This window comes from Bacteroides xylanisolvens, assembly GCF_018289135.1.
In the GTDB taxonomy this organism is placed as follows: domain Bacteria; phylum Bacteroidota; class Bacteroidia; order Bacteroidales; family Bacteroidaceae; genus Bacteroides; species Bacteroides xylanisolvens.
This window is the reverse complement of the sequence record NZ_CP072216.1, coordinates 2,652,883-2,710,553: the sequence shown is the minus strand read 5'-3', so window position 1 is coordinate 2,710,553 and position 57,671 is coordinate 2,652,883. Positions and strand designations below refer to the sequence as shown.

Genomic DNA, 57,671 nt, shown 5'->3' with positions numbered 1-57,671 from the left:
GTCATATTTCTTTTATTTATTTTTCGGCTTATAACCCTAAAAGAATCTGAATTTATGGAATTATTTAGGGTTATAACCCTAAAAACTTTCCGAAAATAGTATATCTTTGTGCTTATAACCCTAAAAACTTTTGAATATGATTAATCGTGAACAGTATATGGAACAAATCGTTCCTTTTATAGATAAGCCGTTTGTAAAAGTGATAACGGGTATTCGTCGCAGTGGAAAATCGGTAGTGCTGCGTCTGATTCGTGACGAACTGTTGAGGAGAGGAGTTCGTGAAGAACGTATCATCTATCTGAATTTTGAAAGTTTTCAGTGGATAGATCTGAAAGAGGCGAAGGCTTTGTATGCTTATATTCGGGGGCAGGCAGGCGATGCGGGTAAATATTATATTCTCTTGGATGAAATTCAGGAAGTGGACGGTTGGGAAAAAGTGGTCAACTCACTTCTGGTAGATTTGGATACGGATATTTATGTGACCGGCTCCAACTCACGTATGTTATCGTCCGAACTGGCAACTTATTTAACGGGACGGTATGTCGCTTTTCATGTCATGACCTTGTCTTTTAGAGAATATCTGACTTTCCATGACTTGCAGGCCAATGATCTGACGCTCAACCGGAAGGAGGAATTTCAGAAATATCTCCGTATGGGAGGATTCCCAGCCATACATACTGCCGATTATGGATATGAGGCTATCTATAAAATTGTCTACGACATCTATTCTTCTGTCATTCTTCGTGACACGGTGCAGCGTCACAATATCCGGAATGTGGAACTGCTCGAACGGGTAGTGAAGTTTGTTTTCGATAATATAGGCAATAAGCTGAACGCTAAAAATATAGCTGATTACTTCAAAAGTCAGCAACGGAAGGTGGATATGAATACCATCTATAATTATCTGAATGCATTGGAAAGTGCTTTTATCATTCAACGTATTCCCCGGTATGATATTAAAGGAAAGGAAATTCTGCAGACGAATGAAAAGTATTTTGTAAGTGACCTTTCTTTGATTTATTCCGTGATGGGCTATCGTGACCGGTTGATTGCAGGTATGTTGGAGAATCTGGTCTGTCTGGAGTTGAAAAGAAGGGGTTATGAAGTGTATGTAGGCAAACAGGATGATAAAGAAGTGGATTTTGTAGCCATCCGTCGGGAAGAAAAGATTTATGTGCAAGTAACGTATCAGTTAGCTTCACAGGCCACTGTTGAGAGGGAGTTTGCTCCTTTGCTCGCCATTAACGACCATTATCCTAAATATGTAGTTAGCATGGACAGCTTGTGGCAGGATAATGTGGAGGGTGTCAGGCATCGTCATATAGCCGATTTCTTGTTGGATGATGCTTGACGTTAAGGAATATAGAAAACGAAAAAGAGGAAATTCTCTGCGAGAATCTCCTCTTTTTTCATCTTTCACGAAAGATCGAATTATTTCTTCTTACGGTCACCGTAACGGCTCATGAACTTATCAACACGACCTGCAGTATCTACCAATGTAGATTTACCTGTATAGAACGGGTGAGAAGTGTTTGAGATTTCAATCTTCAGCAACGGATAAGTTTCACCTTCGAATTCGATGGTTTCTTTAGTTGCTACAGTTGATCTAGACAAAAACATGTCACCATTTGACATATCTTTAAATACTACCGGACGGTATGATTCTGGATGAAGGCCTTTTTTCATTTCAGTATCTGTTTTTTTAATTTATATTCTGTTACTATTTTGGTAAGAAATAGTGTAATGGTCATTTTCAGAGCGCAAAGATAATGCTTTTCTGTGAAATAGAAAAAGGTTTTCTAAAATTTCTGATTTCTAATTTATGATTTCTGATTTGCTATGCAGATTTTGGTGATTAAATGAATTGAAAAATGAGGTATAAATAAGGTATAAATAAGGAGATATAAATCCGAAGGCATAAATCAGAATTCAGAAATCATAAATCCCAAAGTTTGCAAGGTGGACATTACAATCTAATGTCACACTCGTATTCCTGCTAAATTTTGCAGTCTGATTTAAACCTTTTTCTACTATATTTTTCTTTCCGATGTTCGTTATTCGATGGATAATGCTTACTTTTGCGTAGAATTTTTATTCACTAACAATAAACTTTAAACAAAATGGTAAATTACAAAGATTTAGGATTGGTAAACACAAGAGAAATGTTTGCTAAGGCTATCAAAGGTGGATATGCTATCCCAGCATTCAACTTCAACAATATGGAACAAATGCAGGCTATCATCAAGGCTGCTGTTGAAACTAAATCTCCTGTGATTCTTCAGGTTTCTAAAGGTGCTCGTCAGTATGCTAACGCTACTTTGTTGCGTTACATGGCACAGGGTGCTGTAGAATATGCTAAAGAATTAGGCTGCGCACATCCGGAAATCGTTCTTCACCTTGACCACGGAGATACATTCGAAACTTGCAAATCTTGTATCGATTCAGGTTTCTCTTCAGTAATGATCGATGGTTCTCACCTTCCTTACGAAGAAAACGTAGCATTGACTAAGAAAGTTGTTGAATACGCTCACCAGTTCGACGTAACTGTAGAAGGTGAACTTGGCGTATTGGCTGGTGTAGAAGATGAAGTTTCTGCTGACCACCACACATATACTGACCCAGAAGAAGTAATCGACTTCGCTACTCGCACTGGTTGCGACTCTTTGGCTATCTCAATCGGTACTTCTCACGGTGCTTACAAGTTTACTCCGGAACAATGCCACATCGACCCGGTTACAGGCGTAATGGTTCCTCCTCCATTGGCATTCGAAGTATTGGACGCTGTAATGGAAAAACTTCCGGGATTCCCTATCGTTCTTCACGGTTCATCTTCAGTTCCACAGGAAGAAGTGGCAACTATCAACCAATACGGTGGTGCATTGAAAGCTGCTATCGGTATTCCCGAAGAATGGTTGCGTAAGGCTGCTAAGTCTGCTGTTTGCAAAATCAACATCGACTCTGACTCACGTCTGGCTATGACTGCTGCTATCCGTAAGACTTTCGCTGAAAAACCAGCTGAATTCGACCCACGTAAGTATCTTGGCCCGGCTCGTGACAACATGGAAAAACTGTACAAGCACAAAATCATCAACGTGCTCGGTTCTGACAACAAATTGGCACAGTAATAATCTCCGGATTATTCCATAAATAAAAGAAAGAGGCTGCTCCGGTTTGAACACCGGTGGCAGCCTTTTTTATGACGTTTAATTGTTTCAGAACGGAGAGAAGATAACACTATGGCTGTAATAAAGAACACCCGTGTCACAACTGAATGTAACACGGGTGTTCTTATCTATTATATAATGTTTCTTACATCAAGAATCCAAGCAGGATACCGGCAGCAACAGCTGAACCGATCACTCCGGCAACGTTCGGACCCATAGCGTGCATCAGCAAATAGTTGGTCGAATCATATTCCAAACCAATCACTTGCGAGATACGTGCAGAGTCGGGAACAGCAGAAACACCTGCATTACCGATCAACGGATTGATCTTATTACCCTTCTTCAGGAAGATATTGAAGATCTTAACGAAGATGACACCGGAGGCAGTTGCAATAACAAATGACAATGCACCGAGGGCAAAGATCTTGATAGAGTCAAGCGTCAGGAATTCGGATGCTTGTGTAGAAGCACCTACTGTCAGACCCAACAGGATAGTGATTGTATCAATCAACGGACCACTGGCTGTATTAGCCAAACGGCGGGTTACACCACTTTCTTTCAACAGGTTACCGAAGAACAGCATACCCAGCAAAGGCAGACCGGAAGGAACCAGGAAACAAGTCAGCAACAAACCGATGATCGGGAAAATCACCTTCTCCGTGTGAGAAACGGCACGTGGCGGTTTCATGCGGATGACACGTTCGTTCTTGGTGGTGAGCAGACGCATGATAGGCGGCTGTATCACCGGAACCAACGCCATATAGGAGTAGGCGGACACCGCAATGGCTCCCATCAGGTTAGGTGCTAGCTTGGAAGAAAGGAAGATGGCCGTCGGGCCGTCTGCTCCACCAATGATACCGATAGCACCGGCTTGCATCGGGTCGAAGCCCATTTCTAACGCGATCATATAAGCACCGAAGATACCGAATTGTGCAGCTGCACCGATCAGCATCAATTTTGGATTAGAGATAAGTGCCGAGAAGTCCGTCATGGCGCCGATGCCCAAAAAGATGAGCGGCGGATACCAGCCGGAGGTCACTCCCTGATACAATATATTCAATACAGAACCTTCTTCATAAATACCGACTTTCAGCCCGGCATCCATATTAAAAGGTATGTTACCGATCAATATACCGAAACCGATAGGAATCAGCAGCATCGGTTCGAACTCTTTGGCTATTGCCAAATAGATGAATACCAAGCCAACGAGAATCATGACTACATGCCCTACCGTAGCATTGGCAAAGCCTGTGTATGTCCAGAAGTCGGCCAGGTTATTTCCTAAAAAGTTTATAAAGTCTCCCATATTATTCAATAATTACGAGGTCATTACCTTCAAGAACAGAGTCTCCCTTGTTGACGTTGATGGCAGTAATCTTACCGTCCTTATCCGCATTGATATTGTTTTCCATCTTCATGGCTTCCAATATGATAATGGTCTGTCCTTTCTTTACAGTATCGCCTACATTCACTTTGATGTCGAGGATCACACCCGGCAGCGGAGATTTTACTCCTGATTTTCCGGTAGACGGAGCGGTCGGTTTCACTACTTGAGTAGGAGCAGCAGGAGCATTAGGCATCGGGCGTACTGTCACGGGTTTCGCAACAGGCTTCGGCTGTTTCTCCATTTCTACTTTATAGTGTGTACCGTTCACTTCTACATGAGCGATGTTGTCTTCAATATCTCCGATGGTTACTTTATATGAGTTACCGTTGATTTTATATTTATATTCTTTCATCGTTTTTACTTTTTAAAAGGTGACTTACTTTCTGGGAGGAGTTTCACGCAAAGTGTAAATCTTCGAACTCCATGGTGAGTAGCTGCGTTTTACGCGGGTGATGGTCAGCACCGTTTCTTCTACGTCGTGCACCTCATCCTGCATTTCGTGTAATGCCATAGAAATAGCAGCGTATACTTCGCCCGGAGCCTGTGACAGTTCCTTAGCTTCATGCTTGTCAATGCCTTTAGATTTCATAGCGTTGCGCTTGCTCAAATTAACAGCTACTTTTCCTACAATCTTAAAAGCAATAAAGAGAAGAATCAATCCGCAGAATACTACGCTCATGGCAGAAATGGACATTCCAACGCCATTAGCATCGTGTTCTTCAAATTTTTCCATCTTGGAATTGCTGTCAAGAGTCTTGTTGTTGGTGCTCGGAGTCACGTATTTGTCACCGCTTCCACTTTTTACTTCCCATTCAGCTGCCCCGTCGCTTACACGAGCGTATGATTGGTTGGGACCGAGAGTGCCTGCGGGCACTACAATCTGGTCGAGCAACTTTTTGCCGGAGTCGAACAGACCAACCCAATTAGCTGTTTCCGGATTCAGCTTGAAGCTGGTATGGAAAGTACCACGGTTAGGTTCGCCATCTGCCCAGAATAGTGCATGTTGGCGTGGTTTCACTAAGGTAAGTATATCACCTTTCGGGATAAAATAAGTAACTGTATCGCCCGGTTGGCTGCTTACTTTCAGCAAGCAAGCTGCCAGGTCGGCGCTACCGAATGATTTATTGAATATTTCAATCCATGCGCTGTGCAATCCGTAATCGTCCTGAAAATTACTCTGATTGTCTATCAGGATTTCGTTTAGCACCAGCTTATTGTTCGACTTTTGCTCTCCACAAGAAGTCAGACCAATCAGCAACAGCAAAGAAAGGAATATTCCGATTTTGGTTTTGTTCATAATCGTTCTTGTTTTAATGTGAAAAGTAGGATTACAACGGAATATTACCATGCTTCTTAGCCGGATTGCTCAATTTCTTAGTCTGCAACTGCTGCAAAGCACGGATAACACGGAAACGTGTGTTGCGCGGTTCAATCACATCGTCGATGTAGCCATATTTAGCTGCATTGTAAGGATTGGCGAACAGTTTCGTGTATTCTGCTTCTTTCTCTGCAAGGAATTGAGCAGGGTTTTCCTGATCTTTGGCTTCGCGTGCGTACAATACTTCTACTGCTCCTGCACCACCCATTACTGCGATTTCGGCAGTAGGCCATGCGTAGTTCATGTCACCGCGAAGTTGCTTACAGCTCATCACGATGTGAGAACCACCGTAAGATTTACGTAATGTAATAGTAACCTTAGGCACAGTAGCTTCACCGTAAGCATACAACAGTTTAGCACCATGAAGGATAACGCCATTGTATTCCTGACCTGTTCCCGGAAGGAATCCCGGTACGTCTACCAACGATACGATAGGAATATTGAATGCATCGCAGAAACGAACGAAACGTGCACCCTTACGAGATGCGTTACTATCGAGCACACCAGCCAGATACTTAGGCTGATTAGCAACGATACCTACCGATTGTCCGTTGAAGCGGGCGAAACCGATGATGATATTCTTTGCATAATCTTTCTGGATTTCAAGGTATTCACCGTTGTCCACAATAGCGCCGATCACTTCGTACATGTCATACGGTTTAGTAGGGCTGTCGGGGATAATATCGTTCAAAGAATCTTCCAGACGGTCGATTGGGTCTGTGCAATCTACATAAGGAGCTTCTTCAAGGTTGTTTTGAGGAATATAGCTCAACAGTTTGCGAATCAGTTCGAAACCTTCTTCTTCTGTTTGGGCGGTGAAATGAGTTACACCCGATTTAGTGGAGTGAACGCTTGCGCCACCGAGGTTTTCCTGGCTAACGTCTTCACCTGTAACGGTCTTCACCACTTTCGGTCCGGTGAGGAACATATAAGAAGTGCCTTCCATCATCAGTGTAAAGTCGGTCAGAGCCGGAGAATAAACAGCACCACCGGCACAAGGACCGAAGATACCGGAAATCTGCGGAATAACACCTGAAGCAAGGATGTTGCGTTGGAAGATTTCTGCATAACCTGCCAAAGCGTTGATACCTTCTTGGATACGTGCACCACCCGAGTCGTTGATACCGATACAAGGAGCACCCATCTTCATGGCCTGATCCATAATTTTACAAATCTTCAATGACATTGTTTCTGACAGTGAACCGGCAGAAACAGTGAAGTCCTGTGCGAACACATATACCAGACGTCCTTCGATTGTACCGCAGCCGGTTACTACACCGTCTCCCGGATAATGTTTTTTCTCCATTCCGAAGTTCGTGCATCTGTGCTCAACGAACATGTCCATTTCTTCGAAGCTACCCTCGTCAAGCAGCATAGCCAGACGCTCGCGTGCTGTGTATTTCCCTTTTTCATGTTGCTTCGCAATTGCTTTTTCACCGCCTCCGATACGTGCTACGGCACGGCGTTCAATAAGCTCTTTAATTTTTTCAAGTTGATTACTCATGAGTTCTTGTTGGTTTTAGAGTTTATGATTAATGTTCGCAGAGTTCTGTCAACACGCCCAAAGTTGATTTCGGGTGAAGGAAAGCAATATTCAAACCTTCGGCACCCTTGCGGGGAGCTTTGTCGATAAGGCGGATTTCTTTGCTTTCTGCTTCTGCCAAAGCATTGGCTACGCCATCTTCTACAGCAAAGGCTACATGGTGAACACCTGCACCTTTGTTTTCAATGAATTTGGCAATAGTACTCTCCGGGCAAGTCGGCTCCAACAGTTCAATTTTGGTTTCGCCTACTTTTAAAAAAGCAGTTCTTACTTTCTGATCTTCCACTGTTTCAATGTTGTAACACTTCAGACCTAATACATTTTCGTAGTAAGGAAGGGCTTCTTCGATGCTTTTTACAGCAATGCCCAGATGTTCAATGTGTGAAATCTTCATAACTATACTTTTTTTATTTGGTTTTAATCATGTGCTTATATGGCATAAAACAGCACAAAGAAAGACATTTCTTACCTAATAAAGAAATATTTCTGCATTTAATTATTGGATTATTAAACAGAAAAAATGGTAGGGAAGGAGCATGAAGAGTCGTTTTGCAATCTTGAGATTACATTTAGACATAAAATTTGACTAAGAGTTTGTTCAGCCAATTCCAATTGACACGGAACCAGCGGCGGGTACTGCTTTGCTTTCCTCCGAATCGGAGAACGAAATCACGATAACCGTGTTTGCGGAACGGAAGTCCTACATCCATAAATTCCATGTGACGGAATCCCCGTTGGCGGGCGTCTTCCAATGCCTTCCAGACGGCCAACACTCCCGGATACTGAAGTGCGTATGTCTTTCTCATTCCTCCGGAAAACCAAAGGTACGCGTCATCTCCCGAGTAGATACAGACGGAACCGCCAATGATTTTCTCTTTGTATTTTACTACGAATATTTTTGCCTGTTGTCCTTTGATTAACATATCGTTCATGTGACGGAAAAAGTCGTTGGCAGGGAAATATCTGCGTATGCGGGAGGAATAAACCTTGTGCAGCATCCGTGAGAAATCGTGTATTTCTTCCACGGTATGTGCCTCCTCTACTTTGGCTCCATTCTTGAGTCCTTTTTTTATCTGACGGATGCGTGACGGGCTGAACCGGTCTTCCGTCTTTTTCATACTGTGCAGCGAATTGCGTACCCGCAGCCAATTGACAGGGAAATAATCATTGGCACGGAAAACCCGATAGCCGAACATTGAATTGTTTAGGTTCCGGAATTCGATCAGGACACAGCTGCGCGATGCTTCTTGTGTGAGATGTTCGAGCATATCGCCAAAGATTTCTTCTGCCTTTTCTTTGTTGGTCGAAAGCGACTCATCCAGAAATTCACCTTCGCTATATACTACGCAATGTTTCACTAAAGAGGAGGGAAGCCACTTTTTCGCTTTGCGGATGGCAGCAAGCAGGCGTGCCACAGGTCTGCCGTCTTCTGTTGCTACTATTAATAAAGGAGTATACCCCGGAGTCGCTTCATAAATCTGAAATAACTCTTTGGAATGGAAGGCGTTTTTTCCCGGCAATTCAGGAATGTCCTTCCCATGATAATATGTGGTTAGTTTAAGTGGCATCTAGGTACAAATTTACACTTTTTATTCTTTATTCAACAACAAAACAAAGATTTTGTTGGAACTGCCTGAAGTAAAGTACAATATATCTTTGCATATTTAATGGAAAAAATGTATTTTATAGGAGAAATATGGTATGAAAAGTGAGTACGTATTAAAATTAGGTTCGTCTTAAATTAAGATTATAATCGAATAGTTTTTGCAAAACAACGAGAATTAATATTAACTTTAAATTAGAACGAATGAGATGTAATGCATTTGTTGAAGCATGGAAGAATTATCATAGACGCGCTTCCATGATTTTAGGGTTGTCTTTATTAGCTGCCCCTCTGTCATACGCTGTTTATGCAGAAGATGGAGTTTCTAATACTATGGTGCAAGTTGTCACACAAACGAAAACTGTGAAAGGAACTATCATCGATGAAAGCGGGGAGCCGCTGATTGGAGTTTCTATCGTTGTGAAAGGAACAAGTACAGGTACGATTACCGATTTTAACGGTAACTTCTTTATCGATCTTCCGGCGGGAAGAAAAGAACTGGTCATTTCTTATATCGGTTACAAAGAACAAACGGTGACTGTGACAGGCAACGGACCGGTCAATGTGAAAATGGTTTCGGATACGCAGGCATTGGATGAAGTGGTTGTTGTGGGTTACGGTACGATGAAAAAACGCGATTTGACAGGGGCTATCACTTCTGTAAAAAGTGAAGATGTAGTGATGAATCCAAGTTCAAATCCGATGCAGGCTTTACAAGGTAAGGTGGCAGGATTGGATATTACGCGTGAATCGGGACAGGCCGGTTCGGGAGTAAAGATGCAGTTGCGTGGTAACCGGTCATTCCAGAAGGATTCCGGAAATCCTTTATTTATAATTGATGGTATGCCGGGGGATTATTCTACATTGAATCCGAATGATATTGAAAGCATTGAAGTTTTAAAAGATGCTTCTTCGACAGCTATTTATGGTTCAAGTGGTGCGAACGGTGTTATTTTAATTACTACTAAAGGTGGTAAGGAAGGCAAAGCAATTGTTAATTTTAATGCATACGTAGGTGTAAACGGCTGGTCAAGGACTCCGGAGATGCGTAGTGGAGAAAGTTATATACAAACCTTGAGAGATGCATCTGTTGGTGCTGGCGATGGACGTTGGAGCTCGGTTGCTGATGATAAAAATCTGTTTACTACTGATGCTGAATGGAATGCACATCAAAATGGCCAATATATAGATTGGGTGGATGCTTTGTTGAAAACCAGTGTAACACAGAATTATTCTGTTTCTGTGGCTGGTGGAACGGAAAAGACAAAGGCATATTTTTCTCTGAACTTCTCTAATGAGGATGGACAGTTTGCACAAGATAGCTATAAACTTTATTCATCTAAAATCCGGGTAGATCATAAGATTAAAAAGTGGATGAAGGTGGGCATTGATGCTCAACTGTCTTATGTACATCAAAATAAAGCTGATTCTGATTTGCAGACTTTGATGGCGTCAAATCCTCTTGGATCGTTGTATAATGAAGATGGAAGCATCAATCCGCAACCTGTTGCCGATCCTTCATCTACAGTATATAATTATCTTTTAAATGAGGATAAAAGTTTGTACCGCAATCAGGCTCAAAACCTTAAGGTCTATTTTAATCCTTACTTGGAAATCACTCCTCTTAAAGGGCTGACTTTTATTACTCGTGCTGGTGCTAATTTGGGATATTCACGTAGTAACACTTTCACAGGAGAGGGGTCTGTTCAATGGTATAAGGCAAATCAAACGGCAGACGGCATTAAGGCACAAGTTAAGGACAACCGTTCGTATAATTATAAGTGGGAAAATATACTTACTTACAATTTCCAGATTAAGAAAGTGCATGATATAACTCTTACTGCAGTTACATCTTGGAACCACAATCGTAGTGATGTCACTACTTTGTATCAAAAAGGTGTTTCTGATAATAAATTCTTATGGCATAATATTCTTGATGGTAATTCTGCAACTTCGGGAAGTACTTCTTATAGTATGTCTAAGGGGATGGGATATGTCGGCCGTTTGAACTATTCATATATGGGTAGGTATTTATTTGCTGCATCTGTCCGCCATGACGGCTCTTCCAGACTGGCAGAAGGTAATAAATGGGATACTTTCCCGGCTTTTTCTTTGGGATGGAGAATTTCTGATGAAAAATTTATGGAGAGTACGACTAACTGGTTGAGTAATCTGAAAATTCGCTTCGGATATGGTGTTACGGGTAGTACAGCGGGGATTGATCCGTATTCGTCTGCTGCATCATTGGATGCTACTGCTGTAAATATGATATTAGGAGGTGTTCTGACACCGATTTATAAATTCTCACAGAATATTCCGAACTATTTGCTTACATGGGAAAAGTCGTATAACACGAATATTGGTATTGACGCTGCATTCTTAAATAATCGCATTGATGTCAGTATGGAATATTATAATACAAAAACAAAAGATGTTATATGGAACAAGGCACTTCCTGTTATTAATGGAGCATTCTCCCCGGATGGCGGACCTAAAGCGAATTATACTACTAATTTAAATATGTGTGAGACTAGCAATAAAGGTTTTGAGTTGGCTCTTAATACACGTAATATTATAACAAAGAACTTTACCTGGAGTTCAAGTGTAACTTTCAATCATAATAAAGAGAAAATAACCAAATTGTCCGGTGGAGATTCAGATGTGCTTAATAATGGTGACACCGGTTATGCATTGGCATTGGGAGAAGCTATTAACTCTTATTATCATTATAAGTTGGATGGTGTATGGCAAAAAGGTGAGGAAACTGATGCGGCGGTATTTGGTGCTGCACCTGGTGATTTGAAAATCAATATACCTAATTTAGTAAAAGAATCTGATGGTAGATTCTATAAAATAGATGAAGAAACGGGTAGTGCTGCTGTGGATGAAAATGGTAATGTTATTTATTACACTTCTGATAATAAATATACTCCAAGTGATGCAGATTATCAAATTCTGGGTCACAACTCTCCGGATTGGTCTTTAGGATTCCAGAATAATTTTACCTGGAAGGATTTTGATTTAAGTGTGTTTGTTTATGCACGTTACGGACAGATGTTTGCTTATGATATGTTGACGTCTTATGACCCGAAGGGTATACGTAACTTCCCGACCTATTTTAATTATTGGACTGAAAACAACCCTTCAAATGATTTTCCTGCCGCCAATGCTAATAAAGGTCTCGAACAATATACGGGATATTACGCATTACGCTATGTAGACGGTTCGTTTATAAAGATTAAGAACATTACATTGGGATATAGTCTGCCGAAATCTATCTTAAAATCAGCCGGTATAGAGAAGTGTCGTTTCTATGCTACCATTACAAATCCGTTTGTATTTGCGAAAAGCCATTTGCTGAAAGACTATGATCCGGAAATGAATGGTTCTCTGAAGTACCCATTGACCAAACAATTTGTATTTGGTGTAAATGTTACATTCTAGTTTTTCACTAAAAAAAGTATTGAAATGAAAAGTACAATCTATAAAATAGCAGCGCTTACATTCGCTGTGGCTTCAATGTCTGCCTGCTCGCTTGATGAGTATAATCCAAGCCAAAAAACAGGAGATGAAATTCTTGCAACGTTCGATGGGCTTAAAGGGTTACAGTCTTATTGTTATTCATCACTTTACGGGCAGTTATTCAGTGTCTATGATTTCTTGTCTGTGGCTGAAGGTGGTACGGACTGCTGGGTAACTCCTGCCGGTAATCCGGATTATGCCAAGCAGGTGATTTATTATGATGGTTTAGCTACGAATACGAATGCTACAAATAAATTATTCGGTCAGGCTTATTCTATGATCGGTAATTGTAATGCAGTAGTAAACAGGGCTGAATTACTAACGGATGGCAATGAAAAAGATATAACGACTTTAGTGGCTGAAGCCCGCTGTCTCCGTGCGTTTTATTATTCCATATTGGTGAATACGTATGGGAATGTAACGTTAACCTTGGAAGAATCATCTCAAGATCCTATTTTGACTCCGCAGCGGAACTCTATTGAAGAACTATATACGCAGATAATTGATGATTTGAAATTTGCGGCCAATAATCTTGAAGATACTCCTTATGATAATAATCGTGCGCGTGTGACTAAGAAAACCGCGTTAGGACTTTTGGCTCGCGTTTATGCTCAAGGTGGTGGCGAATATGGGCTGACAGAAGATGGAGTATCTTATTGGCAACGTGCTAAAGAAGTGGCAGAGGACATGATTTTAGCGTATGGTGACTGTCTGTATGATGATGTGGAAGATGTTTGGGCTCCGGCAAATAATCGAAATAATAAAGAAGCTTTATTTATTGCTGCCGGTCCGGATGCTACGAATTTGGAGAACTGGAATGCTGGAACACAATGTAATAATAACTTTACTTATATGTATCCAAAGCCAAATACTCTCACTATTTATCCTACTCCGGATAATCAAAATTATTGGTATGGACGTACTAATAATAATACGTTGGCACCTTCCAAATATTTGCTGGATTGTTTTGATGCTGATTATGATAAGCGGTGGGAAGTAACCTTTACTACGGCTTTTGTACAGTTTTCTGCCGTACAGTCAGGAGGTAGTTATTTGTTTACTAAGAAGCAGACATTAGATGATGGTACAACGCCGAAAATTGGAACAAAACATGGTGTAAATGATAATATTAGTTCATTTACAATTCTTACTCAAAATATAATCGATACTTATGGATTGGATGCAAAATTCCATAATGAGTATATTTATCCTTATGGTGATTTGAATTATACATATTATGATGGAACTTGGGCGCCCAAAATGATAGCCAAGGTTTGGCCGAAAGGTGAAAATAGCGGTGATCCTTCCAAATTGCAGGAAGTGAAGAACCCCTATGTGATACCTTACCCTGTAGCTGAAGATGATGATAGAATCTGTTTCTACTTGTCAAAGGAAAGACTTTCGGATGCGGAGAAAGCGAAACGTAGATATTATGTAATCAATATTGATGATTTGTTTGATAACGGACAATATCGTAAAACAGATATAAAAGTCACTAATGACAAAAATATGTACCCTGGTTTCAACAAATACAATTGGTTGTCGGAAGATTCATATAGTAGCAATTTGCAACGTAAGACAGGTGATGTGTTCATTATGCGTATGGCTGAAGTATATCTGATTGCAGCTGAAGCTAACCAACAATTAGGAAATGGCGGAAAAGCTGCTGAATATTTAAATGTACTGAAAAAGCGTGCCGCTCGCAATGATGCATCTTACAATGCTATGAAATTGAGTAATGCTACACAGGATGATGTTATGGACGAATATGCTCGTGAATTATGTGGAGAATATCAACGTTGGGTATTGATGAAGCGTCACAAAGATTCTTTCAAACAACGTCTTGCGGTTGGTAATCCTCGTGCAGCTGAAAATTTTGATGAAAACAAGCATTATTTGCGTCCGATTTCTTTTAACTTCTTGAGTCAGATTGATAATGCAGAAGAATATGGAAACAATGGGTATTAGTACTCTTACAGATTAAATTTAGATTAAAGAGGGGATATGTCGTGGTGATATGTCCCTTTTTTATATATCTTTGCGTAATCGAACAGAACTTTTAAAAAGCGGAACTATGTTAGAAGAAATTTTAGCTTACAACAAGCAATTTGTTGAGAACAAGGGATACGAATCGTATATTACTAATAAATATCCCGATAAGAAAATAGCTATTCTTTCCTGTATGGACACCCGACTGACTGCTTTGCTTCCAGCCGCATTAGGAATTAAGAATGGCGATGTAAAAATGATAAAAAATGCAGGTGGCGTTATTTCCCATCCTTTCGGTAGCGTGATACGTAGTTTGCTCGTTGCTATTTTTGAGTTGGGGGTAGAGGAAATAATGGTGATTGCTCATTCTGACTGTGGAGCTTGCCACATGCACAGTGAAGTAATGCTCGAAAAAATGAAAGCACGCGGGATCAATCCGGATTATATTGACATGATGCGTTTCTGCGGAGTTGACTTTCATTCGTGGCTGGATGGCTTCGAAGATACGGAAAAGTCGGTGAGAGGAACAGTTGATTTTATTGTACGCCATCCTTTGATCCCTTCAGATGTGACAGTCTACGGGTTTATTATTGATTCTACGACCGGGGAATTAACTCGGATTGTATAGATAATTAGATAGATTAGGTAAATAGATAAACTTCTTTTTTAATCCCCTAAATATAGTGACGCTATCCTATCATGATAGTGACGCCATTCCTATTGTATAGTGTCGCTATGTCTGGAGGATAGTGACGCTATTTTGAAGACAAAAAAATAAGGCAGCTTTTTATCGGCTGCCTTTATCTTTCTGCGGTTATATACTTTCTTTGACTGGTGCACTCGTTTGTGACAAATAGGGTGTCCGTACATCTCAATTTCTGCCTCACGGCTAGCTTTACGATTCGCTTTAATGTAATCGTCTTGTGTAATTCGCTTTTTCATAATGAAATTATTTATCTGTGCAAAGATACAATATATTCTTCATTTAGTGGAGTATTTGGCACTCTTTTCATGTCATAGATTCCCTTCTGACAAAAGAAATGAAAAAGATACTTTTATTTCCTATTACGCTCGGTTTGCATTATCTTTGCATACATTAATCAAATGAAACCGGAAATAATATGGAAAATTTCAGTGAATTAATAAAGAACCGTCGTAGTATGCGGAAGTTCACCGATGAAGAGTTGACACAAGATCAGGTAGTTACGTTGATGAAAGCAGCTTTGATGTCTCCTTCTTCCAAACGTAGTAATAGTTGGCAGTTTGTAGTGATTGATGATAAAGAGGTATTGAAAGAATTGTCTCATTGCAAGGAACAGGCTTCTTCATTCATTGCCGACGCTGCTTTGGCAATTGTGGTAATGGCCGATCCGTTGGCCAGTGATGTTTGGATTGAAGATGCTTCTATTGCTTCTATCATGATACAGTTGCAGGCCGAAGATCTCGGCTTGGGAAGCTGCTGGGTGCAGGTCCGCGAACGTTTCACTGCTACCGGAATGCCTTCCGATGAATTTGTTCATGGAATCCTGGGTATTCCTCTGCAACTTCAAATTCTTTCCGTTATTGCTATCGGACATAAAGGGATGGAACGTAAACCTTTCAACGAAGAACATCTTCAATGGGAGAAAATTCACATAAATAAATTCGGAGGAAAATAAATATGGGAGCTGCTAAAGCGAGTAACAGCAAAGATACTTATTTGGCTACTGCTGTTACCTTTATCGTTATCGGAGCACTTTATCTGATTGATAAACTGATTCATTTCTCTACTATTGGACTACCTTGGGTGATGAATAAAGACAATATGTTATTGTATGCTTCGATCTGTTTTCTTATTTTCAAACGCGATAAATCAATTGGTTTTGTGTTACTTGGTCTTTGGCTGGTGATGAATATCAGTCTGGTAATATCATTGCTGGGTTCGTTATCCGGGTATCTGCTGCCATTGACTTTGCTCATTGTCGGCATCATTTTATTCTGGTTTGCAAAACGGTAAGGAAATAATGAAGAGAAGTATAGAAGATACACCGATTGTGTTTATTGGCGCAGGTAACCTGGCTACTAATCTGGCGAAGGCTCTCTATCATAAAGGCTTCCGTATTGTGCAGGTATATAGCCGGACCATGGAATCTGCCCGTACTTTAGCCGAGAAAGTTGAAGCTGAATATACTACAGATTTACAGGAAGTCTCCAAAGATGCCAAATTGTATATTGTATCTTTGAAAGATGCCGCTTTAGTAGATTTGTTGCCGCAGATAACAGAAGGGAAACAGAATTCTTTGTTGGTGCATACAGCAGGAAGTATTCCGATGAGTATTTGGGAAGGGCATGCAGAACGCTATGGGGTATTTTATCCGATGCAGACATTCAGCAAACAACGTGAGGTCAATTTTCAGGAAGTGCCTTTCTTTGTTGAAGCGAAACGACCGGAAGATGTAGAGCTCTTGAAAGCTGTTGCCGCCACTCTTTCGGAGAAAGTTTACGAAGCTTCTTCCGAGCAGCGTAAAAGCCTTCATTTGGCAGCTGTTTTTATCTGCAACTTCACAAATCACATGTATGCATTAGCTGCTGATTTGCTTGAAAAATACAACTTACCTTTCGATGTCATGCTTCCGCTGATAGACGAAACGGCACGTAAAGTACACGAGCTGGCACCGCGTGATGCACAGACCGGACCCGCTGTCCGTTACGATGAGAATGTGATGAACAATCATCTTGCCATGTTGGTAGATTCTCCGGCATTGCAGGAAATATATAAACTAATGAGCAAAAGTATCCATGAGCACCATCAACTATGATTTATCCCGTATCAAGGCTTTAGCTTTTGATGTAGACGGAGTATTGAGTTCGACAACCGTACCTTTGCATCCTTCCGGAGAGCCGATGCGTACTGTGAATATCAAAGACGGGTACGCCATCCAGTTGGCTGTGAAAAAAGGACTTCACATAGCCATCATCACCGGTGGCCGTACAGAAGCAGTGCGTATCCGTTTTGAAGGACTGGGAGTGAAGGATCTGTATATGGGATCCGCCGTCAAGATACACGACTATCGTGATTTTCGTGATAAATACGGACTGACCGATGATGAAATTCTCTATATGGGCGATGATGTTCCGGATATTGAAGTGATGCGTGAATGTGGACTTCCATGTTGTCCGAAAGATGCCGTGCCGGAAGTGAAATCCGTAGCAAAGTATATCTCTTATGCAGACGGCGGACGTGGTTGCGGACGTGATGTAGTGGAGCAAGTACTGAAAGCTCATGGCTTGTGGATGGCAGAAGATGCTTTCGGCTGGTGAAATCAACTGGTGACATCAATAAAAAGTATTTTCAACCATAAACCATAAATTATAAATCATAAATCGAATCATGCTTGATAATTTAAAGAAATATCAGATTATACTAGCCTCCAATTCTCCCCGTCGGAAAGAATTGATGTCAGGCTTGGGAGTGGACTATGTAGTCAGAACATTGCCGGATGTAGACGAGTCATATCCGGATATATTGGTTGGTGCTGAAATACCCGAATATATTGCTCGTGAAAAGGCGGGTGCCTACCGTACCATGATGCAGCCGGGAGAATTATTGATTACAGCAGATACCATTGTCTGGATGGATGGAAAAGTACTTGGAAAACCGGAAGGTAGGGAAGGGGCCATTGAAATGCTTCGTGCTCTTTCGGGGAAGTCTCATCAGGTTTTCACAGGTGTTTGCTTGACTACTACCGAATGGCAAAAAAGCTTTACCGCTTCTTCCGAAGTATTGTTTGATGTCTTGTCAGAAGATGAAATCCAGTATTATGTCGACCTCTATCAGCCGATGGATAAGGCAGGAGCCTATGGTGTCCAGGAATGGATCGGGTATATCGGTGTGAAATCAATTTCAGGTAGCTTCTATAATATTATGGGACTTCCCATACAGAAGTTGTATGGAGAGTTGAAAAAGTTATAGTAAGGATCCTGAATCTATCTGAATATTTCTACTTACCCCAATAATATGAGAAGGCTGCCTCAAAATAGAAAATGAGGCAGCCTTTTTCTGTATTCTTAAGCAGGGACATTTACTGAATATCCCGAATTGAAAGATGCAGGAGACTATAATAAATCCAACATCAGAGGAATGTCCTCTTCTCGAATCCCTTGTGTGAGAAGAGATTCTTCATCTTTGTGGAACATCTCCAAGAATCTTTCCCGGTTCCCACTAGCTGTAATGGCTTTTCCGTAGAAAACGGCAGCTTTCTGAATATCTCCCATTACCCAAGCCACATGTCCTGCGTTCATATAATCAATAGCCAGCGGCTTTTGCTCAATAATCTTTTCATAATATTTCATCGCCTGTTCATGCTTCTGGTTGATGAACGAGCACCAACCGATGCCGCGCCATGCCTTTATACAATTGTTCTCGATGAAATCCAACTTGAAGAAATAATTCAGAGCTTCCTCATATTGTCCCAATTCAGCCAGGCAACTACCGATATAGAAAGTCACATTGGTATCTTCCGGAGCAGCTTCTTCCACCTTTTTATAATAAGTGAGTGCAGCCTGATAGTTTCTATTTAGCCGGTAACAAATAGCCAGGTGGCGATTGTTCCAAATATTATCCGGCTTCAGCGTGTCTGCTTTCAGATAAGCCTGAATAGCTTCTGCATATTTCTTTCTTTTCTGTAATGCATAGCCAAACTTCTGATAATATTCTGCACTTTCTCCTTCGAATCCTCCAATAGACTCCAGTTCTTCATAAATTTCAATAGCCTCGTCCCAACGTTCCTTTGCCAGATAAAAATCGGCAATGGGGAATAATACATCTTCCCAATACAAGATATTGTCGAGTGCAGGAACGTGATGAAGGTCGAGTTTCTCTTTAAAAATATCTCTGAACTCACTCTTGCGTACACTAAGTTTGAAGAAACGGTACAAGTCGTGCAGGTATTGGTTACTGACCGTTCCCGGACGTTCATTGAACCTCTTCATTGTTTCAACATTCGATTTCTCTGCCAATTCTGCCACCTGCTGTTCGTTCAACTGACTCAACATCATATCTTGTTGCGACTGTGGCAATTGATGAATCGTGAAAAAGAGCGAGTACTTATCGCTGTTGCTGAAAAAGCCCGATTGAAGAATTAAATCCAGCAGACTGCCTCCCTGATTTCCCGCTTGTTTCATTGCTTTGAGTACATTGGACTGTTGTTTGCTGAATGGATAAAACCAGTTATGCACCTCGCGGAAGAACGGATAATTTTTCAATGCGGCAAAAGTGCTCATATACACATCTGCGCCCTCTAATTGCAATTCGTTCATTTCACGCAATTTATCTCCCAGGCCGGACTTCTCGAACGCATCTTCCCAATCCGGGTTCATATCATTGTTTTCTTCATCGTTTTCTTCAAAACCGAACCGCATATTTTTCATGGAGGAAACATTCTTCAGCATTTCAGGAATAATCTCTTCCCTCATCTTTTTATCAATCTTTTCCGTTTCCTGACACAATAGCATTTGGCGGTAAATACGTGCGACGTCTTCTCTGAATGAAGGTATTTCCTCCATGAGATCTACCCTTTTGATAAGTTCCGGATAAAAAGAAAGACGGCTTCTGTAGATGTGGAAGATAATCATTGTACCTACCAATGCCCGTTGGCTGACGTTGACGTTAGGGTGTTCGTAAGCATTGAGCAGCCACATTATTTTTCGTAAGTCGAAACATTCCATCAAGCTCAATGTGAGGGCGCTGACAAATAAGCATAAGTCATCTCCCGGAAGTAATTCCGAGGCAAGCATAGCTTTTGCGTCTTCCTCGTCCTCGGGAGTCCATGCACTGTTTGTCCATGTTCTTATAAACATAAACTTGAGCGTATCTTCATGTCGTCTTAATACTTCATCCATCTTTTCGTCAGACAGTAATCCGCTGACTGCCAAGTCGTCATTAAATGACTCCAATATGTGTAATATTGTTTTAATACCATAGTTTGACAAGTCCGCCGATCTGGGAGTGCGGCGGACCTCATGATAATATCTTGATGAAGCGTTGTCCAACATGAGCAAACGTGATTGGTCGGCAATTCCCCAGGTGTCTGCTACCATTTTTTGATACAGATTCCACCGGTCAGGGTCGTTTGCTCCCTGTTTCATGTATTCCAGCATATATTTGTAAGAGGTCTGCAATTGTTCCAGGCGAGTGCGCAAATCCCAGTCAGGACATTGCCACAGCAAAGATTCCAACTGCATTAAGGCTTCTTTGAGTCTTTTCTCTTCAAGTAAAGTACGTATATATGCGTATTGTTCATTAATCGTTTTTTCGTTCATCATTCTTTAATTATTTATTTTTTCCAATCCAGGTCAAACGTTTCCAGAGACCTTCAAAAGGACCGTGTTTATGGTGTCGGAGCCACCACGAACAAAATACCATTTGTAATAGAACAAAAAGGATGCCAAAAAGGAAACTGCAAGTGATTCCTAAATATCGTCCAAGTTCAAATCCCCAATGATAGAACAAAAGAGAACCGAAAATAGATTGCCCGAGGTAGTTCGTTAAACTCATTTTACCATAAGATGTGAAACGCATAAAGAAACTGCGGTCTTTCACACGGTAGAAAGTCAGCAGTAATCCTGTTACCAGCAATACCATGAAGCTAAGGCTGCTGAATGAACTTAATATCAATTGCAAGGGAACAAGGATGGCACTTCGTTCGATGAATTCCGGCAGCATATTGTTCAATCCGTAGATGGGGAAGAAGCAGAGAAGCGAAACGGCCAATGCCTTTAACCACAGGCGTTCGTTCTGTTCGCTGTACAGGAAATATTTGCGACGACCGACAAGCATTCCGAATAAGAATAACCCCGGTGTCTGTAAGATACGTCCATGTTCCAGTGCCCAGGTCATATTGGCCAGTTGTCCTTCCCACATATTCATGCGGACTGTTTCGAGGAAAGTTCCGTTCTTTTGTACGTCGAAAGCAATGCTGAAATAATAACCTGCCAAACTTTTTCCTGCCACATAGTCAGGATTATACAAAGCATAAATCAATTTCACCCAGTCGATAGGTTGTAGAATTAATAAAGTAGCGAAGATGACAACCGTGCGGTCACTCATCCGGCAGAATATCGGAAGGATAATTCCTAAAATCGCATACATGGTCAATATTTCACCGGTAAAGAAGGCGGCATTGAACTGTCCTATCATGAAGAGAATGAATAATCTCCATAAAAAACGCAAGCGGAAATCTTTCCCTCTCCGTTGTTGGTTGTTGTCTTGAATGTAGAAACTAAAACCGAAGAGCAGGGCAAACACAGCGTATGCTTTGTTACTGAATGTGAAGAATAACCCTCTCCAAATAGCCTGATCGGTAAATTTCATCCATTCAAAAGGTACTTCTTCCGGGAAAGAGTAGAAATTAAAATGTTCAATACTGTGTAAGAGAATAATTCCCATTACTGCTAATCCTCTTAATACGTCGGCCACGTCTATTCGGGCGTTGGTTTCCGCGATTTTGTGTTCCATGATTTCTTCGTTTCTGTTATTTATAAGGTTGATATTCTATAATTATTTGATTCCGCTGTTTCAATACTGCTACTTCAGCCCTAATACCGGATGCTAATACTTAATACTTGATACTTAATACTTAATTGATACTTAATTTAAAACCTTACCTGCACCTGTGCCTGTATCAGATTGGAGTCTTTTTGTCCGTCTCCTTTCTTGTCGCAAAAGGTATATTGTGCTTGTAACCGGCATCTGGGGTAGAACCAGTATTGTACGCCTGCAATATAGTTATTCTGTTTGAAATCAGCAGCTTTGTTCGGGTTGAAATAATCGAACGAAGCGATGAAATCGAAATTCCGGGCGAAGCGTACACTGCCTGTTGCATAGAAACCTTCGCTTTTCACACTCCGGTCTTTTCCGGCAAGATATTCCGTGCGCAGATTAAAGGTGGAAGTGGTGACAACCCCTCCTGCACTCCAGCGTTTCTTGGCGTAATTTTCTCCGGCTTTAATTCCGGTATATTCCGAATCTGCTATGGCATGTCCTGTTCCGCGGATAAACGAACCACCTACGGATAACCATTTCAGCGGATTAACCATCAGGTTACCGACCACATCTTTTTGACTGTTTTTGTCTTTGGTGTTCAATCCCTGTCCGTTCATTACAGCCACTTTGTATTGCAGGAAGTCGCGAAATAATTTTCCGTGAAGCATCATACCGATATCCCGTCCGGACGTCATTCCGTAACACTTATCGCTGCCACTTACTCCCGCCAGATAACAAACAGACTGTGAATAACAATTGATGAGTTCTACTGTGGTAGGAGATAATTCATTTTCTATGGTATAGGGAACCTTGAATTCACCGATACGTGCCGTAAGTCCGGGGAGAAACTGATAATCGGTATACACTTCGAGTAACATGCCCCCATTGTAGAAGTCATACATAAAATCACAAGTCCACCGTTTGGTGATCTTTCCGTGTGCCATGAAAATGATTCGTTTGATGTCGAATGTATTGTCCGGGTTCGCTGCATCGTCATAAGTATATCCCAATTGGGCATATCCGGAGAGACTAATCCGTTCTTTCAGTGTGTTGACAACTTGATTTAGTGGTGTCTGCTCCTGTGCCAGGAGAGGATTTTGCATACCTGTAATGCATAATACAAAGGTTAAGAATTGGAGTAGTGTTTTTCGCATGAGTTAGTTGTTATTTGATTTTGATTATGGTTGATACTGTATTATGGTTGATACTGTGGGGATATACGTTGTGTCAATCAGATTCTTTTCAGAGTAGGTTTCGGGGATTCGGTGGTTTTCTTTCAACCACTGTATAGCTTTATCTATCCCTTCAGCCGAAGGGCGTTTTGCTTTTTGATAATTGGGGAGGGCGACGAGTCCTGTCAGATTTTCCGGTACACCTATTTCTATCAGCACTTGCTCCCATTCCTTCTGTGGATGCATTTTTATATAATCTACTCCCAGATTATAACCTGTGATGAGTAGTTCGATTTCTTTTCTTTTTTCGTTGAGCGCTTTTCGTGAAAAAGCGGTAGCCGTAAAATCAATGCCCAATTCCTGTGTACTCACCAATGAACGATGCTGGCTGTTCATGGCGATGGATGCGGCAGGGTCGGGCAGGAAAGAAGCGTCAATCTGATTGTACTGCAACATTTGCAGCCGGAGAGGAAGCTGGCCGATTTCCGGCATATTCATTTCTGAAAGACTGATTCCGGCTTTGCTTAATAACTGGTCGGTAGCATATTCGATAACTGTGTTGCGTGACACAGCAATATTCTTTTCCTTGAGCTGTTCCAGTTGATTGATATTACTTTCTTTAGAGACAATGAAACAGAAATAACCATCATTTTTCAGGACGAGCCCTAAATCAGCATGATGGATAGCTTGCAGCATTACTGCGCTGGGATAGTCGGTAATCATGCCGTCCATTTTCCTGGCCTGGAAAGCAGCGTCCCGGTCGTTGGCAGAGTTGAATGAAAGAATAGTCAGGTTCAGCCCTAATGAATCGTAGATACCTTGTGTTTTAGCTATATGGAAAGGGAGTCCATCCAGTGTAGGCATCATGCCCAGGGTGAGTGGTTGCAGTTCGGTTAGAGGTAAAAAAGAGCCGTCTCCTTTTTTACTCTGGCAGGAGTAAAGGAAGAGAAGGATGAACCAAAAGAGTAGTATCAGTCTTTTCATACCTCGTTTTTGTAAATAAGAGGAACTCCGTTTTTTATAAATAAGGGCAACTCTTTTCACAAAGAACTGCCCTCTTATCATTAACTATTTAAAAAATTAACTAATTATCTAGTTCTATTATTCTTGGATAGCAGCGATACCCGGAAGAACTTTTCCTTCGATTGCTTCGAGCAATGCGCCACCACCGGTTGAAACGTAAGATACACCGCTAGCCAAACCGAACTTGTTAACACAAGCTACAGAGTCGCCACCACCCACAAGTGAGAATGCGCCGTTCTTAGTGGCTTCAACGATTGCTTCACCTACTGCACGTGAGCCGTGAGTGAAGTTGTCAAATTCGAATACGCCTGTAGGACCGTTCCAAAGAATAGTCTTAGATTCTTTGATAACGTTAGCGAAGATTTCTTCAGTCTTAGGACCGATGTCAAGACCTTCCCATCCGTCAGGAATTTCGTCAACAGCACAGAATTTAGTATTTGCGTCGTTAGAGAATGCGTCAGCAATCTTAGCGTCAACAGCCAATACCAGGTTTACACCTTTTTCTTTTGCTTTCTTCATCAAATCCAAAGCCAGGTCAAGTTTGTCGTCCTCACAGATAGAGATACCGATTTTACCACCCATAGCCTTAGTAAATGTATAAGTCATACCACCGGCGATGATTAAGTTGTCTACCTTGCTCAACAGGTTTTCGATGATTTCGATTTTAGAAGAAACTTTAGAACCACCCATGATAGCAGTGAACGGACGTTTGATGTCGTTCAATACTTTATCAACGGCTTTCACTTCTTTTTCCATCAGGTAACCGAACATCTTGTTGTTTACATCGAAATATTTAGCGATCAATGCTGTAGAAGCGTGTGCACGGTGAGCAGTACCAAATGCGTCGTTTACGTAGCAGTCAGCGTAAGAAGCCAATTTCTTGGTAAATTCTTTCTGGCTTTCTTTTACTGCTTTCTTGGCAGCAGCTTTTTCTTCGTCAGTTGCATCTTCTGCCAAACCTCTTGGTTTGCCTTCTTCTTCAGCATAGAAGCGAAGATTTTCGAGCAACAGCACTTCTCCCGGTTGCAGAGCAGCAGCTTTTACAGCAGCTTCTTCGCCCATGCAGTCGTTAGCGAACTGAACTTCAACGCCCAGCAATTCAGACAGATGCTTGATGATATGTTTCAAAGAGAATTTATCGGCAACGCCTTTCGGACGGCCCAGGTGAGAGCCAATGATGATGCTTCCGCCGTCTGCCAGGATCTTCTTCAAAGTAGGAAGAGCTGCACGCATACGAGTGTCATCTGTAATGTTGAAGTTTTCGTCCAGGGGTACATTGAAGTCCACGCGAACAAATGCCTTTTTACCGGCAAAATTGAATTTGTCAATTGTCTGCATAATACTCTATTTTTATTTAAAAGTGTTTTTAAAATTCTTCTTTTAGAACGACCGCAAAGTTACTATTTATTTCGGTTCCTTGCTATTAAATCGTTATTTATTCTTGGCTTTTGGTTCCTCTTTTGTAACTTTATAGGTGTTACAGAAATATTTGCACATCATTTGCAAACCACAGGTGTCACATTTGGGAGTGCGTGCCTGACAAACATAACGACCGTGCAGAATGAGCCAATGGTGGGCAATCGGTATGAGTTTTTCCGGAATATTCTTCACCAATTCTTTTTCCACACTGAACGGAGTGGTGCAACTGTCCGGCACCAGTCCGATGCGGTGGCTGACACGGAATACGTGTGTATCTACCGCCATTGCAGCTTTATTGAACACAACCGACTGGATGACATTGGCTGTTTTTCTTCCTACACCGGGTAGCTTTACTAAGTCTTCCAGATTGTCGGGCACCTGACTATTGAAGTCATTCACCAGCATCTTTGCCATACCAACCAGATGTTTGGCTTTGTTGTTCGGATAGGACACGCTTCGTATATATTCGAAAATAACTTCCGGCGTAGTGGCTGCCAGTGCTTCCGGAGTCGGAAAATCTTTATACAAAGGGGGAGTGATCATATTCACCCGTTTGTCCGTACATTGTGCAGAAAGAATAACAGCGATCAGCAACTCATACGGATTGTTGTAATGCAGTTCGGTCTCGGCTACAGGTACATTGTCCTGAAACCAGGCGATTACTTTCTCATAACGTTCTTTCTTTCTCATCGTAGCTTATTTTTATGGTAATGAGGCGTCACTTTTAGTTTGAAATAGAGGGCGGAAACTACTGTCAGGCAGGCTCCGAAAAGATAAGCCTTATCAAATGTACTAATTTCTGCGATATATCCACCGGTCAGCATACCGATACCGATTCCTACGTCCCAAGAGGTAAGATAGGTGGAAGTGGCTGTTCCCCGCTGGCTATTGGGGGCAAGGTTGACAAACAACGTATTAAATGCCGGAAACATGATTCCAAATCCGACCCCCATCAACAATGCGATACCAAAAAACAGGATGTTGCAAACGGTATCATTCCATTGAATCAGATATACACAGGCTGAAAGCAGGAAGAAACTGCAAACAACCAGGTATAATCCGGCTATTATTACTTGTGTTATCTTTCCGCGATCCACCAGTTTTCCCGAAAAGATGCGGGAGATTGCCATGCCGACAGCCATAAAGGTAAAGAAGAATCCGGTTTGCGTGTTCAATCCTATTTGGCGGGCATACATGGCGACATAGTTGGTTGTCATTCCGTAAGGGATGGAAAGTAACAATAGGCTAAATCCGGCTGGCAATCCTTTCATCAAAATAAAACGGTCGAGTGAAATCGGTTCACGTTTCACAGGAGGTTTATAGGGCGTTTTTACCAGACTGGCACATAGAAAACCCAAAATGCAGGAACCGAATGCGTAACAGAAGATCGTAGCAAAAGAGACTCCTGCATCGTGCAGAAACAGTCCGAACATCGGCCCGATGGACATAGCTGTATTGTTGGTAAGCCCGTAATAGCCTAAACCTTCTCCACGGCGGGAAGATGGCATAATGTCTATCACTACCGTGTTTCCTCCTACTGTAACCATTCCGAAAGAGATGCCATGAATGATTCGGAATATAATAAATAAGGTAAGGGAGCCGGCTATTAAATATCCACCGAACATCATCATAAAGATGAAGTAAGCAAACAGATAAAGAGGTTTGCGGGCAAACGTGTCGAGCAGATAACCGGAAAATGGACGGATGCAGAGAGCGGCTACCGTATAGCAGGAAAGTACAATACCAATAGTGGAATTTCCAGTTTGGAAGAATTCTGATAAATAGAACGGCAAAACAGGAATCAACAACCAAAAGCCGAAGTAGAGCAGGAAGTTGGCTGCCAAGATGAAACAATAACTGGGAGTAATGAGTCTATCCTTTGCCATAATGAATGTATTTGTTTCACCACAGAGGACGCAGAGGACGCAGAGTCTCACGGAGTTTTTTCTTTCTAATGACTTTCTATGAAAAACGAGTCGTAGTTGATACGGCTGAAATAAAAACTCTGTGTCCTCTGCGTCCTCTGTGGTGAAATCTAAATTTAGTAAGCGCTCTCGAATTCTTTCAGGAAGCGAGTATCATTTTCAGAGAACATACGGAGGTCTTTCACCTGATATTTCAGGTTTGTGATACGCTCGATACCCATACCGAGAGCATAACCGCTGTATATTTTGCTGTCTATACCGTTAGATTCAAGTACGTTCGGGTCTACCATACCGCAACCGAGGATTTCTACCCAGCCGGTGTGTTTACAGAACGGACAACCTTTACCGCCGCAGATATTACAGCTGATGTCCATTTCCGCACTAGGTTCAGTGAACGGGAAGTAAGACGGACGCAGACGAATCTTTGTATCAGCACCGAACATTTCTTTAGCGAAAAGCAACAATACTTGTTTCAAGTCGGTGAACGATACGTTTTTGTCTACATACAACGCTTCTACCTGATGGAAGAAACAGTGTGCGCGATAGCTGATTGCTTCGTTACGATACACACGTCCCGGACAGATGATGCGGATAGGAGGTTGTGAAGTTTCCATTACACGGGTCTGTACGGAAGAAGTATGCGTGCGCAATACTACGTCCGGGTGAGCTTCGATAAAGAAAGTGTCCTGCATATCGCGTGCCGGATGATCTTCGGCAAAGTTCAGTGCCGAGAATACATGCCAGTCATCTTCAATTTCCGGACCTTCGGCGATGCTGAATCCCAGGCGGGCAAAGATATCGATGATTTCGTTCTTTACAATGGTGAGCGGGTGGCGTGTACCAAGTTCCACGGGATAAGCCGAACGCGTCAAATCCAATCCGTCACAATCATTGTCCTGACTTTCAAACAATTCTTTCAGCGCGTTGATTTTGTCCTGCGCTTTTGTTTTCAGTTCATTCAGTCTCATGCCGACTTCTTTTTTCTGATCGGCAGCTACATTACGGAAATCTGCCATTAAGTCGTTAATGGCTCCCTTCTTACTTAGGTATTTGATGCGGAGAGCTTCGAGTTCTTCGGCATTGGAGGCGTGTAAGGCTTCCACCTCTTTCAGAAGTTGTTCAATCTTAGCTATCATATTTTCGATGTATTGTTATTCAGTTTCTTAGTAAAAACCGTGCAAAGATATAATTTTATCACGAACCATCGAAATAATTTGTATCTTTGTTGCCGATATGTACCGAAAATCCGGCAACTTATGAAAAAGATTGTTTTCTGTCTTCTGCTTTTAACCTTTTCTTTTCGCCTGGCGGCCCAGATTGACTATTTGGAGCCGGTGAAACCTTTTTCTTCTTATACAGGCGAGTTAGGCGAATATTACCGTAGTGTGTTTTCTTTACTTAATACTGGCTTTCAGAAACAGCCATACGCGCGTTTCGCAGCTATCCCTTCCTTTTCGCCGGAGTATGCAATGTCGGTAGAAAAGAAAAACGGGCGTTATACGCTGATTTCGAATACACTATCCCGTACCTATTGGCAGGCGGAGAAGGGGACAGTAACCGTGGATACTAAATCGGTTGTCATCAGCGCTTCCCTGTATCAGTCTTTAGGGGCTATCTTTCGTTTGGTGACAGAGCAGGTGCAGGATCTGGATGGTTCTACGGCCGGTCTGGATGGAATTGTCTATTACTTTTCTTCTACGGACGCAAAAGGCAAAGAGCGGATGGGACGAAAATGGTCGCCGGAAAAAGGAACGTTGATGGAACGTCTTGTATTGGTTTGTCAGTCGGTATATATGTTATCCCGGGGAGAGAATATTTCGGAACAGACATTGGCGGAAGAGGCTGCTTCTTTATTGAAAGCATTGCAACAGCGTAGTAGGGAAGAACCGGATGCTTATAAACAACCGATGTATGTTGGAATTTATCCGGTAGGTCCCCGCGCAAAGACGCTTTCCGGAAAGCAGGTGGAAGAACCTGCTCATTTCTCTGCGAAGAGTCCGGAAGAATATATTGCCAATGAAATGGTTTATCCGGCAGGACTTTTAGAGAAGAATGTTTCGGGTTATGCTTTGTGTGAGTTTACTATTGATAAGGAAGGGGTTATCCTTCGTCCTCATATTCTACGTTCCACTCATCCGGAATTTGCAGAGGAGGCTCTCCGCATTGTTAAAGGGATGCCGAAATGGTCCCCTGCATTGGCGGGAGGAAAGCCGGCGGATAGTAATTATACTCTTTATATTCCTTTCCGTCCGCAACTTTATCGGAAAAATAAGTAACTTTGTATTCAAAGTCCGATTAATAAAAAAGAAATATTGCATTTATAACTTGAATTCAGCAGCCTCTCTCTAATAAATAAAAAAAATAAATTTGCTGTCATCTGTCACAGATTGCAACTTAACTGTTTGATTATGAAAAGTAAATGGCGTGACAGCAACGTGGTGACAGCACTGTGACGGCAATAGTGCTGTCACTGCAAAGCCAAGGAGAAATAAACGCACTACAAAGGTGTGATAGAGGTGCATACCCGAATCAAGTAAAAATCACAGATGAAGTTTCATTGCCTAAATAGTATTAACTACAGGCAGATAGGCTATTCTATTTATTACCCTTCTACTTACGGGGCGGGATCTGCCTTGTGACTGATAGTTTCAAGCCTTGAAACTATTTGTTCTGCGGCTTGAAACTATAGTTTTGTAGTGTACTAAATAAGTTGACACTTCTTAAATGCGAAATTCCCATGAAAGAATTAAAAAAGAAGTACACTCCTTACACAGAATCCGAACGAATGTCTTATATTCGTGAGTATTTATCTACTTCGGAAACGAAGTATCAGTTTGCCAAACGTACCGGTATTTGCCGTCGTCTGCTGATTCTTTGGCTTGATAAGTATCATATAAATGATAAAGTTATGAGTACAGACCACCCCTCTTTCAACAAATACTCTGCTGAGTCTCTCAATGAACTGGAGAAAGAACTCGCTGCATTGCGTGCCGAAAATCGCAAACTTCAGCGTGCTCTTCAGGAGGAAAGTCTTCGTCATGAAGCTTGTGAGGAATTAATAAATCTTGCTGAGTCAACCTATCACATCAAGGTTCGAAAAAACTCCGATGCCAAGTAATCGATACCTTGTCACAGGGGAACTCTGCCCGTCATATGCGCGGTAGGCTACAGTTCCTCTGTGATTACTTCGGCATAACCAGACAAGGTTATTATAAGCATGTCAACAGAAAAAAGGAAATAGACATCCTCACATCAAGCATTGTGTTGTATTGTAATGAGTTACGTAAACTTATGCCTAAGGCTGGTATACGTGAACTCTATGCATGCTGTCTCCGCAAGTTTGGTGTCAGGATGGTCATTGGGCGTGATCAATGCTATAATATTTTTCGTGCTAATGGCCTGTGTCAACGTGTCAGACATGTGAGACCAAAGACAACAAATTCTAATCATAATTATTACATTTATCCGGACTTGCTAAATGTTACTCCTAAATTTGTAGCTGACACATTCGGTTCAATGGTTGTAGCGGACATAACCTATGTTGCCACGTACCAGGGATGGGCTTACCTGTCTCTTCTTACCGATGCGGGCAGTCGGGCGATAGTTGGATATGCCCTGTGCAAAACACTTGAAGCGGAAGGTCCCTTAAAGGCACTGAGGATGGCTATAGACTTTTACAACAGATACAATGTTGATTTGAGTAGTCTCATACACCATTCTGACCGGGGAGTGCAATACTGCTCAAACCTGTATGTGGATATGCTCAAGAAACATCATATCAATATTAGTATGACGCAGTGTGGAGATCCGCTACATAATGCCCTGGCTGAACGGATGAATAACACGATCAAGAATGGGTGGTTGTTTGACTGCGAAGATGACAGCTTTGAACAGTTGGATAAACGTATAAGCGACGCCATATATGCATACAATTATGTTCGACCCCATCAAGGTATACAAATGAAAACACCGATGGAACATATTCGTAAGTACGCGGAAAAAGGTAGTTGAAGTCCCGCTCGTCGGGACGGGTGCTCCCGCCCCTTGCCGCGAGGGCGATCCCCGAGCGAAGAGTTTTTGTTGTTTAATGAAGTTTACAGCCCGAAGTCTTGCATTTATAAGAAAAGATACATATGTTTGCAACATCTTTAATATGACAACTTATTAAGGAATTACAAAGGGACAAGTAAACTTATTTAGGTTTTAAAATATATTGAGTTAACTAACTTAGGTATAACAAACGAAGTTGTCAACTAAATCCAGTACAGTACATTTCGTAGGCTTGAAACTTTTGTTTCTCTTGCTTGGAACTATTAGTTTCTTACTGATGAAACTATAGTTTCTCACCGATGGAACTGTAGTTTCTCGCCGATGAAACAACCTTTACTCTATAATAGCCTGATTATGTTGGAGTACATTTGTAAGCACTCATTGTATGGCTGTCCCTTTTTCTATACTCTGTAGTGGAGTATATAGCATCTCTTTATCCAATAATTAGTATTCTTTATTATTGTTGATAGGTAATAGTGACATGTAATTTGTTTCTCCTGCCGTTAATTTAGTTAAAATTTCCGCTATATATTTCACCGGCCTTAATCCATTCATCTTACATGTTTCAATAATTGAGTATAACATAGAAGCATTCTTTGCCCCTAGTTCCGATCCGCAAAACAGATAATTCTTTCTTCCCATACAAATGGGCTTCATCATCCTCTCGGCCGTATTATTATCAATTTCCGCCTTTCCATTTTGCACATAGCGTGATACTGCTTCCCATTCATTGACAGCATATCTGACCGCTTTTAGAAAAAGGTTGGCTGTATCCCCGCGTGTTTGATCAAAAACGGGTTTTATCATCTGCCATATTTCTGCCAATATAGGAATTGCCCTCTTTTGACGTTCCATCCTGCGTTCATCTTCGGAGAGAAGATTAATTCTGCAATCCGCCTCCACCCAGTATAGGTTTGATATCAGGTTGATTATGTCTGCAGACCGATGGTCGGTCTGTAATGCATCGACAAACTTTCGCCTGACGTGTGCCATACATCCGTACCGTGTTATTGAGGAATCTTCCCGTTCAAACATTTTATAGACATTGTAGCCGTCGGTGGTGACACTTCCCCGGAAGCCTGCGAAGAACTTTTGGGCGACCTTCATGCTACGGCTGCCGTTGTCATACAGATAATAAGCTATTTTCCGGTCGGGATTCTTTATTCCCCAAATGTATTGTTTACGGTATTCATACTTACCCTTCTGCTGATTGTACACTCTGACTTGTTCGGTAGTCTCATCACTGAACAGCATGCTTCCGGGTGTGAGAAGCAACTGCCGGAAAGGTTCCTCAAGCTTGCACAACTCCTTCATGTGCCTCTTTATCCAGGCCAAAACGGTAGAGGTGTTGAAACGTGCACCGGCATCCTTGAGACGGTCTACGACCCGTTCAAGAGACAAACCGTACTGGTATTTGTCAACCAAAATGCGGGCCATCAGTTCAAAATCCACAGGATATCCTTCAAGGACGTTCTCAAACGGTCTGCGGGTATCATTTTTGTCTGTAGGCTGATAATAGTTTGAGATGTTTCCCTGTGTATCCACCAGCCGTACAAGTTTGAATACATGTTTGACCACTTGATGTTGAATCGAGTATTGAATCCATTCACGTATGCCTATCTTGCGTGCACCCGAAGGGATATCCGATTCATCACAGTAATGTACCACCACATTCTCCGCACCGGTGGACTGCTTGCCATAATCCTTACGGCAGGAAGGGGATTCAGGCCGGGGAGCGGCCTCAGAAGAGGCTGATTCCGCAGCTTTCTGTTCCAAGTCTTCAACCGGAGCCGAAGGAGCGGAGCCGTCAAAATCATCCTTATCCTCTTTGAGGTCTTTTTGCTTCGTTGCGGACAAGGAAGATTTCTTCTCGGATTTACGCCCGTATAACTGCCGTTTCTGTCTGGCAATCTCATAAAGCTCATCAGCACGCGTATTCTCGAGCGCTTCAAGGGCACTGGAAAGCTCCTGTATTTTCTCTTCTGCGGCTGACTTGGCCTCAAGGGCCCGGGAAAGACGGTTGGAAAGCGCCTTGTTGTCATGTCTCATGCTTTTCAGTTCCTCAAGTGCCCTGTCAAGTTTAGACAGGATCTGCATATTACCCGACTGCTGTTCACGCTGCAAGTCGTCAAGCAGGTTTCGAAGCCGCAGGATCTCATCATCCTTTGACAGTAGCTGGGCGATTAATATGTTGATCGTTTCCTTGTCTTCCATGTCGCAAATATACAAAAAAAAACTGACTTATGTAAGACTTTTAATATATTAATGTATTGATAGTCAGATATATAACCGCATACAATCGATTCTTCTGTAACCTCGTACTACCCTACGAGTAATTCTTTGCGGACAGTACCCTGGAGCAGAACCACGAGTTTCTCCCAACCGATTTCATAACGATGACTGGCCTTGCAGAAAACAGGCAGGAGGAAACGGTCTTTGTCCAGCTTCTTCCAATAAAGCACGTATCCCCCTGTATCATGATGAAGGATTTTGATGTTCCGCCGGTCCTTACTCAAAAAGATGAAAATGTCCCCTGTGGAGGGCTCTTTGCCCATAATCTTGCGTACCAGTTCGGCAAGGGTGAAAATACCTTTTCGCATATCTACCGGACCTTCGCACAGGTAGAAGCGCATGCTGGGATTCAGCCCTAACATAATGTTCCCAGGTTTTGAAGCAGAGCTGTTATGCTCTCAAGATTAGTGTTACATTTTCGGATCTCAACTCCATTGCCCAGTTTTAGACGAAACGAAACAATCTCAAAGTTGTCCGATTTGACAGATTTGGGAGATAATGTACAACGTGAATGACCGGAGGGGGAACCGTTCACATGAATAGGAGTCAGCTGCATACCGGAAGGGGAAGTGGGGTTAGTTAATTGACACTTGTAATGACGATACCAGCCAAGGAATTTATAATAATCAACGCCAAAACGATGGCAATACTCCAAAAGAGAGACTTGGCAACCACTGTCGGATGACTGATAAGCAGAAAGAATCTCTAAAAAACAATCAGTAGAGTCCATAAGAATAAAATTTTAAGTTCTGTGCAAAGGTAAAGCTGACTGATAGGATAAACAAGAGCCATACAATGAGTGCTTACAGTACATTTGATAGTATAATAACATGATTGATTTCTTCAAAAATCATTAAAACAGAAAACTTTTCTTCGTTTGTATTGTCTTATAGCCATAAACTTTTAAAACGAGAACTTATGGATGATATGATTAACAGGCATGATTCGATAGCCGAAGAAAATATCGAACCGAATGGCCGTCCGGCCAAGGACCAGTTTGAAGAATGGAGCGGTGAGGTTGCCGACCGTGCCGATGATGTATTCAAGAATGACAAGAAAGACGGTCCTATTAAAGACCGCGAGAAACGTATAAAAGAAATGGACGAAGTGATAAAAAAGGACCTTGAGTAAAGGTCCTTTTCTTTTTTTCTTTAGTTTGCCGGAGTAACGATAGGTTCTTTGATAAAAATACTCCCTATCTCAATTGTTTTGTCATCAAATACATCTAGTCTAATATTTATCGATTCCTTTTCGGAAAGACTTATGAATTTTCCTTGAATATAATACTTCTGATTATCAATAAGATTGGAGGCTTCTTCCTCATCTAAAGCCGTTATAATTCTGAAAGAAATATTATACTTTCCGGTTTTTTGAAGGCTGCTACAGGTAAAGGATATAAGATATTTATATCCTTTATTATCGGTACTTTTAACTTTATCCATAGAAGCGAATTTGACTGCTATATCAGAAAGGAAATCAGGGCTATTCTCAAGTTCCTTTTCTAACAAAGAACGCAATTCTTTTCCTGCTTTTTTTCTTTGGATGTCATTGTTGAAACAATTAGGATGTTTAGACATATATGCGTCTAAAAAAGCATTTATTTTTTCTCCATCAGCGTTCCCTTCTTCTAGCATTGCGTTTACTGCTGCTATGCTATCATTGAGGCGTATATCATAGTCTGCATTGTTTGATTGTGTTGTTTTTGAAGACTTGTTCCCGTAGCAGGAAATTAAGCATGGGATGATTAGAAGAATAGTGACAAATTTTGTGATTTTCATGTCCAGTACACTATTAAAGTTCAAAGTTGGGGAGAGAAAAAAGTGGAGCGTATCGGACTCGAACCGATCACCTTAACACTGCCAGTGTTACGCTCTAGCCAGATGAGCTAACGCCCCTTTTTTGTCTTATATGATAACGTTTGTAAACGAATCCTTTTTTGTTGCCGCAAATATAATGCATTATTCTGAAATAATTGCTATGTTTGCGGTAAATAATAGTATGAAATTAAGATATGCTGATTTATAATACAACTTTTCAAGTGGACGATGACGTTCACGACAATTTCATGATTTGGATAAAAGAGAGTTATATCCCTGAAGTACAGAAACACGGTGCGTTGAAGGCACCGCGTATTTGCCGGATATTGAGTCATCGGGAAGAAGGAAGTGCGTATTCTTTGCAATGGGAGGTAGAAAGCAGTGGGTTATTACATCGCTGGCATTTGGAACAGGGGGTGCGACTGAATGACGAACTGGTAAAAATATTTAAAGATAAAGTGATCGGATTTCCGACCTTGATGGAGGTGATAGAGTGATTCAACCGGTAAAAGAAAAGATAATCCTGGGGATTGACCCCGGTACGACAATCATGGGATACGGGGTTCTAAGGGTGAGGGGAACCAAGCCCGAAATGATTGCGATGGGGATTATCGACTTACGTAAATTTGCCAATCACTATCTGAAACTTCGTCATATCCATGAACGGGTATTGAGTATTATTGAAAGTTATCTACCGGATGAGTTGGCTATTGAAGCACCTTTCTTCGGAAAAAATGTGCAATCGATGTTGAAGTTAGGTCGTGCACAAGGGGTAGCAATGGCAGTAGCGTTGAGCCGGGATATTCCAATCACCGAATATGCCCCTTTGAAGATAAAAATGGCTATCACCGGAAACGGGCAGGCATCAAAAGAACAAGTGGCGGATATGCTGCAAAGGATGCTACGGTTTTCAAAAGATGATATGCCTACTTTTATGGATGCAACAGATGGTTTGGCAGCGGCTTATTGTCATTTCCTGCAAATGGGGCGACCGGCAATGGAAAAAGGGTATAGTAGTTGGAAGGATTTTATAGCGAAGAATCCGGATAAGGTGAAATAAAGCATTTAATTTTATGGGGGGATAGATATGGTGTGTAGCATAGGGGGAGGTTTAGAATGAAGATAGGAAATAATTATTTAGCGATATTGGGTGTGACTACAGTGACAACAGTGATGAGTTGTTCCCCAACGAAGAAGGAATATACCCTTAATTCCGCAACACTATTATAAATTAAACTTTTTAAGTACCTGAGCAACAAAAAGTTGCTCAGGATTTTGCCATGTCAGAATTTTCACTTATCTTAGTGTTGCAAAAAAAACAAGAGAATCCGACGATAGACATGGCGAAGATACAAATTAAATCTGAGAGACTCACTCCTTTTGGGGGATTATTTTCAATCATGGAGCAATTTGACTCCACATTATCATCTGTAATCGACTCAACCCTCGGTCTAAGGTGTAGATCGTTCGGTTATCAGTACAGCGAAATCATCCGTTCTCTCATGAGTATCTACTTCTGTAGCGGTTCATGTATTGAGGATGTCACTACTCATTTGATGAACCACCTCTCGCTTCATCCGACACTTCGCACTTGTAGCTCTGATACTATCCTCAGGGCGATAAAGGAGTTGACGCAAGAAAACATTTCATACACATCAGATATGGGCAAGACCTACGATTTCAATACGGCTGACACTCTCAATACTTTATTGCTCAATTGTATATTTGCATCTGGCCAACTGAAAGAGGGTGAGATGTATGATGTTGATTTCGACCATCAGTTCATAGAGACAGAGAAGTATGATGCAAAGCCTACATACAAGAAGTTCCTTGGTTATCGCCCTGGCGTGGCGGTTATTGGCGATTTGATAGTCGGTATAGAGAATAGCGATGGTAACACAAATGTTCGTTTCCATCAGAAGGACACGCTGAAGAGGTTCTTTGCGAGATTTGAACAGAATGGGCTCACTATCAATCGCTTCAGAGCTGATTGTGGATCATGTTCCGAGGAAATCGTGGAGGAAATAGAAAAACACTGCAAGTCCTTCTATATCCGTGCTAACCGCTGCAGTTCGATCTACAATGACACCTTTGCTCTCAAAGGCTGGAAAACTGAGGAAATCAATGGCATTGAGTTTGAATTGAACTCTATCCTTGTTGAGAAGTGGAAAGGTAAGGCATATCGACTTGTGATTCAAAGACAGAAACGGATGGATGGTGTGCAGGATTTTTGGGAAGGAGAATACACATACCGTTGTATCCTGACTAACGACTATGATTCTTCCGTAAGAGAAATTGTCGAGTTCTATAACCTTCGTGGAGGAAAGGAACGTATCTTCGATGATATGAACAATGGTTTCGGGTGGGACAGATTGCCCAAATCCTTCATGGCAGAGAACACAGTGTTCCTTCTTCTTACAGCACTTATCCGTAACTTTTACAAGGCCATTATTCAAAGACTTGACGTAAAGAAGTTCGGGCTCAATGCAACAAGTCGCATAAAAGCGTTTGTCTTCAGGTTTATCTCTGTACCAGCCAAGTGGATCAGGACATCAAGGCGGTATGTGCTGAACATCTATACCTGTAATAATGCTTACGCAGATGTTTTCCAGACTGATTTTGGATAATGCCTACAACTTATGGGAATGATATTGTGTATTGCCTCAAGTCACATTGTGGGGTAAGGGGATATTGTAGGCAGAAGTGGGTGCTTCAAGTTCAAATTATCTGCAAATTCAGTAATGAGAGGACGTGTAAACGCAATAAGGACGTTCAAGGGCTTAGTTGCGGATTTGAGGTATACTTCTTTTGAATTATATCCGGTTCGTATGGGAAGCCTTACAGAGATGGAATATACGCCGTTGGCAACCAAATTTTTCCTTTGGTCACCAACAGCAGAAGAGGTGCGCCTGATGCTCTATGATGCCGGAGAAGGCGGACATGCTTACGAAACAGTAAAGATGGAACTCGGTGAGAATGGAACCTGGACGACATCTGTAGATAAAGACCTGCTCGGCAAATACTATGCTTTCAATGTGAAAATCAACGATAAATGGCAGGGCGACACGCCGGGGATTAATGCTCACGCTGTAGGAGTGAACGGAAAGCGTGCAGCTATCATCGACTGGAAGACTACCAATCCGGAGGGGTGGGAGAGTGACCGACGTCCTTCTCTGAAATCTCCTGCTGATATGATTATCTATGAAATGCATCATCGTGACTTCTCTGTCGACTCTACTTCGGGAATAAAGAATAAAGGCAAATACCTTGCACTGACTGAACATGGGACGGTGAATTCCGGCAATCAACCAACAGGTATCGATCATTTGGTAGAACTGGGAGTGACACATGTGCATCTTCTTCCTTCTTCTGATTATGCTTCTATCGACGAAACAAAATTAGATGAAAATCACTATAACTGGGGATATGATCCGGTAAATTATAATGTGCCGGATGGTTCTTATTCAACCGATCCTTATCAGCCTGCCGTTCGCGTGAAAGAGTTCAAACAGATGGTACAAGCGTTGCATAGAGCTGGAATACGCGTGATAATGGACGTGGTTTACAATCACACTTTTAATACACTTGAAAGTAATTTTGAACGTACCGTTCCCGGCTATTTTTACCGTCAGAAAGAGGATGGCACATTGGCAAATGGTTCAGGGTGTGGCAATGAAACAGCAAGTGAACGGCCTATGATGCGTAAGTTCATGATAGAGTCCGTTCTTTATTGGATAAAAGAATATCATATTGACGGCTTCCGCTTTGACTTGATGGGGGTGCATGATATTGAAACAATGAACGAGATTCGAAAGGCTGTCAACAAAGTCGATCCTACTATTTGTATCTATGGAGAAGGTTGGGCGGCTGAAGCTCCTCAATATCCGGCAGATTCATTGGCGATGAAAGGGAATATTTCCCAGATGCCCGGAATTGCGGTATTCTCGGACGAATTACGTGACGGGCTTTGCGGACCAGTATGGAAAAAGGAGAAAGGAGCTTTTCTTGCCGGAGTTCCGGGGGGAGAAATGAGCGTAAAATTCGGAATTGTTGGAGCTATTAAGCATCCGCAAGTACGCTGTGATTCCGTAAATTATAGTCAGAAGCCGTGGGCGGAACAGCCTACCCAGATGGTTAGCTATGTTTCCTGTCATGATGGTTTGTGTCTTGTAGACCGATTGAAGGCAAGCATGCCGGGAGCTACTCCCGAACAGTTGGTTCGACTTGATAAGCTGGCACAAACGGTAGTCTTAACTTCACAGGGAATTCCTTTTATCTATGCAGGTGAAGAAGTGATGCGTGATAAACAAGGGATAGACAATAGTTATAAGAGTCCGGATGCCATCAATGCCATTGACTGGAGACGCAAAACGACAAACGGAGATATTTTCACGTACTATAAACGACTCATTGATCTTCGTAAGTCTCATCCGGCTTTCCGTATGGGAAATGCAGAAATGGTCCGGAAGCATCTGGAGTTCCTTCCGGTTGAAGGGCAAAACCTGATTGCGTTTCGCCTCAAAGAGCGTGCGAATGGAGATAGCTGGGAAGATATTATCGTAGCCTTTAATTCCCGTACGACTCCTGCACGACTGGAAATTCCTGTTGGTAAATATACGGTAGTATGTAAAGATGGAGTGATAGATGTGCGTGGATTGGGTACGCAAACCGGACCGGAGGTGATTGTTCCCGGTCAGTCTGCGTTGATTATGTACAAGTAGTTTTTTTCTGTTTACTACAATTCCGAGATACTCAAGTTTTTTCATGCAGTAGACTGGCTGCCTGTTTCAGTCTGATGGAACAAATGAAATCATGTGCCGGCTGGTTAGTCGGCACTTTTTATTTATGGCATATATAACAACTCAACGTTGGTTGCCGGCATTTCTATCATCTTTAAATAGATAGAATGAATAACAATAACTACTGTAATCCGTTCTTTCTAAATCCTTCATTTTCCTCCTATTCATCGGCAATCTCAATTTGGATGTAACATTACAACAGGTATTTGTAACATACGTAAACGATGATGTAACAAGCGAGTAATGATTTGAATCAAAAATTCTGGGTCAGCGGAGAGAAACTTCCTAAGTTTGCAAAGTGGAATTCAGAACGGATTGTTTCTCTTTCCGGATTACTATGAAATAAAGACATAAAAGAAAAGATAGATAATGAATAAGTATTGGTTTTATAAGGTTGGGTTAGTAGTTGTGTTCCTTTGCTTCGCTCTGTTGGGTGAAGCAAAGGTTAAACTTCCCACTCTTGTTTCCGACGGAATGGTGCTTCAACGCGGGGAGCCTGTCAATATTTGGGGGACGGCTGATCCTGATGAAACTGTTAGTATAACTTTTCAAAAAAAGAAATATAAGACCGTTGCCGATGCGCAAGGCAACTGGAAAGTGATCTTGCCTGCCTTAAAAGCTGGTGGTCCTTACACAATGATTATTAATGATATAGAGTTGAAGGATATTCTTGTGGGTGACGTTTGGGTATGTTCCGGTCAGTCGAATATGGAATTACCCGTTTCACGGGTTACAGACCGTTTTCGGGATGAGATATCTGCGGACAGTGATTATCCGATTGTACGCTATATAAAAACTCCTCTATTGTATAACTTTCATGCCCCGCAGACAGATATTCCGGGAATCTTCTGGAAGGCTATGACTCCTGAAAATGTGATGTCTTTCTCTGCTTTGGTTTATTTCTTTACTAAAGATTACTTTCAGAAAACAAAGGTTCCGGTAGGAATCATAAACTCCAGTGTCGGAGGTTCACCGGTAGAAGCGTGGATCAGTGAGGAAGGTTTGAAACCTTTTCCTTATTATTTGAACGAAAAACGTATCTACGAATCAGATGACTTGGTAGAATCAATGAAAAAAGAAGAGAGCAAGAAAAGCCGTGCCTGGAATGTAGCACTGTATCAGGGAGATAAAGGAATGCATGAAGCCATCCCTTGGTATGCTGCCGGCTATGATGACAGTGATTGGACACCGACCGATTTGTTTGCTTCCGGTTGGGCTACTAACGGATTGAATACAATCAATGGTTCCCATTGGTTCCGTAGAGATTTTCAAGTGTCCGGGCAACAAGCGGGAGAGAAGGCAACTCTTCGCCTGGGATGCATCGTAGATGCAGACTCCGTCTATGTAAACGGTACGTTTGTGGGAACTGTTTCTTATCAATATCCACCACGTATCTATACCATTCCCGCCGGATTGTTGAAAGCTGGAAAAAACACAATAACCATACGTCTTTTCAGTTATGGCGGTTTCCCTCATTTTGTAAAAAAGAAACCCTATAAGATACTTTTCGGAAAAGGCCAGCCGGAAAAAGGAGAATCGGAGATTAGTCTCGAAGGTAATTGGAAATATCGCCTCGGTGCTCCCATGCCTGCTGCTCCGGGGCAGACAGCCTTTCATTATAAACCTGTAGGACTTTATAATGCTATGATTGCCCCATTGCTGAATTATACGGTATCTGGTGTTATCTGGTATCAGGGTGAATCGAATGTGTCTCGCAGAAATGAGTATAAAGACTTGTTGACGGCGATGATTGCGGATTGGAGACAGCATTGGAACCGACCTGATATGCCTTTCTATGTGATTGAACTGGCGGATTTCCTCTCACCCGAAGATAAAGGAGGGCGTGCTGCCTGGGCAGAATTCCGGAAAGTGCAGGCAGAAGTAGCCAATACAAATAAAAATGTCACTCTAATTAAAAACGGTGATTTAGGAGAATGGAATGATATCCATCCATTGGATAAAAAGACGTTGGGACAACGTGTTTCCCAGGCGGTCTTTCAACAAAGAGTCAAATAAATTAAAAAAGAGATTAGTACCATGAAAACACAGACTCAAAAAGTGTCGATGGCCGAGAAAATCGGTTATAGCTTAGGTGACGGTTCGGCGAACCTGATTTTCCAGATGATGATGATGTTCCAACTCTTCTTCTATACAGATGTGTTTGGAATCAAAGCAACAGCAGCAGGTATGATATTGCTGGTCGCACGCATTTTCGATGCGTTTGTCGATCCGGTGGTAGGTATCCTGTCCGACAGAACCAACACCCGCTGGGGTAAATACCGTCCCTGGTTGTTGTGGACAGCTATTCCTTTTGCCGTATTCTTCATTTTGGCATTTACGACACCCGATTTGAGTGAGCGTGGGAAGATTATTTATGCAGGTATCACTTATACCTTATTAATGTCTATTTACTCCTTCAATAATACCCCGTATGCCTCTTTGGGCGGTGTGATGACAAGTGACATCAAAGAACGTACCAGTATCTCGTCCGTCCGTTTTGTGACAGCTACAATCGCCACTTTTGTTGTGCAGGGGCTTACTTTGCCATTAGTCTCCAAGTTCGGGCAAGGAGACGATCAACGTGGATGGTTCCTGACAATTACCCTGTTTGCCATCATCGGAGTTGTTCTTTTAGTAATCACATTCTTCTCTGCCAAAGAGCGTATTACGCCTCCCGTAGGTCAGAAAACTTCCGTGAAACAGGATTTTAAAGATATCGTAAGCAGCCGTCCATGGAAAGCGATGTTTATCCTAACCCTCTTTTTGTTTACGACATTGGCTATGTGGGGCAGCAGTATGTCTTACTACTTTAATTATTTCGTAGATAAAACAGCCCTTTTTGACTTCCTGCAAAATTTTGGATTAGTACGGATAGAAGGAGAAACTTATGGAATGTGGCACACCTTTCTTGATGCTTTCGGACTGATTGCGCAGCCCGATCATAGTAATGTGTTTGCTGTAGGTTTCAGTTTGTTCAATATGATTGGGCAGGTTATCACTTTGGCGGGTGTAATATTGCTTTCCGGATTTCTTTCCAATATCTTTGGCAAGCGGAATGTATTTTTGATCTGCCTGGCACTGACAGCCTTTTTTACAGCCCTGTTTTTTGTGGTAGATTCGACAAACATAAGTATGATCTTTATTATTAACTGTTTGAAGAGTTTGGCATACGCACCTACTATTCCATTGCTTTGGGCAATGATGGGAGATGTTGCCGATCATTCAGAATGGGTGAACCATCGTCGTGCGACAGGATTTGTATTTGCAGGTGTAGTCTTTGCCTTGAAAGCCGGACTAGGTATAGGGGGAGCTATTTGCGGTGCGATTGTCGATTCGTTCGGTTTTGTATCTAATACAGTACAGACAGAAAACGCTATTTTCGGTATCCGTTTGACATCCAGCGTGATTCCTGCCATCACTTTCTTTGTAGGAGTAATTGCTTTGTTCTTTTATCCTATTTCTAAGAAGTTGAATGAGCATATTCAGGACGATTTGGCAAAACGCCGCCTGGAAAACAATTGATTAATAACTATAACTAATAGATAGACTATATGAAGACTTCGATAAGAACAACCGTAGTTTCTTTGTTGGCTGCTGTAGCCCTGATAACTAGTACTTCGGTAGCTTTTGCACAAGAAACAAAGACTTTGAAAGAAGCTTTGAAGGATAAATTCCTGATAGGAACAGCAGTGAATACACGACAAGCATCCGGTCGGGATAAGGCAGGAGTGCGCGTAATTCAGGAACAATTTAATGCTATTGTAGCAGAGAATTGTATGAAGAGTCAGGAAATGCATCCGAAGGAGAACCGTTATAATTTCACACAGGCAGATGAATTTGTTGCTTTTGGAGAGAAAAATCATTTGGCAATCACAGGACATACGTTGATTTGGCATTCGCAGCTTTCTCCCTGGTTCTGCGTGGATGAGAATGGCAAAAATGTGTCTCCGGAAGTATTGAAGAAACGGATGAAAGATCATATCACCACTATTGTGAAGCGTTACAAAGGCCGTATTAAAGGTTGGGATGTGGTGAATGAAGCGATTGAAGATAATGGAGCATATCGTAAGACTAAGTTTTATGAAATTCTAGGTGAAGAATATATCCCATTGGCTTTTCAATATGCACACGAGGCCGATCCGGATGCAGAGCTTTATTATAACGATTATTCAATGGCTCAACCGGGCAGAAGAGCTGCAGTTGTGAAGATGGTGAAAGACTTGAAGAAACGTGGTATCCGTATTGATGCGGTGGGGATGCAAGGACACATCGGCATGGACTATCCGAAAATCAGCGAGTTTGAAGAAAGTATGCTTGCCTTTGCCAAAGCGGGAGTGAAGGTAATGATAACAGAATTGGATCTGACTGTATTGCCATCACCCGACCCCAAGGTTGGTGCGGAAGTCTCGGCATCTTTTGAATATAAAAAAGAGATGAATCCTTATTCGGACGGATTACCGGAAGAAGTATCAAAAGCATGGACAGAGAGAATGAATGATTTCTTCCGTCTGTTCCTGAAACATCAGGATATCATAACAAGAGTTACAGTTTGGGGAGTAGCCGATCAGGATTCGTGGCGTAACGACTGGCCGATGAGAGGACGTACGGATTATCCATTGCTTTTCGACCGCAATCATCAGCCGAAACCGGTAGTTGATTTGATTATAAAAGAGGCTATGCAGAAATGATCATTTTGCGGAGTGCCCTGAAAGGGCTTAATTATATAGCGTAGGGCAACGCCCTACGTAAAAGCGACAATCTGAATTTGCGCCCTGAAAGGGCATAATTGTATACGGTTCCGCCCTTTCAGGGCTTGTGGCTGGTGTGTTTTTTTCGTAGGGCGTTGCCCTACGCTATATAATTAAGCCCTTTCAGGGCACCCCAATAAATATATAATTGTAAGGCTTTCAGCCTAACTGCAAAATTCCCATTTAACCGCTAAATTCCCATTTATAAAGTTAATTTAGAACTGTTGTAATAAGAATAAAACCATGAAAACAGAAAAAAGATATTTAGTTCCCGGTGATTATATGGCTGATCCTGCCGTACACGTGTTTGATGGCAAACTTTACATTTATCCCTCGCATGATTGGGAGAGTGGTATTGCCGAAAATGATAATGGAGATCACTTCAATATGAAAGATTACCATGTGTATTCTATGGATGATGTAATGAATGGAGAGATTACTGACCACGGGGTTGTACTTTCTACGGAAAATATTCCTTGGGCGGGCCGTCAGCTTTGGGACTGTGATGTTGCTTTTAAAGACGGCAAATACTATATGTATTTTCCATTGAAAGACCAAAATGACATATTCCGTATCGGAGTAGCTGTGAGCGATAAACCATACGGACCTTTTGTTCCGGAAGCAAACCCGATGAAAGGAAGTTACAGCATTGATCCGGCTGTCTGGAATGATGGAGATGGTAATTATTATATGTATTTTGGAGGACTATGGGGTGGACAGCTTCAACGTTACCGGAATAATAAAGCATTGGAATCAGCCATTTTACCCGAAGGAGAGGAGGAGGCTTTGCCATCCCGTGTTGTTCGTTTGAGTGATGATATGATGGAGTTTGCGGAAGAACCGCGTCCGTTAGTCATTCTGGATGAAAACGGTAAACCTCTGACAGCAGGAGATACAGAACGTCGTTTCTTCGAAGCTTCCTGGGTACATAAGTATAATGGGAAATATTATTTCTCTTACTCTACAGGCGATACCCATCTACTTTGTTACGCGATAGGTGACAACCCATACGGACCATTTACTTATCAGGGAGTTATCCTGACTCCGGTAGTGGGATGGACTACTCATCATGCTATTGTTGAGTTCAAAGGAAAATGGTATCTGTTCCATCACGATTGCGTACCTTCCGAAGGGAAAACCTGGCTTCGTAGCTTAAAAGTCTGTGAACTGCAATACGATGCTGATGGAAAAATCATCACGATTGAAGGACTGGATGAATAGTCGACAAATGATAATTTTGCGGAGTGCCCTGAAAGGGCTTAATTATATAGCGTAGGGCAACGCCCTACGTAAAAACGACAATCTGAATTTGCGCCCTGAAAGGGCATAATTTTGTATACGGTTCCGCCCTTTCAGGGCTTGTGGCTGGTGTGTCTTTTTCGTAGGGCGTTGCCCTACGCTATGTAATTAAACCCTTTCAGGGCACCCCAATAAATATATAATTGTAAGGCTTTCAGCCTAACTGCTAAATTCCCATTTATGAAACGAATTTTGAACTATTACTTATGAGGATTATATCTATATTGACATTTGTCCTGTTTTTCAGTCTTTTCTCTGTTTATGCAGAAGATGGGAGTGCTTTGTGGCTTCGTTATTCAACGGGAGCAAAAGCAATAATAATGAATAAGAAACAATCTCCTACATTAAATATCGCCGTTTCCGAATTGCGGAACTTCTGGCAGGGAGGAATCCCCATAACGCTGGAAATACAGAAAAATAAGGAACTGCGTGCATTAGGAAATGACGGGTACATCATCCGCGCTTCTAAAGACGGTAACCATCTGACAATCACTTCTTCCGGTGAGCAAGGAATACTTTACGGAACTTATCATCTGCTTCGTCTGCAAGCCACCGGACAATTATCCGAATCAACATTGAAGTCTTTAAATGTCTCCGAAAAACCGGATTACTGGATTCGCGTCTTGAATCATTGGGACAATCTGGACGGTACAATCGAACGTGGTTATGCCGGACATTCGCTTTGGAAATGGGACGAACTTCCTTCTGTTGTTTCTCCCCGCTATGAAGCCTATGCACGTGCCAATGCTTCCATCGGTATTAATGCTACTGTGATAAACAACGTCAATGCAAGTCCTAAGATACTATCTGATGATTATTTGCAGAAAGTCAAAGTTCTGGCAGACATCTTCCGTCCTTATGGTTTGAAAATATATCTTTCAATTAACTTTTCTTCCCCGGCAGCTTTAGGTGGTTTATCCACCTCCGATCCGTTGGATAAAGAGGTGATTGCCTGGTGGAAGAAAAAAGCCAAAGATATCTATTCGCTGATACCCGATTTCGGAGGCTTTTTGGTGAAAGCAAACTCCGAAGGACAACCCGGACCGTGTGACTACGGGCGTACTCATGCCGAAGGGGCGAACATGCTTGCCGATGTATTGAAACCTTATCGCGGCATCGTCATGTGGCGTGCTTTCGTTTACTCGCCCACGGACAGCGACCGGGCCAAGCAAGCCTATCTTGAATTTGAACCTTTGGACGGAAAATTCCGCGACAATGTCATTGTGCAGATAAAGAACGGCCCGATTGATTTCCAGCCCCGCGAACCGTTCAGCCCGTTATTCGGAGCCATGAAGAAAACACCCGTGATGCCGGAATTTCAGATAACACAGGAATATCTGGGATTCTCCAACCACCTCGTTTTTCTCGCTCCCATGTGGAAAGAATGTCTGGACAGCGACACTTACGTACAAGGCGCAGGCTCTACCATCGCCCGTGTGACGGACGGCTCCTTGTTCCCCCATTCATTGACGGCTATTGCCGGTGTCACCAATATCGGTGATGACATCAATTGGTGCGGACATCCTTTTGCCCAAGCCAACTGGTATGCTTTCGGTCGTTTGGCATGGAAACATTCACTTTCTTCCGAGCAGATCGGTGAAGAATGGTTGAGGCAAACTTTTCTTCCGGTTGCCTTACAGCCGTACAACGATTCCGTCAATGAAATATCTCCCAAAGAGAGACAACAACTTCACTCTCAACTCTCCCTTCTCAACTCTCAACTTCTCCAAGAGTCGAGGGAAGCAGTAGTAGATTATATGATGCCGTTAGGACTGCATCACATCTTTGCATGGGGACATCATTACGGGCCCGAGCCTTGGTGTGATATTCCCGGTGCCCGTCCCGACTGGATGCCTTCTTATTACCATAGGGCAGATGACGGCGGTATCGGATTCGACCGCAGCAGCAAAGGGAGCAATGCGACCGCACAATATCACTCTCCTTTATGCGAACAACTGGATAATGTAGATACCTGTCCCGAAAATCAGCTTCTTTGGTTCCACCATGTTCCCTGGAATCATCGGATGAAGAGCGGGCGTACACTTTGGGCGGAGTTGTGCTATGCTTATGACCGTGGGGTGCAAGAAACCAGAAACTTCCAGAAGTTATGGGCGCCTATGGAGAAATACATCGACCCAGAACGATTCCGTGACGTACAGCACCGGTTGAAGATTCAGGCACGTGACGCAGTGTGGTGGAAAGATGCCTGCTTGCTCTATTTCCAGCAATTCAGCAAGCAGCCGATACCTTATGAACTGGAACGTCCGGTGCATGAATTGAAAGATATGATGGAATACAAACTGAATATCACTAATTTTGAATGTCCGCCTTACGGATTTACTAAATAGACAAGAAAAGTGCTTGTTCTGTGATAAAATTGTTACCTTTGCGGTCAAAAATAAAACAGAATATAAGAATATGAGCCAAAATACATTCTGCATGGCGGGGGGCGTAGCACGCAACCCGCTTGTGCGTTTAGCCAAACCTATCACGGCAACTATCGGAGCGAACGAACATATAGCCATTGTAGGTCCCAATGGGGGTGGCAAGAGCCTTTTTGTAGATACATTAATCGGAAAATATCCGCTACGTGAAGGAACACTCCAGTATGACTTTTCCCCTTCCGCTACTCAAACTGTTTATGATAATGTGAAATATATCGCGTTCCGTGATACTTATGGAGCGACAGATGCCAATTATTACTACCAACAGCGTTGGAATGCGCACGACCAGGATGAAACGCCGGACGTCCGCGAAATGTTGGGAGAGATTAAAGACGAACAACTGAAAAATGAACTGTTCGAGCTCTTCCGCATCGAACCTCTTCTTGATAAAAAGATAATCCTTCTTTCAAGTGGTGAACTGCGTAAATTCCAGCTCACAAAGACACTGTTGACAGCCCCCCGCGTTCTGATAATGGATAATCCGTTTATCGGACTGGATGCGCCTACCCGCGAATTGTTATTCTCTTTGCTTGAACGTCTGACAAAAATGTCTTCCGTCCAGATTATTCTGGTACTTTCCATGATGGATGATATACCTTCCTTTATCACTCACGTTATCCCTGTTGATAAAATGGAAGTGTTTTCCAAGATGGAACGCGAAGCCTACCTGACTGCTTTCCGCAACAGAGACACAACTACTTCTTTCGATGAATTGCAGAAACGGATTATTGATTTGCCTTATGACGGCAACAACTATGACTCGGACGAAGTGGTGAAACTGAATAAGGTAAGTATCCGCTATGGCGACCGCACTATTCTGAACGAACTGGACTGGACAGTGCATCGTGGGGAGAAATGGGCGTTGAGCGGGGAGAACGGTGCAGGAAAGTCTACATTATTGAGTTTGGTTTGTGCGGATAATCCACAATCATACGCTTGCGACATCAGCCTTTTCGGACGCAAACGGGGAACTGGAGAAAGTATTTGGGAAATCAAGAAACACATCGGATATGTAAGTCCCGAGATGCATCGTGCTTATCTCAAAAACTTGCCGGTTATTGAAATCGTAGCCAGCGGACTGCACGACAGTATCGGACTGTACAAACGCCCCCAACCGGAGCAAATGGCTGTATGTGAGTGGTGGATGGATATATTCGGCATTGCCGACTTGAAAGACAAACCTTTCTTGCAGCTTTCCAGTGGGGAGCAACGTCTGGCTCTGTTGGCACGTGCTTTCGTCAAAGATCCTGAATTACTGATTTTGGACGAACCGCTTCATGGATTGGATACTTACAATCGTCGTCGGGTCAAAAAGGTGATCGAAGCCTTCTGTAAACGTAAAGATAAGACGATGATTATGGTAACACATTATGAATCAGAACTTCCGGATACGATTACAAACCGCATCTTCTTGAAAAGAAATGATACGTTAATATATTAGAATATGATTTCTAATATTTTTTAATGAATTGATTGCTTTTTGTGTTATTTGGCTATCTTTGTGCTTAATTAAATGCAAAAAGTAACCACAAAGATATGAATAGTAGCCAAAATGCCATAGCTGTATTGTATAGGAAATATTGGCAAAAGCTCTATATTCATGCATATAATCTGCTGAATGACGGAGAAAGCGCAAAGGATGTATTGAGTGATGTGTTTTGCTCAGTACTTGAAAACAGCGAGCAGTTTGAAGGGAAGACTGATTTGCTGCCTTTATTTTATGTCATGGTGAAAAACCGTTGCATTGACCACATACGTCATCAGAATGTAGTGAACCGGAATGCGGAAAGATACTTGGAAGAACTTTATAGCGGTTGGACTGCCAAAGAGTATCGGGACTACGAAGATAAAATAGACCGGATGCAGGAGAGTATCCGCCAGATGGCGCCGCAAATGCGCATAGTAGTGGAAGAGTTTTTTCTGAATGAAAAGAAATGTGCGGAAATTAGTGAAATATTAAATATCAGTGATAATACAGTCAGAACCCATATTGCCCGGGCTTTAAAAATACTCCGTAAACGATTGAGTGTCTTTTTACTTATTACAGTTTAATGTTGAATCCTGCTCTTCACTTGTTTTACACTTTAGCTGAATGGCTATAAATCAGATGTCTATGGTGAATGGAAGTAGGAAAAACAAAGTAAATAACCCTTCACACCCTTCACGCACTGTAAGCGTCTCCGCGATTCTATATAGTTTGCTAAAATAAAAAGGCTAATGCTCCCTTTTTATCCATTAGCCTTTTCCCATCTGTCAGGAAGCAGTTCCCTGTATTTTTCAAGTGGTGTGTTTGGTTGCCATTCAGCTGTTCTGTTTATCACATCCGTGAGATACTCAAATAGATTCACTTTATGCATCCTACAGGTGAGTGCTATCGTGTAGAGTATGGCGCCTCGTTCGGCTCCCTTATGGCTGCCGAAGAACAATGAGTTTTTTCTTGATAAGGATATGTACCGGTTCATCCGTTCAACTATATTGTTGTCCAGGTAAGTGTCACCATAATTAAAGATGTCCACCACTGTATTCCACTCATTGCGAAGATAGGTGATAGCTTCTTGTAGTTCGCTCTTTGGTAATAAATCCCCCCGCTCTTCTATTTCATCAAACACATCTTTTATTTCTCCGAGTATGTCCGGCGCATACTTTTTTCGATGCATAAGATTCTGTTCTACTGTCCATCCATCAACCCCAACTTTATGCTTATGCTCGTTTTGATAAAGAGTGTTTATCAGCTCCACGATTCTTTTTGCATCCGGGTCATTCTCACCGCAATCTATAAATTTCCGTTTTATATGTTGCAAGCACGGGATGCGTGTGATATTGGGATAAGCATCGCTTTCGAGCTTCCGGTAAGGTGAGTAGCCATCGCTTTGTATGATACCTTTGCAACTGCCTAATTCGTTAAGAATAACTCTTTCAGACCGGGAGCCGTCATCATAGAGCAGGTATATCATCCTGGTGTTTATGCCGACAACCACCCAAAGGTATCCCTTTCTAACTCCTTTTCCCTTACTGTTCTTTTCCGGGACGAGTATTTTGTAATAGGTTTCGTCGGCTGCCTTATAAGGATCACTCAAAGCTGTCTGCCGGATACACTTATAAAGATTTTCGAAGAGGCCTGAGGCTTTTTCTATCAACTTATGAGCCGTAGGTTTCTTCAGCGTAAAGCCATGACTCTCGAAGTAGTTGATGATTCTTTCAACAGGTAGCGATTGTATATAACGTAATTCCATCAATCCGGCAATAAATGAACCGTCATAGCTGGAATTCAAGAAAGCCGCGACCGGGGTTTTTCCCTCAAACAGGCGACCGTCTTGCGTATAGGTGTGTATCTTGTAGACGTGCTTGATGAAGCGCATGGGTACACATTCATAGCGGACGCATATTCTGGGAGCGGTAGTAAACAACCGGGCTTTATTGATGTCAAAATCGGGATCATCAGGATAAACGACATGTTCTTCTTCCTCCATCTCATAATGCATGTCACGTTTGGCACCATTGTTCTTTCTGGCTTTACGCTTATCTGCTTTTTCAGCTTCTCTCTTCTGCCGCTCTTCTTCGGACATGGCAGGTTGGGGAGCTTGTTGCTGTTCGGATGTGTTGGATACAAGTTTGGCGAGCCCCTTAGCAAGGCGCTGTTGTTTGCTAAGAGATTCGCCTTTTTGAAGGAGTGCTTCTTTAAGGGAAGAAACCTCTTTTATCAAAGCATCTACTTGCCCCAAGAGTCTGTTGTTGTCATCTCGTAATCCCTTGATCTGTTCCTTCAATAACTCTATGATCTCATCCTTTTTCATGGTATAAAGATATAAAAAATCAACGAGTTGACCAAATAAATCGGATGATATACTTAGTACAAATAATTAACAATCAACATATTATATTAAATCCTGAAACGTTTTCGCAACCGTACAGACTTCAATGACACTCCATTTAAGATAAAAGACAAAACCTGATAAGAAATCTCGTAATTGCCTGTATGGGGGTTAAATGTTGGTAACTCAAAACTTCCACCCTCGAGGCGCTTGTAGTACAGAAGAAAGCCATCGCCATCCCAACGCAGTATTTTTACACTTTGTCGGTTTTTGCCAAAGAATAAAAATATATCTCCGGAAACGGGAGACAAGTCCTTCATTTCCAAGCGTATAATTTTGAATAAACCGTCGATGCCAAGGTTCATACGAACAAAGCCCTGGTACAGATAGTATCGATTGGCTGATGTTAGAGAATACATGGATCTCCCTCCTTTCTTTCGTAATCGAGCAACATTTTAATAACACCACCGGGTGTGGCCCGTTTGACCGAAATGGTGGTTCCACTGTTAAACGTGATTGTGATCCCGGCAAGACTAAACTCTTCTTCCGACGACATGGCGGGTGCTATTTGAGTGAACGCAGGAGAGGTAGTGCTCAGTGGGGACGGCTCAACGCCGCCATAATAATCACGAACCACATCTGCCTTAGCTTGTTTAACGCTATAGCCCCGTCGGGACATCCAGGAACTCATACCTCCAAAAGTGGTATGCTGCTCGCGGCAAACATCCGCTAAAGAACAATTGTAGTCTGTTTTTAAGACTTCTTGGAAACGTTTCCAAGTTCTTCTAAATCTATTTTCTAAATCCATAATGCTTCATTTTTATACCTCGCAAAGATATGAGAGCTAAAAACGGACAGCAATATAGAATCGCGGAGACGCTTACAGCCTGCTTTGAAGTGACAAAGGATGAAGAATGTCCCTTTATCGTAAGTGCGGACGGCATGGATACCCATGTGCTGGGTACTAAATTCAATGTACGTTCATACACAACAGAAGACCGCCACGTGACATTGGTGCAGGGAAAAGTGCAAGTGACCAACACGAACAGCCTTTCATCCGTAGTGCTTCAACCCGGACAGGACTTGACTTATACGGAAACCGGAGAAGAGAAAATATCGCGTGTCAACATAGCTACCTATACGGCATGGACAGAAGGAATGTTCTATTTTGAAGATTCGTCACTGGAAGAAATTATGAGTTCTCTGGGCAGATGGTACAACGTGAACGTCGACTTTGAACGGGTGGAACTATACAATATCCGCCTGAACTTTTGGGCGAACCGCAACGCTCATTTGGACGAGGCAGTAGAACTGCTGAATAAACTGGAAAAAGTACGTGTAGAATATCAGGACGGGACTATTACGATTAAACATATATAACTTTACAAATACAACTCTTATGAAAAAGCAACAAATTACATTGTCTCGCAAAAAGGCAATGAGAAAGGTCGTATGGATGAAAGCCGCCTTCTTATTGCTGATGTTTGTAATTGCCCTGCATGGACGGGCACAAAATACGGACAACAAATTGATTTCTTTGGAACTAAAGGAAGCGCCATTGGGAGAGGCTTTGAAGCAGTTTAGCAATGTGTCCGGTTATAAGGTGAATTTTCCTAGTGAAGATGTCGGAGCGTACCGGGTAAGCGTAAGCATACATCAGTTGGCACCTTTGGCGGCACTCCAGAAAATACTGGAAGGGAAACCTTTTGAATATGAGGTGAAACAACATTTTATCACTGTCCGTAAAGTGAAGCCTGCATTGACTACTCGTAAAGTCAGGAACATCGAAGGGCGGGTAGTGGATGAAAAAGGGGATCCGCTGCCGGGTGCGAATATCCGGGGAATCGACAGCCCGTTTGGAGCTATTTCCGATATCAAAGGAAATTTCACTTGTAAAGTGATGGAGGAAACCCACACATTGGAAGTCTCTTTTGTCGGTATGCAAACTGAAAAGGTATCTATTAAAGGGCGTACTCATGTCAATGTGGTTATGCATGAAGATAAACAGCAATTGGGAGATGTTGTAGTGACGGGTTATCAGCGTATCAGCCGTGAACGCTCTACTGCCTCTTTCGGCTTTATAGATTCTGAACAACTGACAAGACAGATGCACAGTGACCTGGCGTCATCCTTGGAAGGGCAAATAGCCGGTTTGCGTATGAATATTAATCCGAATAACGGTGATATGAGCCCTATCCTTCGTGGTGTAGGTACGTTCTCGCCTAATGTTGGAACAATGCCGTTGATTGTTGTGGATGATATGCCGACCGACCTGACCTTGAGTGAGATAAATCCTTATAATGTAGAGAGTATTACTGTCTTGAAAGATGCCGCAGCAGCCAGTATTTATGGTGCTTTGGCTGCAAACGGCATTATTGTGGTAGTTACCAAACAGGCCAAAGAAGAGGGTGCGCATGTGAATATCAATGCTGATTGGTTCATCACCAGCAAACCGAATTTCAACAGTTTGAACCTGGCTTCTACAAGCGACATTATTGATTATCAAACAGCTGTGTTTGATGCGAATGTAGCCGAATCAGGCAGTGCATCCGGTTTTTTGTCCAGCTATAAGGCAGGCTACTATAATCCGTTGTTCCAACTTTATCTGGCTCGGGAGAATGGTACACTAAGTAATAGTGAAGTCGAAGCCACATTAAATCAGTGGCGTAATAATGACTATTATAAAGAATATCGTGACAATGCCTGGCGCACGGCTGTAACTCAGCGTTATGATGTGTCCGTATCGCAGAAAGTCGGAAAAAACAATCACTTCCTTTCGTTCAATTATGAAAATGACAAGGGGCGTACGATAAATGATAAAAGGAATAAATTCTCCTTGTATTATAAGTCGAACTATGCCATAACTAGTTGGCTGAATGTGAATGCCGGGGTGGACGCCCGTCTGGGAAGTAGCGATACACCGAATACCCTGTTTACCAGTTACACTATGCAACAACGTTATGAAAGAATAATGGATGCCGATGGTAACCGTTATAATTCTCCTTATGTGAATGTAAGCGGATATTCGGGTGGGGCTTACAATGGCAGTGTCGTGAGCAAGGCGGAAGGTGTTTCACCTTATAAAACATTTGGTTTCAATGTGCTTGACGCATTGGGTGAAGGCGGTACCAAATCACGCAATGTCAGCATCCGCCCGTTTGTCAGCTTGCAGGCACGATTCCTGAAGATGTTTAAATATAACTTCATGTATCAGTATGAATGGAATCATAGCAAGAGTGAAGTGTTTGATGCGGAGGACTCCTATTTGATGCGTATGACGTACAACTCTATGATTGATACGAATGGAAATTCGGCAATGCCGAGAGGCGGACGGTTCTTTCAAAATGAGTTGAGCAGTAACCGTTATACTGTACGTAACCAGATAGACTTTGACAAAAGTTGGAAGAATCATACAGTGACTGTCATTGCCGGACTTGAATTCAGGGAAAATAAGATTCCGAAACCTACCCGGCAATTAATGTATGGATACGATCCTCAGACACTGACTTCTGACATTATAGATTGGCAGGCATACCGTGACGGTGTAGGAACCAGTGCACTTTCCGGCAATACGATTACTTTGAGTGGCCTGTCGCCTACGTTGCAAGAATCACGCCATCGTTATGCATCTTTTTATGCCAATGCAAGCTATTCTTATCTGTCCCGTTATAATGTATCCGGAAGTATCCGCTGGGATCAGGCGGACTTGTTCGGACTTGATATCCGTAACCAGCGTCATCCCTTGTGGTCTGTCGGTGCGTCCTGGATTATGTCGGAAGAGCCATTTATGAAAGATATTGTTTGGCTCGACTTCCTGAAAGCACGTATGACCTATGGTATCAACGGTAATGTGGATCAGAGTTCGACTACCTATTTTGTAGTAAAGCAGAAGACCCAGAGCAATCCGATCAAGACGACATACCTGACTTATGATGATGATGATCTTCCGAACCCGAAACTCCGTTGGGAGAAAACAGCCACTTATAATGTGGGACTGGATTTCCGTCTTTTCAATAATTTAGTCAATGGTAGCTTGGAGTATTACAACCGCCACTCATCTGATTTGCTTGTACGCCGCTACATGGATCCTACATTGGGAGCTAAATCACGTGTAGTGAACAACGGTGAGATGCGTAACCGGGGTATCGAATTTTCTCTTACTGCCAATCTCATCAGGAAGAAGGACTGGAACTTTGCCGTTGATTTCAACTTTGCCCATAACAAGAACAAGATGTTAAAGGTGGATCATAGTGATTCGGACACTTCGACAAGTTTCATTATGAGCCCGCAGAACTACTTTATGGAAGGAACCAGTTATAATACGCTTTGGGCTTACCGTATCGACCGCATTGAAAATGGATATCCGGTAGCGGTGGACAAAGATGGGAATGACCTGGTGACGTTCAACGAGGATGGTACGGTTGCCAATATTACTACCGGATCGTCACTGAAAGGTACTGAGAATCTTGTAAATCTTGGCTCGCTGACTCCGAAATTTAATGGAGCAGTGTCCTTGAGACTTAGCTACAAGGGAATTGCCTTGAATGCTTTCTTTGTGTATGCAGGCGGTAACAAACTGCGTAATAGTGTGGTAAGTATGAGTGACCAGGTGGGAAGCCAGACGTTGAAAGACATAACCAACCGTTGGAGTGCGGATGCGCCGGATGCAAATGTACGTATGTATATTGACATGCCCACAAAGGTTAAAACTTACGCAAGTACTTTCCAGGATTGGTGGCAATATGGTGATATCAATGTGAAAG

50 protein-coding genes and 1 tRNA gene (1 of these 51 running past the window's edge) are annotated in these 57,671 nt (G+C 42.2%); 27 read left to right on the top strand and 24 right to left on the bottom strand.

Translation table 11 applies throughout. The features are described from left to right. Positions 1 to 136 precede the first annotated feature (136 nt). On the top strand, positions 137 to 1,351 hold the full coding sequence (locus INE92_RS11650) for an ATP-binding protein (RefSeq protein WP_212702037.1): 1,215 nt from the start codon (positions 137 to 139) through the stop codon (positions 1,349 to 1,351). A gap of 80 nt (positions 1,352 to 1,431) precedes the next feature. Here the strand turns inward: INE92_RS11650 and INE92_RS11645 are convergent, their stop codons facing one another. Further along, positions 1,432 to 1,686 carry a type B 50S ribosomal protein L31 gene (locus tag INE92_RS11645; protein WP_004300906.1) on the bottom strand — a complete coding sequence of 85 codons (255 nt, stop codon included), beginning with the start codon at positions 1,684 to 1,686 and terminating at the stop codon, positions 1,432 to 1,434. A 434-nt stretch (positions 1,687 to 2,120) separates the two neighbouring features. Here INE92_RS11645 and INE92_RS11640 point away from each other — a divergent pair, with 434 nt between their 5' ends. Continuing rightward, complete coding sequence (locus INE92_RS11640; protein ID WP_008648889.1) at positions 2,121 to 3,125, top strand: class II fructose-bisphosphate aldolase; 1,005 nt, start codon at positions 2,121 to 2,123, stop codon at positions 3,123 to 3,125. A gap of 184 nt (positions 3,126 to 3,309) precedes the next feature. Here INE92_RS11640 and INE92_RS11635 read toward each other — a convergent pair whose 3' ends face one another. The 6 genes from INE92_RS11635 to INE92_RS11610 form a co-directional block, all read right to left on the bottom strand. Then, a complete protein-coding gene (locus tag INE92_RS11635) occupies positions 3,310 to 4,470 on the bottom strand; it encodes a sodium ion-translocating decarboxylase subunit beta (RefSeq protein ID WP_004300899.1) in 1,161 nt (386 codons plus the stop codon). A gap of 1 nt (position 4,471) precedes the next feature. After that, positions 4,472 to 4,903: an acetyl-CoA carboxylase biotin carboxyl carrier protein gene (locus tag INE92_RS11630; protein ID WP_004300895.1), complete on the bottom strand. Its 432-nt coding sequence runs from the start codon at positions 4,901 to 4,903 to the stop codon at positions 4,472 to 4,474. Between the two features lie 24 nt (positions 4,904 to 4,927). Then, entirely contained in the window at positions 4,928 to 5,848 is a 921-nt protein-coding gene (locus INE92_RS11625) for an OadG family transporter subunit (protein WP_149958949.1), read from the bottom strand. A 31-nt stretch (positions 5,849 to 5,879) separates the two neighbouring features. Then, positions 5,880 to 7,433 (bottom strand): acyl-CoA carboxylase subunit beta, encoded by a 1,554-nt coding sequence (locus tag INE92_RS11620; protein WP_149958948.1) that lies wholly within the window; start codon positions 7,431 to 7,433, stop codon positions 5,880 to 5,882. A 28-nt stretch (positions 7,434 to 7,461) separates the two neighbouring features. Next, complete coding sequence (gene mce / locus INE92_RS11615; RefSeq protein WP_002561104.1) at positions 7,462 to 7,866, bottom strand: methylmalonyl-CoA epimerase; 405 nt, start codon at positions 7,864 to 7,866, stop codon at positions 7,462 to 7,464. A gap of 175 nt (positions 7,867 to 8,041) precedes the next feature. Then, the gene (locus INE92_RS11610) at positions 8,042 to 9,040 is read right to left on the bottom strand and encodes a GNAT family N-acetyltransferase (protein ID WP_134985561.1); all 999 of its coding nucleotides are present in this window, start codon (positions 9,038 to 9,040) and stop codon (positions 8,042 to 8,044) included. A 239-nt stretch (positions 9,041 to 9,279) separates the two neighbouring features. On the opposite strand from INE92_RS11610, the gene INE92_RS11605 reads away from it, so the two are divergent. The 3 genes from INE92_RS11605 to INE92_RS11595 all read left to right on the top strand — a co-directional run bounded on the left by INE92_RS11605 (position 9,280) and on the right by INE92_RS11595 (position 15,214). After that, on the top strand, positions 9,280 to 12,519 hold the full coding sequence (locus INE92_RS11605; RefSeq protein ID WP_149958947.1) for a SusC/RagA family TonB-linked outer membrane protein: 3,240 nt from the start codon (positions 9,280 to 9,282) through the stop codon (positions 12,517 to 12,519). Positions 12,520 to 12,543: 24 nt separating this feature from the next. Beyond that, positions 12,544 to 14,565, top strand: coding sequence for a RagB/SusD family nutrient uptake outer membrane protein (locus INE92_RS11600; RefSeq protein WP_212702035.1), 2,022 nt, complete (start codon positions 12,544 to 12,546; stop codon positions 14,563 to 14,565). A 106-nt stretch (positions 14,566 to 14,671) separates the two neighbouring features. Continuing rightward, a complete protein-coding gene (locus INE92_RS11595; RefSeq protein ID WP_004300877.1) occupies positions 14,672 to 15,214 on the top strand; it encodes a beta-class carbonic anhydrase in 543 nt (180 codons plus the stop codon). 89 nt (positions 15,215 to 15,303) lie between these two features. Here INE92_RS11595 and INE92_RS11590 read toward each other — a convergent pair whose 3' ends face one another. Next, positions 15,304 to 15,528, bottom strand: a complete 225-nt coding sequence (locus INE92_RS11590; protein WP_008026002.1) for a hypothetical protein — start codon at positions 15,526 to 15,528, stop codon at positions 15,304 to 15,306. A gap of 179 nt (positions 15,529 to 15,707) precedes the next feature. Here INE92_RS11590 and INE92_RS11585 point away from each other — a divergent pair, with 179 nt between their 5' ends. From INE92_RS11585 to INE92_RS11565, 5 genes are all read left to right on the top strand, one after another. Beyond that, positions 15,708 to 16,244 (top strand): nitroreductase family protein, encoded by a 537-nt coding sequence (locus INE92_RS11585; RefSeq protein ID WP_008771322.1) that lies wholly within the window; start codon positions 15,708 to 15,710, stop codon positions 16,242 to 16,244. A 2-nt stretch (positions 16,245 to 16,246) separates the two neighbouring features. Beyond that, positions 16,247 to 16,582, top strand: a complete 336-nt coding sequence (locus tag INE92_RS11580) for a hypothetical protein (RefSeq protein WP_004314220.1) — start codon at positions 16,247 to 16,249, stop codon at positions 16,580 to 16,582. Between the two features lie 7 nt (positions 16,583 to 16,589). Beyond that, positions 16,590 to 17,384: a Rossmann-like and DUF2520 domain-containing protein gene (locus tag INE92_RS11575; protein WP_195436568.1), complete on the top strand. Its 795-nt coding sequence runs from the start codon at positions 16,590 to 16,592 to the stop codon at positions 17,382 to 17,384. Next, positions 17,365 to 17,886, top strand: coding sequence for a KdsC family phosphatase (locus tag INE92_RS11570; RefSeq protein WP_008026011.1), 522 nt, complete (start codon positions 17,365 to 17,367; stop codon positions 17,884 to 17,886). Before INE92_RS11575 ends, INE92_RS11570 begins: the two co-directional genes overlap by 20 nt. 70 nt (positions 17,887 to 17,956) lie before the next feature. Further along, positions 17,957 to 18,538: a Maf-like protein gene (locus INE92_RS11565; RefSeq protein WP_195436569.1), complete on the top strand. Its 582-nt coding sequence runs from the start codon at positions 17,957 to 17,959 to the stop codon at positions 18,536 to 18,538. Positions 18,539 to 18,681: 143 nt separating this feature from the next. On the opposite strand, the gene INE92_RS11560 is transcribed toward INE92_RS11565, so the two are convergent. The 8 genes from INE92_RS11560 to pheS all read right to left on the bottom strand — a co-directional run bounded on the left by INE92_RS11560 (position 18,682) and on the right by pheS (position 28,783). Next, a complete protein-coding gene (locus tag INE92_RS11560) occupies positions 18,682 to 20,889 on the bottom strand; it encodes a tetratricopeptide repeat protein (RefSeq protein ID WP_195436570.1) in 2,208 nt (735 codons plus the stop codon). Positions 20,890 to 20,896: 7 nt separating this feature from the next. After that, entirely contained in the window at positions 20,897 to 22,081 is a 1,185-nt protein-coding gene (locus INE92_RS11555; protein WP_195436571.1) for a DUF418 domain-containing protein, read from the bottom strand. 137 nt (positions 22,082 to 22,218) lie between these two features. Further along, positions 22,219 to 23,262, bottom strand: a complete 1,044-nt coding sequence (locus INE92_RS11550; RefSeq protein ID WP_004314227.1) for a porin family protein — start codon at positions 23,260 to 23,262, stop codon at positions 22,219 to 22,221. A gap of 24 nt (positions 23,263 to 23,286) precedes the next feature. Beyond that, on the bottom strand, positions 23,287 to 24,264 hold the full coding sequence (locus INE92_RS11545; protein ID WP_195436572.1) for an ABC transporter substrate-binding protein: 978 nt from the start codon (positions 24,262 to 24,264) through the stop codon (positions 23,287 to 23,289). Positions 24,265 to 24,381: 117 nt separating this feature from the next. Continuing rightward, positions 24,382 to 25,641, bottom strand: coding sequence for a phosphoglycerate kinase (locus tag INE92_RS11540; protein ID WP_004300866.1), 1,260 nt, complete (start codon positions 25,639 to 25,641; stop codon positions 24,382 to 24,384). Between the two features lie 93 nt (positions 25,642 to 25,734). Beyond that, a complete protein-coding gene (gene nth, locus INE92_RS11535) occupies positions 25,735 to 26,412 on the bottom strand; it encodes an endonuclease III (protein WP_151923499.1) in 678 nt (225 codons plus the stop codon). Beyond that, positions 26,409 to 27,608 carry an MFS transporter gene (locus INE92_RS11530; protein WP_049703500.1) on the bottom strand — a complete coding sequence of 400 codons (1,200 nt, stop codon included), beginning with the start codon at positions 27,606 to 27,608 and terminating at the stop codon, positions 26,409 to 26,411. The genes nth and INE92_RS11530 overlap by 4 nt, the downstream gene beginning before the upstream one ends. Before the next feature lie 155 nt (positions 27,609 to 27,763). After that, the gene (pheS, locus tag INE92_RS11525; protein ID WP_004314231.1) at positions 27,764 to 28,783 is read right to left on the bottom strand and encodes a phenylalanine--tRNA ligase subunit alpha; all 1,020 of its coding nucleotides are present in this window, start codon (positions 28,781 to 28,783) and stop codon (positions 27,764 to 27,766) included. Positions 28,784 to 28,903: 120 nt separating this feature from the next. Between pheS and INE92_RS11520 the strand changes: the two genes are divergently transcribed. The 3 genes from INE92_RS11520 to INE92_RS11510 all read left to right on the top strand — a co-directional run bounded on the left by INE92_RS11520 (position 28,904) and on the right by INE92_RS11510 (position 31,658). After that, positions 28,904 to 29,923, top strand: coding sequence for an energy transducer TonB (locus INE92_RS11520; protein WP_008644888.1), 1,020 nt, complete (start codon positions 28,904 to 28,906; stop codon positions 29,921 to 29,923). A 461-nt stretch (positions 29,924 to 30,384) separates the two neighbouring features. Then, the gene (locus INE92_RS11515) at positions 30,385 to 30,765 is read left to right on the top strand and encodes a hypothetical protein (protein ID WP_015532999.1); all 381 of its coding nucleotides are present in this window, start codon (positions 30,385 to 30,387) and stop codon (positions 30,763 to 30,765) included. A gap of 35 nt (positions 30,766 to 30,800) precedes the next feature. Further along, positions 30,801 to 31,658 carry an IS3 family transposase gene (locus tag INE92_RS11510; RefSeq protein WP_015533000.1) on the top strand — a complete coding sequence of 286 codons (858 nt, stop codon included), beginning with the start codon at positions 30,801 to 30,803 and terminating at the stop codon, positions 31,656 to 31,658. 483 nt (positions 31,659 to 32,141) lie between these two features. Here INE92_RS11510 and tnpC (INE92_RS11505) read toward each other — a convergent pair whose 3' ends face one another. From tnpC (INE92_RS11505) to INE92_RS11495, 3 genes are all read right to left on the bottom strand, one after another. Next, positions 32,142 to 33,911 carry an IS66 family transposase gene (tnpC, locus tag INE92_RS11505; RefSeq protein ID WP_151926713.1) on the bottom strand — a complete coding sequence of 590 codons (1,770 nt, stop codon included), beginning with the start codon at positions 33,909 to 33,911 and terminating at the stop codon, positions 32,142 to 32,144. A gap of 107 nt (positions 33,912 to 34,018) precedes the next feature. Beyond that, positions 34,019 to 34,351 carry an IS66 family insertion sequence element accessory protein TnpB gene (gene tnpB / locus INE92_RS11500; protein ID WP_004316244.1) on the bottom strand — a complete coding sequence of 111 codons (333 nt, stop codon included), beginning with the start codon at positions 34,349 to 34,351 and terminating at the stop codon, positions 34,019 to 34,021. Further along, positions 34,345 to 34,719, bottom strand: coding sequence for a hypothetical protein (locus INE92_RS11495; protein ID WP_008641868.1), 375 nt, complete (start codon positions 34,717 to 34,719; stop codon positions 34,345 to 34,347). The genes tnpB (INE92_RS11500) and INE92_RS11495 overlap by 7 nt, the downstream gene beginning before the upstream one ends. A 188-nt stretch (positions 34,720 to 34,907) precedes the next feature. Here INE92_RS11495 and INE92_RS11490 point away from each other — a divergent pair, with 188 nt between their 5' ends. Next, complete coding sequence (locus tag INE92_RS11490; RefSeq protein ID WP_004312688.1) at positions 34,908 to 35,120, top strand: hypothetical protein; 213 nt, start codon at positions 34,908 to 34,910, stop codon at positions 35,118 to 35,120. A 20-nt stretch (positions 35,121 to 35,140) separates the two neighbouring features. On the opposite strand, the gene INE92_RS11485 is transcribed toward INE92_RS11490, so the two are convergent. Beyond that, complete coding sequence (locus INE92_RS11485; RefSeq protein WP_212702033.1) at positions 35,141 to 35,767, bottom strand: hypothetical protein; 627 nt, start codon at positions 35,765 to 35,767, stop codon at positions 35,141 to 35,143. A gap of 43 nt (positions 35,768 to 35,810) precedes the next feature. After that, positions 35,811 to 35,884 (bottom strand) — tRNA-Ala (locus INE92_RS11480). Between the two features lie 116 nt (positions 35,885 to 36,000). On the opposite strand from INE92_RS11480, the gene INE92_RS11475 reads away from it, so the two are divergent. The 11 genes from INE92_RS11475 to INE92_RS11425 all read left to right on the top strand — a co-directional run bounded on the left by INE92_RS11475 (position 36,001) and on the right by INE92_RS11425 (position 51,148). Continuing rightward, a complete protein-coding gene (locus INE92_RS11475) occupies positions 36,001 to 36,303 on the top strand; it encodes a DUF4286 family protein (protein ID WP_004312687.1) in 303 nt (100 codons plus the stop codon). Then, the gene (gene ruvC, locus INE92_RS11470) at positions 36,300 to 36,866 is read left to right on the top strand and encodes a crossover junction endodeoxyribonuclease RuvC (protein WP_004312686.1); all 567 of its coding nucleotides are present in this window, start codon (positions 36,300 to 36,302) and stop codon (positions 36,864 to 36,866) included. The genes INE92_RS11475 and ruvC overlap by 4 nt, the downstream gene beginning before the upstream one ends. A 280-nt stretch (positions 36,867 to 37,146) precedes the next feature. After that, a complete protein-coding gene (locus tag INE92_RS11465) occupies positions 37,147 to 38,433 on the top strand; it encodes an IS1380-like element ISBf12 family transposase (RefSeq protein ID WP_009040242.1) in 1,287 nt (428 codons plus the stop codon). Positions 38,434 to 38,547: 114 nt separating this feature from the next. Then, on the top strand, positions 38,548 to 40,527 hold the full coding sequence (gene pulA, locus INE92_RS11460) for a type I pullulanase (protein ID WP_410518790.1): 1,980 nt from the start codon (positions 38,548 to 38,550) through the stop codon (positions 40,525 to 40,527). 447 nt (positions 40,528 to 40,974) lie between these two features. Continuing rightward, the gene (locus INE92_RS11455) at positions 40,975 to 42,621 is read left to right on the top strand and encodes a sialate O-acetylesterase (protein ID WP_212702031.1); all 1,647 of its coding nucleotides are present in this window, start codon (positions 40,975 to 40,977) and stop codon (positions 42,619 to 42,621) included. Between the two features lie 21 nt (positions 42,622 to 42,642). Then, entirely contained in the window at positions 42,643 to 44,127 is a 1,485-nt protein-coding gene (locus INE92_RS11450; protein ID WP_008644892.1) for an MFS transporter, read from the top strand. Positions 44,128 to 44,156: 29 nt separating this feature from the next. Beyond that, entirely contained in the window at positions 44,157 to 45,293 is a 1,137-nt protein-coding gene (locus INE92_RS11445) for an endo-1,4-beta-xylanase (RefSeq protein WP_151921749.1), read from the top strand. Positions 45,294 to 45,596: 303 nt separating this feature from the next. Then, the gene (locus INE92_RS11440; RefSeq protein ID WP_008644895.1) at positions 45,597 to 46,574 is read left to right on the top strand and encodes a glycoside hydrolase family 43 protein; all 978 of its coding nucleotides are present in this window, start codon (positions 45,597 to 45,599) and stop codon (positions 46,572 to 46,574) included. Positions 46,575 to 46,858: 284 nt separating this feature from the next. Continuing rightward, on the top strand, positions 46,859 to 49,000 hold the full coding sequence (locus INE92_RS11435; RefSeq protein WP_151921750.1) for an alpha-glucuronidase family glycosyl hydrolase: 2,142 nt from the start codon (positions 46,859 to 46,861) through the stop codon (positions 48,998 to 49,000). A 70-nt stretch (positions 49,001 to 49,070) separates the two neighbouring features. After that, entirely contained in the window at positions 49,071 to 50,537 is a 1,467-nt protein-coding gene (locus INE92_RS11430; protein WP_008644900.1) for an ATP-binding cassette domain-containing protein, read from the top strand. 95 nt (positions 50,538 to 50,632) lie between these two features. Then, positions 50,633 to 51,148, top strand: coding sequence for an RNA polymerase sigma factor (locus INE92_RS11425; protein WP_008026044.1), 516 nt, complete (start codon positions 50,633 to 50,635; stop codon positions 51,146 to 51,148). Positions 51,149 to 51,324: 176 nt separating this feature from the next. On the opposite strand, the gene tnpC (INE92_RS11420) is transcribed toward INE92_RS11425, so the two are convergent. The 3 genes from tnpC (INE92_RS11420) to INE92_RS11410 all read right to left on the bottom strand — a co-directional run bounded on the left by tnpC (INE92_RS11420) (position 51,325) and on the right by INE92_RS11410 (position 53,716). After that, positions 51,325 to 52,890 carry an IS66 family transposase gene (tnpC, locus tag INE92_RS11420; protein WP_195436581.1) on the bottom strand — a complete coding sequence of 522 codons (1,566 nt, stop codon included), beginning with the start codon at positions 52,888 to 52,890 and terminating at the stop codon, positions 51,325 to 51,327. 86 nt (positions 52,891 to 52,976) lie between these two features. Further along, a complete protein-coding gene (gene tnpB, locus INE92_RS11415; protein WP_008023397.1) occupies positions 52,977 to 53,327 on the bottom strand; it encodes an IS66 family insertion sequence element accessory protein TnpB in 351 nt (116 codons plus the stop codon). Continuing rightward, positions 53,315 to 53,716 carry a hypothetical protein gene (locus INE92_RS11410; RefSeq protein ID WP_008642273.1) on the bottom strand — a complete coding sequence of 134 codons (402 nt, stop codon included), beginning with the start codon at positions 53,714 to 53,716 and terminating at the stop codon, positions 53,315 to 53,317. The genes tnpB (INE92_RS11415) and INE92_RS11410 overlap by 13 nt, the downstream gene beginning before the upstream one ends. Before the next feature lie 29 nt (positions 53,717 to 53,745). On the opposite strand from INE92_RS11410, the gene INE92_RS11405 reads away from it, so the two are divergent. Further along, on the top strand, positions 53,746 to 54,288 hold the full coding sequence (locus tag INE92_RS11405) for a FecR family protein (protein ID WP_229037692.1): 543 nt from the start codon (positions 53,746 to 53,748) through the stop codon (positions 54,286 to 54,288). 19 nt (positions 54,289 to 54,307) lie between these two features. Beyond that, a protein-coding gene (locus INE92_RS11400; RefSeq protein ID WP_151921605.1) for a SusC/RagA family TonB-linked outer membrane protein crosses the window boundary here: on the top strand, positions 54,308 to 57,671 show its 5' portion. Its footprint extends 230 nt past the window's final position; 3,364 of the gene's 3,594 nt are visible here — the first part of the coding sequence; the start codon lies at positions 54,308 to 54,310; its stop codon lies beyond the right edge, outside the window.

Excerpts from the sequence above, each read along its gene's own strand:
- INE92_RS11645 (WP_004300906.1), bottom strand. The coding sequence starts at position 1,686 with ATGAAAAAAGGCCTTCATCCAGAATCATACCGTCCGGTAGTATTTAAA.
- INE92_RS11475 (WP_004312687.1), top strand. The coding sequence starts at position 36,001 with ATGCTGATTTATAATACAACTTTTCAAGTGGACGATGACGTTCACGAC.
- INE92_RS11520 (WP_008644888.1), top strand. The coding sequence starts at position 28,904 with ATGAAAAAGATTGTTTTCTGTCTTCTGCTTTTAACCTTTTCTTTTCGC.
- tnpC (WP_195436581.1), bottom strand. The coding sequence starts at position 52,890 with ATGAAAAAGGATGAGATCATAGAGTTATTGAAGGAACAGATCAAGGGA.
- INE92_RS11550 (WP_004314227.1), bottom strand. The coding sequence starts at position 23,262 with ATGCGAAAAACACTACTCCAATTCTTAACCTTTGTATTATGCATTACA.
- INE92_RS11490 (WP_004312688.1), top strand. The coding sequence starts at position 34,908 with ATGGATGATATGATTAACAGGCATGATTCGATAGCCGAAGAAAATATC.
- INE92_RS11620 (WP_149958948.1), bottom strand. The coding sequence starts at position 7,433 with ATGAGTAATCAACTTGAAAAAATTAAAGAGCTTATTGAACGCCGTGCC.
- INE92_RS11485 (WP_212702033.1), bottom strand. The coding sequence starts at position 35,767 with ATGAAAATCACAAAATTTGTCACTATTCTTCTAATCATCCCATGCTTA.
- tnpC (WP_151926713.1), bottom strand. The coding sequence starts at position 33,911 with ATGGAAGACAAGGAAACGATCAACATATTAATCGCCCAGCTACTGTCA.
- INE92_RS11560 (WP_195436570.1), bottom strand. The coding sequence starts at position 20,889 with ATGATGAACGAAAAAACGATTAATGAACAATACGCATATATACGTACT.
- INE92_RS11625 (WP_149958949.1), bottom strand. The coding sequence starts at position 5,848 with ATGAACAAAACCAAAATCGGAATATTCCTTTCTTTGCTGTTGCTGATT.
- INE92_RS11510 (WP_015533000.1), top strand. The coding sequence starts at position 30,801 with ATGCGCGGTAGGCTACAGTTCCTCTGTGATTACTTCGGCATAACCAGA.
- INE92_RS11610 (WP_134985561.1), bottom strand. The coding sequence starts at position 9,040 with ATGCCACTTAAACTAACCACATATTATCATGGGAAGGACATTCCTGAA.
- INE92_RS11650 (WP_212702037.1), top strand. The coding sequence starts at position 137 with ATGATTAATCGTGAACAGTATATGGAACAAATCGTTCCTTTTATAGAT.
- INE92_RS11430 (WP_008644900.1), top strand. The coding sequence starts at position 49,071 with ATGAGCCAAAATACATTCTGCATGGCGGGGGGCGTAGCACGCAACCCG.
- INE92_RS11435 (WP_151921750.1), top strand. The coding sequence starts at position 46,859 with ATGAGGATTATATCTATATTGACATTTGTCCTGTTTTTCAGTCTTTTC.
- tnpB (WP_004316244.1), bottom strand. The coding sequence starts at position 34,351 with ATGTTAGGGCTGAATCCCAGCATGCGCTTCTACCTGTGCGAAGGTCCG.
- INE92_RS11600 (WP_212702035.1), top strand. The coding sequence starts at position 12,544 with ATGAAAAGTACAATCTATAAAATAGCAGCGCTTACATTCGCTGTGGCT.
- INE92_RS11630 (WP_004300895.1), bottom strand. The coding sequence starts at position 4,903 with ATGAAAGAATATAAATATAAAATCAACGGTAACTCATATAAAGTAACC.
- INE92_RS11590 (WP_008026002.1), bottom strand. The coding sequence starts at position 15,528 with ATGAAAAAGCGAATTACACAAGACGATTACATTAAAGCGAATCGTAAA.
- pulA (WP_410518790.1), top strand. The coding sequence starts at position 38,548 with ATGAGAGGACGTGTAAACGCAATAAGGACGTTCAAGGGCTTAGTTGCG.
- INE92_RS11575 (WP_195436568.1), top strand. The coding sequence starts at position 16,590 with ATGAAGAGAAGTATAGAAGATACACCGATTGTGTTTATTGGCGCAGGT.
- pheS (WP_004314231.1), bottom strand. The coding sequence starts at position 28,783 with ATGATAGCTAAGATTGAACAACTTCTGAAAGAGGTGGAAGCCTTACAC.
- INE92_RS11530 (WP_049703500.1), bottom strand. The coding sequence starts at position 27,608 with ATGGCAAAGGATAGACTCATTACTCCCAGTTATTGTTTCATCTTGGCA.
- INE92_RS11495 (WP_008641868.1), bottom strand. The coding sequence starts at position 34,719 with ATGGACTCTACTGATTGTTTTTTAGAGATTCTTTCTGCTTATCAGTCA.
- INE92_RS11440 (WP_008644895.1), top strand. The coding sequence starts at position 45,597 with ATGAAAACAGAAAAAAGATATTTAGTTCCCGGTGATTATATGGCTGAT.
- INE92_RS11540 (WP_004300866.1), bottom strand. The coding sequence starts at position 25,641 with ATGCAGACAATTGACAAATTCAATTTTGCCGGTAAAAAGGCATTTGTT.
- INE92_RS11465 (WP_009040242.1), top strand. The coding sequence starts at position 37,147 with ATGGCGAAGATACAAATTAAATCTGAGAGACTCACTCCTTTTGGGGGA.
- INE92_RS11555 (WP_195436571.1), bottom strand. The coding sequence starts at position 22,081 with ATGGAACACAAAATCGCGGAAACCAACGCCCGAATAGACGTGGCCGAC.
- mce (WP_002561104.1), bottom strand. The coding sequence starts at position 7,866 with ATGAAGATTTCACACATTGAACATCTGGGCATTGCTGTAAAAAGCATC.
- INE92_RS11445 (WP_151921749.1), top strand. The coding sequence starts at position 44,157 with ATGAAGACTTCGATAAGAACAACCGTAGTTTCTTTGTTGGCTGCTGTA.
- INE92_RS11450 (WP_008644892.1), top strand. The coding sequence starts at position 42,643 with ATGAAAACACAGACTCAAAAAGTGTCGATGGCCGAGAAAATCGGTTAT.
- nth (WP_151923499.1), bottom strand. The coding sequence starts at position 26,412 with ATGAGAAAGAAAGAACGTTATGAGAAAGTAATCGCCTGGTTTCAGGAC.
- tnpB (WP_008023397.1), bottom strand. The coding sequence starts at position 53,327 with ATGTATTCTCTAACATCAGCCAATCGATACTATCTGTACCAGGGCTTT.
- INE92_RS11410 (WP_008642273.1), bottom strand. The coding sequence starts at position 53,716 with ATGGATTTAGAAAATAGATTTAGAAGAACTTGGAAACGTTTCCAAGAA.
- INE92_RS11455 (WP_212702031.1), top strand. The coding sequence starts at position 40,975 with ATGAATAAGTATTGGTTTTATAAGGTTGGGTTAGTAGTTGTGTTCCTT.
- INE92_RS11640 (WP_008648889.1), top strand. The coding sequence starts at position 2,121 with ATGGTAAATTACAAAGATTTAGGATTGGTAAACACAAGAGAAATGTTT.
- INE92_RS11570 (WP_008026011.1), top strand. The coding sequence starts at position 17,365 with ATGAGCACCATCAACTATGATTTATCCCGTATCAAGGCTTTAGCTTTT.
- INE92_RS11545 (WP_195436572.1), bottom strand. The coding sequence starts at position 24,264 with ATGAAAAGACTGATACTACTCTTTTGGTTCATCCTTCTCTTCCTTTAC.
- INE92_RS11635 (WP_004300899.1), bottom strand. The coding sequence starts at position 4,470 with ATGGGAGACTTTATAAACTTTTTAGGAAATAACCTGGCCGACTTCTGG.
- INE92_RS11585 (WP_008771322.1), top strand. The coding sequence starts at position 15,708 with ATGGAAAATTTCAGTGAATTAATAAAGAACCGTCGTAGTATGCGGAAG.
- INE92_RS11425 (WP_008026044.1), top strand. The coding sequence starts at position 50,633 with ATGAATAGTAGCCAAAATGCCATAGCTGTATTGTATAGGAAATATTGG.
- INE92_RS11605 (WP_149958947.1), top strand. The coding sequence starts at position 9,280 with ATGAGATGTAATGCATTTGTTGAAGCATGGAAGAATTATCATAGACGC.
- INE92_RS11595 (WP_004300877.1), top strand. The coding sequence starts at position 14,672 with ATGTTAGAAGAAATTTTAGCTTACAACAAGCAATTTGTTGAGAACAAG.
- INE92_RS11565 (WP_195436569.1), top strand. The coding sequence starts at position 17,957 with ATGCTTGATAATTTAAAGAAATATCAGATTATACTAGCCTCCAATTCT.
- INE92_RS11405 (WP_229037692.1), top strand. The coding sequence starts at position 53,746 with ATGAGAGCTAAAAACGGACAGCAATATAGAATCGCGGAGACGCTTACA.
- INE92_RS11515 (WP_015532999.1), top strand. The coding sequence starts at position 30,385 with ATGAAAGAATTAAAAAAGAAGTACACTCCTTACACAGAATCCGAACGA.
- INE92_RS11580 (WP_004314220.1), top strand. The coding sequence starts at position 16,247 with ATGGGAGCTGCTAAAGCGAGTAACAGCAAAGATACTTATTTGGCTACT.